The following is a 57,671-nucleotide window of genomic DNA, read 5'->3' as shown; positions in this document are numbered from 1 at the left end:
CCTATGCCGAGCAGATCCGCCCGCACGTCCCGCGCGCCTATGTCACCCTCGGCACCGACGGCTTCGGGCGCAGCGATACCCGCAGCCAGCTGCGCCGCTTCTTCGAGGTCAATCGCCACTATGTCGTGCTGGCCGCGCTCAAGGCCCTCGCCGACGCCGGCACCCTCCCGGCGGCGCGGGTCAGCGAGGCGATCGAGCGCTATCGCATCGACCCGGAGAAGCCCAACCCGACGACGGTCTGAGACCGCCCGTACAGCATTGGAGGACATCGAGTGGCCACCGTCGAAGACATCCTGCTACCCGACATCGGGGACTTCACCGACGTCGAGATCATCGAGATCCTGGTCGCCCCCGGCGACCGCATCGAGGCGGAGCAATCCATCCTCACCCTGGAGAGCGACAAGGCGACGATCGAGATCCCGGCGCCACGCGCCGGGGTGGTCGAGCGCGTCGAGGTCGCCGTCGGCGATCGGGTGAGCATGGGCGCCCCGTTGCTCAGCATCCGCCCGACCGACACCCCGGCGCAGACACCCAGTGCCGCGCCGCAGCCTGCGCGCGAGGCGGCACCACCGCCCGCGCCCGCGCCGGAAACTGTGCCAGCGACACGAGAGCCGACCACGAGCACGCCCCTCACCGCGACGGCGACCGAAGACACCGCGGTGCTGCTGCCCGACATCGGCGACTTCTCCGAGATCCCGGTGATCGAAGTGCTGGTCGCGCCCGGCGACCGCGTCGAGGCGGAGCAATCCATCCTCACCCTGGAGAGCGACAAGGCGACCATGGAGATCCCCGCCCCCGCCGCTGGGGTGGTCAGCGAGCTGGCGGTCGTCGTCGGCGATACCCTCAACACCGGCGACCTGATCCTGATGCTGCGCGCCGATGCCCCCGCCGAGACCGACGCGCCCGCGACGCCCGAGCCGACGCGGCCGAACACCGACAACACGCCACCAGCCGCGCCCACCACCGCGCCGCAGCCGGGCGAGACGGCGCCGCGCAAGGCCCCGGTGCTGCCACGCCCGGAGGACGTCGCCGCAATCGCCCGAGGGCGCAAGGCCCACGCCAGCCCGGCGGTACGGCGCTTTGCCCGCGAACTCGGCGTCGATCTCGACGTGGTCAAGGGCTCTGGCCCCAAGGGGCGTGTGCTCAAGGATGACGTACGCGCCTTCGTCAAGCGCAGCCTCACCACCGTCGAGCCGTCCAGTCACTCCGCCGCCTCGCCGGCGACGACCGCCACGACGCCAGCGCCGACGATCGACCACGGCCGATTCGGCCCCGTCGAGCGGGTCGAACTCGGACGCATCCGCAGGATCAGCGCGCGCCACCTGCACCAGAGCTGGACCGGCATCCCCCATGTCACCCAGTTCGACGAGGCCGACATCACCGAACTCGAGGCCTTCCGCGCCGCCCACAAGACCGACCCCGACGACGCCTCGGTCAGGCTCACCCTGATCCCCTTCCTGCTCAAGGCGGTGGCCACCGCGCTGACCCGGATGCCGCTGCTCAAGGCCTCGCTCGATGCCGACGGCGAGCATCTCATCCACAAGCACTACACCCATATCGGCGTGGCTGTCGACACCCCCAACGGGCTGATGGTGCCGGTGGTGCGCGACGTCGATCGCAAGGGGCTGCGCACCCTCGCCGGCGAGCTGGCCGATCTCGGCGCACGCGCCCACACCCAACGCCTGCGCCCCGACGAGATGCAGGGCGGCTGCTTCACCATCTCCAGCCTCGGCGGCATCGGCGGCACCGCCTTCACCCCCATCGTCAACGCCCCGGAGGTGGCCATCCTCGGCGTCTCCCGCGCCGCCACCCGGCCGGTGTGGGACGGCGAGCGCTTCGTCCCCCGCCTGCTGCTGCCGCTCTCGCTCTCCTACGACCACCGGGTGGTCGACGGCGCCGATGCGGCCCGCTTCACCACCCTGCTCGGCGGGCTGCTCGGCGACATCCGCGAGTTGCTGCTGTGACCCCCTGATCCTCGGGGTCAGCCTTCGCCTGGCCCCCGGGATCGTATAGGATGAGGCGCCGAACCCGACCACCCATAGAGCGCCCATCGCGGCCCATCGAGAAGCAAGCACACTATGAGCGACACCATCAAGGTCACGGTCCCGGACATCGGGGATTTCAAGGACGTGGAGGTCATCGAGGTCCTGGTCGCCCCTGGCGACACGGTGCAGCAGGAGACCTCGCTGATCACCCTGGAGAGCGAGAAGGCCACCATGGAGATCCCCGCCCCCGCCGCCGGACGTGTCCAGGAGATCCATCTTGGCGTCGGTGACCGGGTCTCGCAGGGCGCCACCATCCTGACCCTGGCGCCGCTGGCGGCAGGCTCGGAGTCGGCTCCAGACACTACCACGGACCCCGCTGAACAGGTCACCGAGGTGGTGGTGCTGGGCGCCGGCCCCGGCGGCTACAGCGCCGCCTTCCGCGCCGCCGACCTGGGCAAGCGCGTCACCCTGATCGAGCGTCACGCAACCCTCGGCGGGGTCTGTCTCAACGTCGGCTGCATCCCCTCCAAGGCGCTGCTGCACACCGCCGCGATCATCGACGAGGCCAAGGAACTCGGCGCCATGGGCGTGACCTTCGCCGCCCCCGAGATCGATCTCGACAAGATGCGCGCCGGCAAGGACAAGGTGGTGGCCAAGCTCACCAGCGGACTGGCCGGCATGGCCAAGCAGCGCGGCGTCGAGGTCATCCAGGGCACGGGCCGGTTCAGCGGCCCCAACCGCATCGTCGTCGACACCGCCGAGGGCGAGCGGCGCGTGCGCTTCGATCACTGCATCATCGCCTGCGGCTCCTCGCCGATGACCATTCCCGGCTTCCCGCACGACGACCCGCGGGTGATGGACTCGACCGACGCGCTCGAGATCCGCGACATCCCCGAGCGCATGCTGATCGTCGGCGGCGGCATCATCGGGCTGGAGATGGCCACCGTCTACGCCGCGCTCGGCGCCGAGATCGACGTGGTCGAGCTGCAGTCGCAGCTGATGCCGGGGTGCGACGCCGATCTCGTGCGCAGCTTCGAGAAGGTCGCCAAGAAGCGCTATCGCAAGCTGATGCTCGAGACCAAGGTCGCGGCGATGACCGCCGCCGATGACGGCATCCAGGTCCGCTTCGAGGGCAAGCACGACGGCGAGGAGACCTACGACAAGGTGCTGGTCGCCGTCGGTCGCCGCCCCAATGGCGCGCTGATCGACGCCGAGACGGCGGGCGTCGAGGTCGACCGGCACGGCTTCATCAAGGTCGACCAGCACATGCGCACCAATGTGCCGCACATCCATGCCATCGGCGACGTGGTCGGCGGCCCGATGCTCGCCCACAAGGCCACCCACGAGGCCAAGGTCGCCGCCGAGGTGATCGCCGGCCAGCCGGCGCTGTTCGACCCGCTCACCATCCCTTCGGTGGCCTATACCGATCCCGAAGTCGCCTGGATGGGACTGACCGAGACCAAGGCCAAGGCCGAGGGTATCGCCTACGAGAAGGGCGTCTTCCCCTGGGCGGCGAGCGGCCGCGCGCTCGGCATCCATCGCACCGAGGGCATGACCAAGCTGCTGTTCGACCCCGAGACCAAGCGCATCCTCGGCGCCGGGATCGTCGGTCCCAACGCCGGTGAACTGATCGGCGAGGCGGTGCTCGCGCTCGAGATGGGCGCCGACATGGAGGACATCGCCCTCACCATCCACCCCCACCCGACGCTCAACGAAACCATCGGGCTGGCCGCCGAGATGGCGCACGGCTCGATCACCGATCTGCTGCCACCAAAGAAACGCTGAGCGAACATCGCCGACTCGTGGCGCACGCGCGTCACGAGTCATCGAGCCCGCGCGATAAGATCAGCGCGCGACTTTCGAGGGCCGAACGCGCGAACTGGGCAGCGATCCCGAAGACAAGGAACCAGAGTCGAGTCAAGAAGGGACGGCAGAAAGACACAGGGCCAAGGATCGAGGATCCTCGGCCCTGACAGGTCCGATGAGTCCGGAGCCCGAATCGCTCCAGACCCCACCAGACGATCAGTGCTGGTCGAAGTGGAGCCAGCTGGGCAGGATACCGAACGAGCGGCGAGCCGGTGCAGCAGGCGCAGCCTCTTCGGCAGCGGCCTCCTCGACCACGGCCTCTTCGGCAGCGGCCTCCTCGACCACGGCCTCTTCAGCAGCGACGTCCTCGGCCACGACCTCTTCGGCAGCGACTTCCTCAGTCACGGCCTCTTCGGCGACGGCCTCTTCGGCAGCGGCCTCTTCAGCGACGGCTTCCTCGGTCACGGCCTCTTCGGCAGCAGCCTCTTCAGCGACGGCTTCCTCGGTCACGGCCTCTTCGGCAGCAGCCTCTTCAGCGACGGCTTCCTCGGTCACGGCCTCTTCGGCAGCGGCCTCTTCAGCGACGGCTTCCTCGGCCACGACCTCTTCGGCAGCGACGTCCTCGGCCACGACCTCTTCGGCAGCGGCTTCCTCGGTCACGGCCTCTTCGGCGACGGCTTCCTCGGTCACGGCCTCTTCGGCGACGGCTTCCTGGGTCGCAGCCTGCGTCGGAGCGGCAGCACCGACACCATGCACCCAGGACGGGAAGATACCGGTCGATGCCGGCTCGACAGCCTCGGCCTCGGGCGCAACCTCTTCCACGACCTCCTCGACCACCACCTCAGGCTCAGCCTTGAAGAGCGGGGTCATGTGACGCATCCAGGGCGGGGTCGGCGCAGAGGTCAGGCGCGGTTTTGCAGGCGCTGCAGGAACAGCCTCCTCGGCGACGACGGCATCGGCCTCGGGTGCGGCCTCCTCGGCAACGGCTGCATCGGCCTCGGGTGCGGCCTCTTCGGCGACGGCTGCATCGGCCTCGGGCGCTGCCTCTTCGGCGACGGCTGCATCGGCCTCGGGTGCGGCCTCCTCGGCGACGGCTGCATCGGCCTCGGGTGCGGCCTCCTCGGCAACGGCTGCATCGGCCTCGGGCGCGGCCTCCTCGGCGACGGCTGCATCGGCCTCGGGCGCGGTCTCCTCGGCGACGGCTGCATCGGCCTCGGGCGCGGTCTCCTCGGCAACGGCTGCATCGGCCTCGGTGGCCTCGGCAACCGTGGTGTCGGTCTCACCCTCGGCGACAACGGTCTCGGCCTCGGGCGCGGCCTCTTCGGCGGCCACCGGCTCGGGCTCGGCGACCACGGCCGGTGCCGGCGGCGGGGTCAGCGAAACGGAACCGATCGGTGCGAGATTGTCGACGATCTGAGCCCGCGCGGGAGCGACCATCCGCGCGTCTTGGTTCTGCAGGACGGCAGCGTAGATACCACCACACACGATGGCGACGCCGACCCCCCAGACGAGCAACTTGCCGATATCAAACGACTCCACGGCTTCTGGCGTGTTCGCGCTCTCGTTCATCAAACTGATCCTCTAATCTAGCGTGCAGGATGTCATGGACGACAAAATGCGATGTCTACTTGCAACAGCTTGCCTAGGCTGCCTGAATAGACGCAATGGTTCAAGGGATAATGCCCTGCCCCACGGCCGGAGAAATCAGCGGGTACGCACCCCAAAGATTCAAAAAAACAATCCTTAATATTGCGCGAGCCGAAAGACGTTCGGCTCGACGATACGTTATATTCCTATGATTACCCATGGATGTCGTCCGACCCGGCCCGTAGCGCCTACGGACTGGCCCGGCGGGTCGAACGACGGCCCCGCGAACCAAGCCCCGGCCCCCGCTGCCGCAGGGCAACAGTCCCCAAGATCCGGAGAAAGAACACAATGACCGACTACGTCCGCTGGCTGAGCGACCTCGGGATGGCAGATGTGCCCATCGTCGGCGGCAAGAACGCGTCCCTGGGCGAGATGATCCAGAACCTGACCGATGTCGGTGTCCAGGTGCCGGGCGGATTCGCCACCACGGCAGATGCCTATCGCGAGTTCCTCGCCAAGGACGGGCTGGACGCACGCATCCGCGAGGCGCTCGACGCGCTCGACGTCGACGATGTCGCCGCCCTCGCCGAGGTCGGCCCGCGCATCCGCGGCTGGGTGATGGAGCAGCCCTTCCCAGAGGGGCTGGAGTCGGCCATCGACGCCGCCTACGCCAAACTGGTCGACGAAGCCGGCAGCGACGCGGTGTCCTGGGCGGTGCGTTCCTCGGCCACCGCCGAGGACCTGCCCGATGCCTCCTTTGCCGGACAGCAGGAGACCTTCCTCAACGTCCAGGGCCTCGACAGCATCAAGCACCGGATCAAGGAGGTGTTCGCCTCCCTGTTCAACGACCGCGCCATCTCCTACCGCGTCCACCAGGGCTTCGAGCACCACAACGTCGCGCTCTCGGCCGGCATCCAGCGTATGGTGCGCAGTGACCTCGCCGCCTCCGGCGTGATGTTCACCCTCGACACTGAGTCGGGCTTCCGCGACGCGGTCTTCGTCACCGCCAGCTATGGTCTCGGCGAGATGGTGGTGCAGGGCGCGGTCAACCCCGACGAGTTCTACGTCCACAAGCCGACGCTCGAGGCCGGTCGCCCGGCGATCCTGCGTCGCAGCGTCGGCGACAAGGCCGTGCGCATGGTCTACAGCGACGCCGGCAGCGACCAGCTGGTGCGCACCGAGCCGGTGCCCGAGGCCGACCAGCAGCGCTTCAGCATCAGCGATGCCGAGGTCGAGGCGCTGGCCAAGCAGGCGCTGCTGATCGAGCGCCACTACGGCCGCCCGATGGACATCGAGTGGGCGAAGGACGGCATCGACGGCCGTCTCTACGTCGTCCAGGCCCGTCCCGAGACGGTGCAGAGCCGCTCGGGCAACGTCATCGAGCGCTACACCCTGCAAGAGAAGGGCGAGGTGCTCACCACCGGACGCAGCATCGGCAACCGCATCGGCGCGGGTGCCGCCAAGATCGTCAACAGCATCGCCGACATGCACCGCGTCGAGCCCGGCGACGTGCTCATCACCGACATGACCGACCCCGACTGGGAGCCGGTGATGAAGCGTGCTGCGGCCATCGTCACCAACCGTGGCGGGCGCACCTGCCACGCCGCCATCATCGCCCGCGAGCTGGGCGTCCCGGCGGTAGTCGGCTGCAACAACGCCACCGAGGTGGTCAAGGACGGCCAGGCGGTGACCGTCAGCTGCGCCGAGGGCGACACCGGCTTCATCTACGACGGCAAGCTCGACTTCGAGCACAAGCGCATCGAACTCTCGGCGATGCCCGAAATCCCGGTCAAGATCATGATGAACGTCGGCAACCCCGACCGGGCCTTCGCCTTCTCCGCCACCCCCAACGCGGGTATCGGTCTGGCGCGGCTCGAGTTCATCATCAACAACATGATCGGCATCCACCCCAAGGCGCTGCTCGAGTACGACCAGCTGCCCGAGGAGCTGCGCGCCCAGATCGCCCCACGCATCGCCGCCTACGACAGCCCGCGTGAGTTCTACGTCGCCAAGCTCGCCGAGGGCATCTCCACCCTCGCCGCGGCCTTCGCCCCGCACTCGGTGATCGTGCGCATGTCGGACTTCAAGTCCAACGAATACGCCAACCTGATCGCCGGTCCGCGCTACGAGCCCGAGGAAGAGAACCCGATGATCGGTTTCCGTGGCGCCGGGCGCTACGTCGCCGATCACTTCCGCGAGTGCTTCGAGATGGAGTGCGAGGCGCTCAAGCGGGTGCGTGACGACATGGGTCTGACCAATGTCGAGATCATGATCCCGTTCGTGCGTACCCTCGGTCAGGCCAAGGCCGTCAGCGAAGCGCTCGCCGCCCAGGGCCTGGAGCGCGGCAAGAACGGGCTGCGTCTGATCATGATGTGCGAGCTGCCCTCCAACGCGGTGCTGGCCGACGAGTTCCTCGAGTACTTCGACGGCTTCTCGATCGGCTCCAACGACATGACTCAGCTCACCCTGGGACTCGATCGCGACTCCGGTCTGGTCGCCGACTACTTCGACGAGCGCGACCCGGCGGTGAAGAAGATGCTCGCCATGTCGATCGCCGCCTGCCGCGACAAGGGCAAGTACGTCGGCATCTGCGGCCAGGGCCCGTCGGACCACAAGGACTTCGCCGACTGGCTGCTCAAGCAGGGGATCAGCAGCATCTCGCTCAATCCCGACACCGTGATCGACACCTGGCTCTACCTGGCCGAGCAGGCCAAGACCCTCTGAGGTCGCCCCCGCACCGGCGCCGCGACGCCGGTCGCAACGAACCCCGGACCGCCACGGCGGCCGGGGTTTTTTCGTGCTCGCTCAGCGCCCTCCGGCGTCCTCCTGATCGCCACCCGCCGCATCCGGCACGCGCACGGGATCGGTCGACGGCTCCTCGATCAGGTCGATGCCCTCCAGCACCTCCTCGACATCGGGGAGCACCTCGGCGAACTCGACCCCGTACATCTCCCACACCGAGATGAACAGCGAGGCCACCACCGGGCCGATGAAGATCCCCGCCAGCCCGAACATGAAGATGCCGCCGAGGGTGCCGAAGAAGATCATCAGCTCGTGCATCTTGGTGTCCTTACCGACCAGCACCGGGCGCAGCAGGTTGTCGAGCGAGCCGACCACCAGGCCGCAGAACAGCCCCAGCGACACCCCGGTCACCACTTCGCCCTGCACCACCAGGATCGCCACCGCCGGCAACCACACCAGCGCCGCACCGACGTTGGGGATCACCGACAGCACCGCCATCACCGTGCCCCAGAACACCGCGTTGTCGATGCCGGCGACGGCAAAGGCGATGCCCGCGAGCGTCCCCTGCAACAAGCCGATCAGCAGCGAGCCCTTGAGCGTGGCGCGGGTCACCGAGGTGAACTTCTCCAGCATCAGGCGCTCATCGCTGGTCTTGAGCGGCAGATAGTAGAGGATGCGCTCGATCAGCTTGGGCCCGTCCATCTGCAGGAAGTACATGCTGTAGAGCAGCACGAAGGTCATGAAGACGAAGTTCGCCGTCCCCAGCGTCACCCCCGAGACCCACTCCACCAACAACTTGCTGAACGCCGTGGTCGCGGTGCCGAGCAGACCGAGAATCTGCTCCTCATAGACCATCAGTTGATCGTAGAAGGGCAGGCGATGCAGATGCGCGGTGAGCACGCCGGGGTCCTGCAGCGAGCCCTTGAACCACTCGCCGATGGCGTGGCTGACATCGAGCGCCTGCGCCAGCAGCACCCAGAACAGCACCCCGAGCGGGATCAGTACCACCACCGCCATGATCAACAGGGTCGTCATCGAGGCCAGATGACGCCGCCCGGAGAAGCGCGCCTGCAATCCCAGGAACAGCGGCCTGGCCAGCGCGCTGAACAGCCCGGCGAGGAACAGTGCCATCAGAAAGGGCTGGATCATCGTCAGGAACAGCGCCGAGATCCCCAGCACCAACAACAGCACCACGGTCTTGTTGACGTAATCTTGATTCATCTTCGCTCTCGTCTCGCAGTCGCCGCGCCAGGGCGTGCGACATCGAAGGGGGCGGGATCAACAGGATACGTGCCCTACCCGACCACGCACCCCGCCCCGTGAGCGCACAGCATAGCCGCTCGGAGTTAACGGATGCAGTCGAGGAGGTCCGCTCGGGGCGCCCGAGACGGACAAGACCGGAGCGGAGAGACACCAACACCTCGGTCGTCGAGCAGTGAGACGCGCCTGACGACAGGTCGATCCGAGCGTCCGAGCAGGGCACCCGACCCCGCACGGGATCCGGGCAGCCCTGCCGGGGGCTCAGTGCCCGCCGCCCTTGAGCGCGGCGTTGATCGCCTCGATGGTGTCCTTGGCGTCGCCGAAGATCAGCGAGGTGTTGTCCTGGTAGAAGAGCAGGTTGTCGACGCCGGAGTAGCCGGGGCGCATCGAGCGCTTGAGGAAGTAGACCTGGCGCGCGCGACCGGCCTCGAGGATCGGCATGCCGTAGATCGGGCTGGCGGCGTCCTCGCGCGCGGCGGGGTTGACCACGTCGTTGGCGCCGACCACCAGCACCACGTCGGTGCTGGGGAAGTCGGGGTTGATCTCGTCCATCTCCTGGACGTGGTCGTAGGGGATGTCCGCTTCGGCGAGCAGCACGTTCATGTGCCCCGGCATCCGCCCGGCGACCGGGTGGATGGCGAAGCGCACCTCCACCCCGCGCTCCTCGAGCTGCTGCATCAGCTCCTTGAGCGCGTGCTGGGCCTGGGCGACGGCCATGCCGTAGCCGGGCACCACGATCACCCGCGCGGCGTCCTCCATCCAGTAGACGGCGTCCTCGACCGCCGCCGACTTGACCCCGCGCTCGGCGGCCTGGGCGCCGGCGCTCTCGCCGCCGCCACTGCCGCTGCTGCCGAAACCGCCGAAGACGACGTTGAGGATCGAGCGGTTCATCGCCCGACACATGATGAAGGAGAGGATGGCGCCGGAGCAGCCGACCAGCGCGCCGACGATGATCAGCAGGTTGTTGTGCAGGGTGAAGCCGGTGGCCGCCGCCGCCCAGCCGGAGTAGCTGTTGAGCATCGAGATGATCACCGGCATGTCGGCGCCGCCGATGGGGATGATCAGGGTGAGACCGAGCAACAGCGCGAGCAGGGTCATCAGCACCAGCGAGAGCAGACTGCCGGTGAGCGCGAAGTGCACCGCCAGCGCCACCGTCGCCAGCGCGATCAGGGCGTTGAGCAGGTGCTGCCCGGCGAAGCGCACCGGGGCGCCGCCGATCAGCCCCTGAAGCTTGCCGAAGGCGATCACCGAGCCGGTGAAGGTGATCGCGCCGATCACCACCCCGGCCGAGATCTCGCTCATCAGCAGGGCGTCGAGCCCGCCGCTGGCGCGGCGCTCGAGGAAGGTGCCGATGCCGACCAGCACTGCGGCCATGCCGACGAAGCTGTGCAGCGCCGCGACCAACTGCGGCATCGCGGTCATCTGGATACGCACCGCGACCACCGCGCCGATCACCGCACCGATGGCGATACCGGCGATGATGAAGCCGTAGGACTGCACCTGAGCGCCGAGCAGGGTGGCGGCGATGGCGATCACCATGCCGAGCATGGCGTAGAGGTTGCCGCGTCGCGCGGTGGCCGGGTGGGTCAGCCCCTTGAGCCCGAGGATGAAGAGGACGGCCGCGGCGAGATAGGCCAGCGCCTGATGATTGACTGAAAGCTCCATCGAAATGCCGTCCCTATCGCTTCTTCTTGAACATGGAGAGCATGCGGTGCGTCACCAGGAAGCCGCCGAAGACGTTGATCGAGGCGAGCAGCACCGCAAGGAAACCGAGCAACTGGGTCAGCAGCCCGGCCTCGGGGTCACCGGCGACCAGCAGCGCGCCGATCAGCACGATGCCGGAGATGGCGTTGGTGAGCGCCACCAGCGGGGTGTGCAGCGAGGGGGTCACGCCCCACACCACCCAGTAGCCGATGAAGCAGGCGAGGATGAAGACATAGAGCGCGATGATGGTGGGATCGAGCAACTCGGGCATGAGTCTCTCCGTTGGCAATGGGTGGACGGATGGCGGGCGCGCGCTCAGTCGGCGCGCGCCACCATCGCGGCGGTGATCTCGTCGTCCGCCGGGGCCCTGAGCTGGGGTCCGGACGCCCCGGTCTCGATCATCAGCTCGAGCAGGTTGGCGAGGTTGCGCGCGTAGAAGGCGCTGGCGTCGGCGGCGAGCAGTGCCGGGTAGTTGGTCAGCCCGACCAGGGTGACGCCGTGACGCTCGACGACCTCGTCGGCGACGGTGAGCGGGCAGTTGCCGCCGCTGGCGGCGGCCAGGTCGACGATCACCGAACCGGGGCGCATGCGCTCGACCACCGCCTCCGGGATCAGCACCGGGGCCTGGCGGCAGGGGATCTGCGCGGTGGTGATGATCACCTGGGCGCGCGCCAGCTCGTCGGCGAGCGCGGCCTGCTGGCGGGCCTTGGCCTCGTCGGAGAGTTCGCGGGCATAGCCGCCCTCGCCGGCACCGCTCTCGCCGAGATCGAGTTCGATCGGGCGCGCACCGAGCGAGCGGATCTGTTCGTGGGTCTCGGGGCGCACGTCATAGGCGTGGACATCGGCGCCGAGCCGCCGTGCGGTGGCGATCGCCTGCAGCCCCGCGACCCCGGCACCGAGCACCACCACCCGCGCCGGCTTGGCCGAACCGGCCGAGGTCATCATCATCGGGAAGAAGCGCCCGTAGCGGCTCGCCGCCTCCAGGGTGGCGCGATAGCCGGCGATGCTGCTCTGCGAGGAGAGCGCGTCCATCGACTGCGCGCGCGAGGTGCGCGGCATCCGCTCCAGCGGGAAGAGCAGCAGCTCGCGCGCCTGCATCGCCGCCAGCAGCGCGTCCTCGCCGCAACTCTCCAGAAAACCGAGATAACGCGCGCCGCGGCGCATCAACTCGACCTCATCGGGCTCGGGGCGGCGCACCTTGAGTACCAGGTCGGCGTCGTAGACCGTCTCGCGCGCGCCCAGGCTCGCGCCGGCCTCGGCGTAGTCCGCATCGGGATAGCCGGCGCGCACACCGGCGCCCTCCTCAACCCAAACCTCCAGGCCCTTGGTCACCAGCTTGCGCACCACCTCCGGGGTCGAGGCCACACGGGCCTCGCCGGGACGGCGCTCCAGGGGAATGCCTATCTTCATTCGCGTCTGTCCCTTCTCGTCCTCGTCTCGACACTTGCATGGTCGTGCCTGCAAGTCATTATCAGGACCGCCCAACCAGGTCGCAACCGCACCGGGCAGCCGGCACGCGCGTCTCGACAAGGGCGGTCGAAACCCTGTTCGGGTCAGGGCTTAATCGGCAATTTAAAATATCTTTAAATGCTTATTCAATACCCGAACGGGATCGGGCGGGCGTGGCCCGCCCACGCGCTCAGCGTACCCGCAGCGCCAGCGGTCGCTCCTGGTTCTCCTTGAAGCTCTTGATGATCTGCGCCGAGACCTCTTCGATCGACTGGCTGGTGGTGTTGATCACCGGCACCTGGAGACGGCGGAAGATCTGCTGCGCCTGACGCAGGTCCTGCTGGCACTTCGACAGCGAGGCATAGGGGCTGCCGGGGCGACGCTCCTCGCGGATCAGCTGCAGGCGCTGGGGGTCGATGATCAGCGCGAACAGCTTGTCGCGACAGTCCCACACCTGCTTGGGCACGTCGCCGTGCTCGAAGTCCTCCTCGGTGATCGGGTAGTTGGCCGCGCGCAGTCCGTAGTGCATCGCTAGATAGAGACAGATCGGGGTCTTGCCCGAGCGCGAGACGCCGAGCAGCACCACGTCGGCGCGGCTCAGGTTGTCGGGACGCACGCCGTCGTCGTTGGCCATGGCGAAATTGATAGCCTCGATCCGCTTGGTGTAGAAGTTCGGCCGGGTGATGGCGTGACTGCGCCCGGACTCACGACTCGGCGAGACCCCGAGTTCGGCCGAGAGCGGCTCGACGAAGCCCTCGAACAGCTCCATGTAGAAGCAGTTGCCGGTCTTGAGGATGTCGCGGATCTCGTCGTTGAGCATGGTGGCGAAGACGATCGGTCGCACCCCGTCGCGCTCGGCCGCCTCCTGCATCCGCTGGGTGAGCGCCTTGGCGCGCATCTCGGTGTTGATGTAGGGCATGTAGACCTGCTCGAAGTCGACGGTGTCGAACTGCGACAGCAGGCTGTGACCAAGGGTCTCGGCGGTGATGCCGGTGCTCTCGGAGACGAAGAAAACGGTTCTGTTCATAGACTCGATTCCAGACGGGGAGGAAGACACCCGCGACCGGGGCACACCCGGTCACTGTCCCTATCCTCGCACGCCGTCCGCGAACCGCGAAGCGAGCGATGTCATGGGAATGATCGAACCGCAAAGACACGAAGGGCGCAAAGGGAATCAGTGCTTCCAGCGACCAAGCTCCAGTCGCCAGTGCTGGCTCACCTGCCATCGGTAGCGCCAAGAATACGTGCTCAGCGCCAGCTGGTCGTAAAGCACTGCAGCCATCGGCGCTGCCGTCGAGGACGCGCACCACAGGACGCTGACAGCTAGCCGCTCTCTCCCCCTTCGCGTCCTTTGTGTCTTTGCGGTTCACGCACTCTTGGCGGCTGGCAATATGATCATTTACTGATATTCTTGACGCGATCTCAGCCGGTCCTTCACCCGCCAACTCGAGGAGCCGATCATGGCCATCCGTATCGAGACCGACCAGGACCTTCGCGCCGCGCTCGACGCGCTCGCGCATCGCGAGCGACGCATCCTCGGCTGCCGCTTCGCCGAGCGCGTCGGTGCGCTGTGCAGCGATGCGCGCGTCCATCAGGCGATCGCCATCGGGGTCGATCCGGCGAGCCCCCCGGAGGCGCTCGCCGAGGCCTTCCGCATCGCCAAGGCGCACGCCACCCGCACCTATACCGACTGTGGCAAGGACACCGACTGGATGGCCCAGGCCGAGCACTTCGTCGCCGCCGCCGCCAGCGCCGCGCTCGCCCCCGAGGACGTACGTCGCGATGCCCGCAACCCCGCCTGGAAGGCGGCGGTGCAGGCACGCATGGCGATCAACTGCGCGATGATGGAGGACGATACGCAGTCGGAGTCCGCCGAGGTCGAGGCGCAATACGCGCTCGCCCGCGAGGCCCGCGGCTGAGCGTGCCGCTACCCCCGTCCCGCCGCCAGCATCTCGTCGTAGAGACGCCAGGCCTCGGCGGCGGTCTCGGGATCGACCCGCTCGATCGCGTGCCCCAGGTGAACCACCACGTAGTCACCGACGACGAGCGACTCGTGCGCCAGCATCAACAGGCTGGCCCGTCGCTCCACACCCTTGGCCTCGCAGTGCGCGACCAGGCCGTCGATCGCGTGGATTCGCATCGGTATCCCGAAACACATCTGCTCTCTCCCCAACGGCCCTGGGCCGCATCTGTCCAACCCGGCGCGCCCGCATCCAATCAGGATGGACCCAGACCATGCATCAGGCCCCATCACCGCCACCCCACGAACCCGACACCCTGATCCTCGGCATCGGCAATCTACTACTCAGCGACGAGGGCCTCGGCCCGCGCCTGGTCCGCCGACTCGAGATCGAGTCCGGCCCAGGCGCGCCCTTCCGCTGTCTCGACGGCGGCACCCTGGGCTTCACCCTGGCCACCGACATCGCCGGCTTCGCGCGGCTGATCGTGGTCGATGTCGCCGCCCTGGGCGCGCCGCCCGGCACCATCCGGGTGTTCGAGGACAGGGCGATGGACGCGCATCTGCGTGCCCACGCCAGCAGCGTGCACGAGGTCGGGCTGGCCGACCTGCTCGACATCACCCGGCTCACCGACAGCCTGCCGCAGCAGCGCGCGCTGGTGGCCGTCGAACCCGAACGGGTCGACTGGGGCGAACACCTGAGCCCCTCGGTCGAGGCCGCGCTGCCCGGCGCCATCGCCGCGGTTCATGCCCTGCTCAGACGTTGGCACGGGGAATAATCCTAGGCGACAACCTCTATATCGGAGCTTGCTAACCTTCTTAAATACCTGCGCCAAATCAACTCGAAACGCACACAAAGCGCCTAGAATCCCTCCCAAGGTCAGTCCGAGGTGAGCGACATGCCCACGCTGGAATCCATCGCCCCCGTCGGGGACACGGACACGGACGCGCGCTCCCCCCTACCCGGACCACTGGTCCCGCTGCTCCATGAGGTGCGCCACGCGCTCGCCCGGCTCATCGCCGAGGACTGCGAGCACCGCATCGACCTCCATGCCCTGCCGCTCGACACCACGCTGATCGACCAGCTGCTGACCTTTCTCGGTCGCGGCGAGGTCGAGGCACGGATCGATGCCATGGGACCGACCCGGATCCACGAGTCGGCCACCCCCGGGGTGTGGGTCGTCGACTACCGCGACGCCGACGACCAGCGGCTCGCGCTGCATCTCGAGATCGCCACCGTCCCGCAGATCCTGCGCACCGATCGGGCCACGCTCAGCGCCGGTCTGCAGCGCCTCGACGCCGGACTGGCCGGCGCGGGCGATCCGTCTCCACCGTCCTGACGCCACGAGGAGGGATCATGGCCGCCTCCCAGACACTCGCCGAGCAGCTGCGTGCCCAAGGGGTCTCGCGGCGTGGTTTTCTCAAGTTCTGCGCCGCCACCGCCTCGCTGATGGCGCTGCCGCCGAGCCTGATCCCGAGGATCGCCGAGGCGCTGGAGGCAGCGCGCCGTCCCTCGGTGATCTGGCTCTCGTTCCAGGAGTGCACCGGCTGCACCGAGTCGCTCACCCGCAGCCACGCCCCGACCCTCGAGGGGCTGATCTTCGAGGCGATCTCGCTCGATTACCACCACACCCTGCAGGCGGCCTCGGGCGAGGCGGCCGAGGCCGCGCGGCTGCAGGCGATGCGCGACAACGCCGGGGCCTATCTGGTGGTGGTCGACGGCTCGATCCCCGGCCCCGAGGCCAACCCCGGCTATTCCACCGTCGCCGGGCACAGCAATCACGCGATCCTGATGGAAACCGTGGAGCACGCCGCGGCGGTGATCGCCGTGGGCACCTGCGCGGCCTTCGGCGGACTGCCACGCGCCGCGCCCAACCCCACCGGTGCGCGCGCGGTGATGGAACTGGTCGACGACAAGCCGATCGTCAACATCTCCGGCTGTCCGCCGATCCCGATGGCGATCACCGGGGTGCTGGCGCATTACCTGACCTTCGGCCGGCTGCCCGAGCTCGACGCCTACCGGCGGCCGCTGGCCTTCTTCGGCGAGTCGATCCACGACCGCTGCTATCGTCGTCCCTTCTACGACCAGGGCCTGTTCGCCGAGTCCTTCGACGACGAGGGCGCGCGCCAGGGCTGGTGTCTCTACCGGCTCGGCTGCAAGGGTCCGACCACCTACAACGCCTGCGCCACCCAGCGCTGGAACGGCGCCACCAGCTGGCCGATCGAGGCCGGCCATCCCTGCCTGGGTTGCTCGGAGCCGGCCTTCTGGGACGCCGGCGGCTTCTACCAGGCCGTCTCGGTACCGCCACGGGTGAACGCCGAGGCGCTGCTCGGTGCCGGCGCCGCCGGGGCCGCGCTCGGCGCCGGCGCCGCGCTGGCCGCCAGGCGCCTCACCCGCGACGAGCAACAGCAGCGCGAACCGGTCACCGTCGAAGCGCTGGAGAAGAGGCTATGAACGGCGCGATGGAATTCCTGCTGTGGACCAAGGGGCCGATGTTCCAGATCGCACTCGGCATCTTCGCCGTGGGGATGCTGGCGCGGCTGTTCGAGATCCTGCTGCTCGGGCGCGCCACCAACCATGCCGAGGCGCGCGCCGGCGAGTGGCTGCCGGGGCTGCGCACCGTCTTCACCCGCACCATCCCCGACCCCGGCACCTTCAGGCGCGCACCCTTCGACGTGCTGGTCGGCTGGATCTGGCACCTCGGCTTCATCATCGTGCTGCTGCTGTTCGTGCCGCATGTGGAGCTGGTCGCCGGGGTCTTCGGTGTCTCCTGGCCGACCCTGCCCAACCCGGTGATCGACCTGCTCACCGGCATCACCCTGGCCGGGCTGGTCGCCGCACTGCTCCACCGCCTGCTGCACCCGGTCAAGCGCCGGATCAGCATCCCCCAGGACTATCTGGTGTGGGCACTGACCTTCGCCGTGGTGCTGACCGGCTATCTCGCCTATCACCGGCTGGTCGAGCCCTATCCGCTGGCGCTCGGCATGCACATCCTCAGCGCCGAGCTGCTGCTGATCTGTCTGCCCTTCACCAAGCTCACCCATATCTTCACCACCATCTTCGCGCGCTGGTACAACGGCGCGGCCTTCGGCCGCAAGGGGGTGCGGTCATGAGCGAACTCTCTCTCGAACGTGGACTGGCGGCGCTGCGCGCCGAGATCGACGCCCCGGTGGCGGCCTTCTTCTCGAGCTGCGTGCGCTGCGGGCTCTGCGCCCAGTCTTGCCCCTTCTATCTGGAGACCGGCGACCCGCGCTACACCCCGATCCTCAAGCTCGAACCACTGCGGCTGGTGTGGGAGGCGGAGTTCACCCTGTGGGGACGGATCAAGCGCTGGCTGGGACTGGGGCAAGAGGTCAGCGATGCCATGCTCGCCGAGTGGGAGCCGCTGGTCTACGACAGCTGCAGCCTGTGCGGGCGCTGTTCCATGGTCTGCCCGGTGGGCAACGATCTCGTCTACATGATCCGCAAGACCCGCGAGGGCATGGTGCAGTCCGGGCATGCCCCGGAGGGACTGGTTGCCGCCTCGGTGCGGGCGATCCGCACCGGCAGCCCGATGGGGCTGCAGTGGAAGACGCTGGCGGTGCAGATCAAGCACGTCGAGCGCAGCACCGGGCTGACGGTGCCGGTCGATCGCGCCGGGGCCGAATACCTGGTGATGCTCTCGTCGATGGAGATCATCAACTTTCCCGAGTACCTCGAGGCGATCACCCGTATCTTCGATCATGCCGGGGTGCGCTGGACGCTCTCCACCCAGTGTTTCGAGGCCACCAACGCCGGGATCCAGATCGGCAGCAAGGACATCGCCGCCGAGCTGGTCGAGCGCGTGGTGGCCGCAGCCTCGGCGCTCGGGGTGAGCCGGGTGATCAGCCCCGAGTGCGGCCACGCCTTCACCGCGATCCGCTGGGAAGGACCGAACCTGATCGGGCGCCCTTATCCCTTCCGCGTCTTCCACATCATCGAGGTGCTCGACGAGTTGCGCCGCGACGGACGGTTGCATACCGAGGGCAAGGAGGCAGACCGGCTGTCGATGCACGATCCCTGCAACCTCGCGCGCAAGAGCGGGGTGATCGGCGAGCAGCGCGCGCTGATGGACCTGGTGGCGGAGCACTTCGTCGACCTCGACGAGCACGGGCGCTTCCAATGGTGCTGCGGGGCCGGCGGCGGGGTCAGCTCCAACGAGCGCGCCGAGCCGCTGAAGCTCGCCGCCTTCAAGCGCAAGAAGGCGCAGATCGAGGCGGTCGAACCGGATCGCATGGTGACCATGTGCGCCACCTGCCGCACCCAGCTCGAAGAAGGGCTCGAGGAGTTCAACATGGATATCCCGGTGGTCGGGCTGACCGAGATGATCGCCGAGCACCTGGTCGAGCGACCGGCCGCCGAGCCCGAACCGGGCACCGAGTCCGGCCAGCCGGCCTGAGCCAACCCGCGCATGAGCCAGGCCGGGAGAGCCGGCCAGCAGCAGGAGAGCCAGTTCCATGAGTCAACGTGTCGTCGTCGACCCCATCACCCGCATCGAGGGGCATCTGCGCATCGAGGCCGAGCTGTCCGGTGACCGCATCGCCCGTGCCTACAGCTCGGGCACCTCGGTGCGCGGCATCGAGACCATCCTGCGCGGTCGCGACCCGCGCGAGGCCTGGGCCTTCGCCCAGCGCATCTGCGGCGTCTGCACCCTGGTCCACGGCATCGCCTCGGTGCGCGCGGTCGAGGACGCGCTCGGCATCACCCCACCGCTCAACGCCCAGCGCATCCGCAACCTGATGATCGGCGCGCAGTACATCCACGACCACGTGATGCACTTCTACCACCTCCACGCCCTCGACTGGGTGGACGTGGTCTCGGCGCTCGAGGCCGACCCGGCGGCGACCTCGACCCTGGCCCAGACGATCAGCCCCTGGCCGAAGTCCTCGCCGGGTTACTTCAGCGAGGTGCGCAAGCGGCTGCGCGGCTTCGTCGAATCCGGCCAGCTCGGCATCTTCGCCAACGGCTACTGGGGACACCCGGCCTACCGGCTGCCGCCGGAGGCCAACCTGATGGCGGTGGCGCACTATCTCGAGGCGCTCGCCTGGCAGCGCGACGCCTCACGGCTACACGCCATCTTCGGCGGCAAGAACCCGCATCCGAACTTCGTCGTCGGCGGCGTGCCCTGCCCCATCGACCTCGACTCCGACTCGGCGCTCGATGCCAGCCGCCTGGCCGAGGTGGCCGCGATCATCGCGCGCATGCGCTCCTTCGTCGAGCAGGTCTATCTCCCCGACACCTTGGCCATCGCCGGCTTCTACAAGGACTGGGCCGAGCGCGGCGAGGGGCTCGGCAACTTCCTCTGCTACGGCGACCTGCCCAGCGGCGAGACGCTGAGCCCAGAGGGCTTCCTGTTCCCGCGCGGGGTAATCCTCGGGCGTGACCTCGACACCGTCCACGAGATCGATCTCGACGATCCCGGGCAGATCCAGGAGTTCATTGCCCATTCTTGGTACGACTACCCCGAGGGCAAGGAGCGCGGCCTGCACCCCTATGCCGGCGAGACCCGGCTCGACTACGACGGGCGCGGCGGGGTGCGACCGCCCTACACCCAGCTCGACGTCGCCGACGGCTATTCGTGGATAAAATCGCCGCGCTGGAAGGGCCACGCGGTCGAGGTCGGCCCGCTGGCGCGGGTGCTGCTTCTCTACGCCCGTGGTCACGAACAGACCCGCGAACTCGTCGGTCAGGCGCTGCGCCAGCTCGAGCTGCCGATCACCGCGCTCTACTCGACGCTCGGGCGCACCGCCGCGCGCGCGCTCGAGACCCGCCTCCTGGTCGACGCCATGGACGACTGGTATCGCGGCCTGATCGACAACATCCGCGCCGGCGACACCCGTACCTTCGATGCCCGCACCTGGGACCCCGAGACCTGGCCGCGCGAGGCCCGCGGCGCCGGTTACATGGAGGCCCCACGCGGCGCGCTCGGCCACTGGATCGTGATCCGCGACGGCCGCATCGAGAACTATCAGGCGGTGGTGCCTTCGACCTGGAACGCCGGCCCCCGCGACGCCGAGGAGCAGCCCGGCGCCTACGAGGCGGCGCTAGAGCACAACCACCAGCTGGCCGACCCCAGGCAGCCAGTGGAGATCCTGCGCACCATCCACTCGTTCGATCCCTGCATCGCCTGTGCCGTGCACCTGGCCGACCCCGACTCCGGCGAGCAGCTGGAGATCAAGGTCTGCTGACCCCGGTGCACGGACGGCTCAGCGCCCGACCTTGACGGTCAGGCGCGCTCGGCATGGGAGATGCCCATCGGGCGGCCAGGTCGCGCTCAGCAGACCTCGGCCGGCGTCTCCTCGACCCGACTCGCCCGCCGCGGGCGACTCGGGCGCGAGACCGTGCGCGCGCTGACCGGATGGTGTGGCGCGATGGTCTCCGGGACCGGCGCTGCACTCACCCGCGCCGGCGCGACATGTCCCAGCCCCAGCGCGCTCGGCACCCAGCGATAGGCCGCCGGCGAGCACATGCCGAGCATCCACCCGGAGGCGAAGGCCCAGGCGGGGACCAGACCGAAGGATTGGTAGAAATAGGTCACGATCGGACTCCACTGCTTGATCGATGCGCGTACGAGGAGAGTCCGTCGCCTGTCGCATACACCGGATTGGGATGGTCTCGCGCCGACATCGCCACCGGCGACTCAGCGGAGCCAGACACCATCGCTTTCGTCCTGGGTTCAGGGTAACCCAGACGAGCGCCGGCCGACGCGATCCGGGTCGCGTTTCACTCGATCGATCGGCATCGGGCTGAGAGACCAGCCAGCACCACGGCCTGCGGCGACCAATCCCCGAGGACGTATACTGAAGCCTTGCAATCCAACCTCCAGCGCATCCTCGCATGCGCCATCGGCAAGACATGACAGCATCGACCGATCTCAGCTTCACCATCCTCGGCACCGGCGCCCTCGGCGGCTTCTACGGGGCGCGGCTACAGGCAGCCGGCGCCACCGTGCGCTTCATCGCACGCAGCGACGCCGCGACCATCGCCCGCGACGGGCTGCGCGTCGATTCCCCCCTCGGCGACCTCCATCTCGACCCGGTTGAGGTCTATCGCGACAGCGATCCCATCCCGCCGAGCGACGTGGTCTGCGTCGCCCTCAAGACCATCCAGAACCACCGTCTGCCGACGCTGCTGCGCCCCCTGGTCCGTCCCGGCACCATCATCCTCAATCTGCAGAACGGCCTGACCATGGAAGACGAGCTGGCCGCCGCCTTCCCCGAGGCGCGGGTGGTCGCCGGGATGTGCTATCTGTGTTCGAACAAGGTCGGCCCCGGACACATCGTCCACCTCGACTACGGCACCGTGAGCTTCGCCCCCTTCGACGAGGGCGATCGCGCCTGCATCGAGCCACTGATGCGGGCCTTCTCCGCCGCCGGCGTCGAGGTCGAGTCCCTGCCCGATCTGCACCAGGCACGTTGGCGCAAGCTCGCCTGGAACATCCCCTTCAACGGTCTCTCGGTGCTGCTCGACGCCGATACCGACCGCATCATCGCCGACCCCGACGCGCGCCGTCTCGCCGCGCGGCTGATGACCGAGGTCGCGCGCGGCGCCGAGGCCTGCGGCCACCCCTTCGCACCAGACTTCCCCGAGCGACTGATGCGCTTCACCGAGCGCATGCGACCCTATGCCCCGAGCATGCGGTTGGACTACCTCGACAAGCGTCCACTGGAACTCGAATACATGTATCGCCGCCCGCTGCGCGAGGCCGAACGCCACGGCGCACAGCTACCGGTGATCGCCGCCATCGCAGATGCCCTGGCCTTTCGCGATCGGCACAATCGTACCGTCGGCTGAGTTCCCCTCATCGGCCGCGATCGGCTCCAGCGGATGGAGCGCCATCCATCGGCTGCGTCTCACCAACCCTGGCGATCCGGCCGGCGGCGGTTGAACCCCCCCCAAGCGTCGCCACCATCCAACGGCGGTCCGGACGCACGATCGCCACCCCGGGCACGACCATCCCCCAACCGCGGGGGATACGCGCCCGGGTCCGCCCGTCAGCAACCGTCTACGCAGGTGACAGGCGCCGAGGCCGCACTCGATAACAGCAACGACAAGGACCTGGACGAATAGCCCAGGAGGCGCACTCGTGGAGGAACCGATGACGTCGACCCGAGCAGCCACGCCCCCCGACCACACCGCGCCCACGCCAAGGCTGGTACGCCTCGGACGGCCGGCGCGATCAGTTCTCTCCGAGCGAAATCCTGATCGCCACACCCTGTCCGCCTGACCGCGATGGTGACCTTCAGACTCCATCGGCTCGCCGCCACGATTCCCCTTTATCTTCCGCTGCTACTGCTCGCGGCGGGGTTGGCGCTCGCCGCCGTGGTCCATACCCAACTGGCCAACGAGAACGAGACCACCAAGGGCGAGCGCTTCGCCTTTCTGGTCGAGCGGGTCGTCGACCAGTTCAGGGATCGCATGCAGATCTACGAATACGGCCTGCGCGGCGCCCGCGGCGCGATCATCAGCGCCGGCGGTGATCGGGTCAGGCTCGCTGAATTCCGCCGCTACATGGCCTCACGCGAGCACCAACGCGAGTTCCCCGGCTCACGCGGCTATGGCTATATCAGCCGAGTGGCTCCCGAGCAGGTCGCGGCCTTCATCGCTCGCATCCGGCGCGACGCACGCCCCGAGTTCGATATCAGACAGTTCGATGCGCACGACGGCGAACGCTTCGTGATCCACATCATCGAGCCGCTCGAGCACAACCGCGAGGCCGTCGGACTCGACATCGCCTCGGAGTCCAACCGACGCCAGGCGGCCATCAACGCCATGCGCAGCGGTCAACCGACCCTCACCGCGCCAATCACCCTGGTGCAGGCCAGCGGCAAACATCTGCGCTCCTTCCTGCTGTTGCTGGCGATCTATCCACCACCCTCGGGCAACGGCAACCCGGCTGCAGCCGTCGGCTGGGCCTATACGCCTCTGGTGATCGATGAGGTGCTCGCGGACTTCGACTTTCGTGGCGGCGAATTCAGCCTCACCCTCTCGGACATCGACGACCCGCCCGAGCACTTCTACAGCTCGCCCGGCAGCGACACGCCGGTCATCGACGACCTCATCGCCCGTCACACCATTGCGGTCTATGCCCGGCGCTGGCAGATCGAGATCAAGGCGCTGCCGCCTTTCGTCAACAACCTCAACCTGCGCGACCCTCAGCATGTCGCCGGCCTGATCACGCTGTTCTCCGCGTTGATCTCGGGGTTGCTGTGGATCTATCTCGACAATACCCGCAAGCGGTTGCAGACGGCCGAGTCGCGCGGCCGACTCGCCGCGATCATCGAGTCGACCGACGATGCCATCATCGGCCAGGGGCTCGACGACCGGGTCGTCAGCTGGAATCCGGCAGCGGAGCGACTGTTCGGCTATCGCGCCGATGAGATGATCGGCCAGCCACTGCCGGTACTCGATACCAAGGGGAATGTCGAGGCATGGAAGGCGGGGCTTGCCCAGGTGCGTGGCGGCCAGACCCTGCGCCGATTCGGCATCCAGCATCGACATCGCGACGGTCGCCTCATCGAGCTGGCCGCGACCATTTCACCGGTCCGCAACGGTAACGACGGGATCATCGGGCTGTCCTATATCGTCCGCGACCTCAGCGACTACCACCGCCTGGAGACCCAGCTGCGTACCACCCTCTCGCGCATGCGCCTGGCGCTCGACGCCGCCGGCATCGGCATCTGGGAGTGGCAGCTCAACGACAACCGGCTGACCTGGGACCAGCGGATGTGTGCCATCTATGGACTCGAGCACGCTCATGACGCCGACCCGGCACTCGACTACACCGCCTGGCTGTCACGGATCCACCCACTCGACCGCAGCTATGTCGAGGAACGACTGCGACACCAGTTGCTCGGCGAGCAGGTCGGCGAACTCAGCTTCCGCATCCAGCACATCAGCGGCGAGATCCGTCACATTCATTCGGCGGCGTTGATCGAACGCGACCAGCAGGGGCATCCACTGCAGATGGTTGGCATCAATCGCGACGTGACCGACAAATACAAGGCCGAGCAGGCTCTGATCGACGCCAACCGCCAGCTCGAACTCAAAGTCGGCAAGCGCACCCACGAACTGCTCACCCTCAACGAACGGCTGCGCGAAGCGGTGCGCCAGGCCGAGGCGGCAACTGAGGCCAAGAGCGGATTTCTCGCCAACATGAGCCACGAGATCCGCACCCCGATCAACGCCGTGCTCGGCCTGACCTATCTGCTCGACCAGACCGCACTCGACGATGAGCAGCGGCGACTGGTGGTCAAGATCCACAGCGCCAGCCGCGCACTGCTCGCGCTGGTCAACGACATCCTCGACTTCTCCAAGATCGAGGCCGGACGGCTCGAGGTCGAACATGTCCCGTTCAGCCTCGGCGAGATCCTCGAGAACATCGCCACCATCATGGCACCGGAGAGCGGCAATCATCAGGTCGAGCTGATCGTCGGCGTCCCACCGAAAGGGGTCGATACCCTCTATGGCGACGCCTTGCGGCTGCAGCAGGTACTCACCAACCTGGTCTCCAACGCGCTCAAGTTCACCGAGCAGGGCCAGGTGGTGGTGCGAGTCGTTCGTGACAACTCCGAGTCCGATCACCCCAGACTGCATTTCAGCGTCAAGGACACCGGAATCGGCATCGCTCCGGACAAGCTACAGGCAATTTTCCAGGCCTTCACCCAAGCCGACACCTCGACCACCCGACGCTTCGGCGGCAGCGGCCTGGGACTGGCCATCTGCCGACGCCTGGTCGAGGCGATGGGCGGAACACTCGGCGCGACCAGTCAGGTCGGCCAAGGGAGCGAGTTCTGGTTCACCCTGCCCTACACCGCGGCACCGACCATGTCGCAACGCCCCCCGCTGCCACGCTGCAACGTGCTGGTCGTCGACGACAACGAGGCCGCGCGCGCCACCCTCAAGGCCTGCGCCAGAACCCTCGGCTGGGACTCGAAAACGGCCAGCTCGGGCGAGGAGGCACTGTCGCTCCTGCTCAAGCGCCAACCGGGATCCTCTCCCTTCGATGTGCTGTTGATCGACTGGCGGATGCCGGGAATGGATGGTATCGAGACGATCAGGATGGCGCGCGACAGACTCCCTCCCGAGCAGATGCCCCATGTGATCATGGCCACCGCCTATGGCCGCGACCACGAACTCTCGACAGAGATCGACGTGCTCATCCACAAGCCGGTCACCCCCTCGGCCCTCTACAATGCCATGCAGCAGATCGAGCAACCGACGAAGCGTCCGTCAGCCGGATCACCCGCCACGACCGCCCAACACCAGGGGCCTCGTCTTCAGGAGGTTCGACTGCTGGTGGTCGACGACAGCGAGATCAATCGCGAGGTCGCCCGTACCATCCTCGAGGGCGAGGGCGCCGAAGTCCGTGAGGCCGCCAACGGGCGCGAGGCGGTCGACTGGGTCGAGCAGCATCCGCAGGGCGTCGACCTGGTGCTGATGGACATCCAGATGCCGGTGATGGACGGCTACATGGCGACCCGCGAGATCCGCGAGCGGCTCGCTCTCCCGCAACTGCCGGTGATCGCCCTGACCGCTGGCGCCTTCCAGCCTCAGCGCGAGGCCGCACTCGCCGCCGGGATGGATGACTTCCTGCCCAAACCCTTCGATGTCGACCAGATGATCGCGACCATCCGCAGCCACCTCGGTCAAACGCCGACGAACGGCCAAGGAATCGCACCGCCGGCGCCCTCACACCATGACACAGAGAGCAGCCTTCCCGTGCTCGACAGCGCCGAGGCGATGACGCGCTGGCGCAACGCGACCGTCTACGCGACCAACCTGCGTCGTTTCGGCGACGAGTACGCCAATACCGGAAGCAAGCTCCACCGGCTCGACGCGTCGGGTCAGCGCGACACGATCGCAACGCTCACTCACAAGCTCAAGGGAGCGGCCGCCAACCTCGGGTTGAAGGCGTTGCAGCAAGCGGCCACGGCGCTGGAAGCGGCAGTGCAGTCGGGCACGGCCGAGCAGACGAGATCGGCGATCGATCAGCTGACACGCACCATGACGGCTAGCCTGCACGCGATCACCGAGCACGTCGAGCACCATCCACCCGCCTCGACGACGAGAGCACGAGCGGCACACTCGGAAGGCGAAACCGATAGCTTGGTACAGCAACTCCTTGAGGCACTCGATCGAGACGACCCGGCGATGGTTCGCCCACTGCTCGACAGCCTCGAGCCTTGCATCGACCCCAGCCTGCTCGCCCCGATTCGCGAACGACTCGAGGCCTTTGACTTCCGCGCCGCGGAGACGGCAACCCGGCGCCTGATCGAGACACTGAACACGACGCTAGATGGGTGATCTGCAATGCAACACGGCAAGCTTCTGGTGGTCGACGACGAGCCGAGCAACCTCGCGCTGATCGAACAGATCCTCGGTGAGGACTACAACCTGGTATTCGCTCGCAACGGCCAGGAGGCGCTGGCGGCGGTCGCCAAGCACACACCGGTGATGCTGTTGCTCGACGTGCAGATGCCGGACATGGACGGCTACGAGGTCTGTCGCCGACTCAAGGCCAGCGCGGGTGGCAGTCAGATCCCGGTGCTGTTCATCACCTCGCGCTCCGACGAGATCGACGAAAACGAGGCCTTCGAGGCCGGTGGGGTCGACTTCATCACCAAACCGATCTCACCGCTGGTGCTCAGGGCCCGGGTTCGCACCCATCTCTCATTGGTCCGTGCCACCGACCTCGAACGCAGTCAGCGCGACGCCATCGACATGCTGGCGCGCGCCGGGCACTTTCGCGACAACGATACCGGCGTCCATATCTGGCGCATGGCCGACTACTCGGCGCTGCTCGCCGAGGCCGTCGGCTGGTCGGAGGAGTCGGTGGCACTGATGAAGCTCGCCGCACCGATGCACGACACCGGTAAGATGGGCATCCCCGACGCCATCCTGCAGAAACCGGCCAAGCTCGACGCCGCCGAGTGGGCGATGATGAAGACCCATGCCCGGATCGGGCACGACATCCTCGCGCGCAGCGAGGCGCGGGTCTTCAAGCTCGCCGCCGAAATCGCGCTCTATCACCACGAGCGCTGGGACGGCAGCGGCTACCCCGAAGGACTCGCCGGCACCGAGATCCCCCAGTCGGCGCGCATCGTCGCCATCGCCGACGTCTTCGACGCCCTGAGCATGCGCCGCCCCTACAAGGAGCCCTGGCCGGTCGAGCGCGTGGTCGAGACCATCAACACCGAGGCGGGACACCACTTCGAGCCAGAGCTGATCACCTTGTTCAATGCATCGCTCGAACGCATCCTCGAGATCAAGGCGACCTGGGACGCCCGCGAACCCGACGAACTCAACTGATCTCGCCCGAGGCGCGAGACAGGAGTTCCGAGGTCCACAGCACCAGCGCCGCAAACTGTGTCTCGACCCCGGCGTCGAGATGACAGCAGACACTGCGTCGATCGGCGTAGACCAGACCGAGCACGGCACCGCCTCGCCACAGCGGCATCGCCAGGAAAGCATCGACGCCGAGTCGCTCGGCCAGCTCATCGGGTAGCGCGATCGTACCGCCGTCCCCGACCCGCACCACGCCAGGCGCCTCGAGCAATTCGTCGAGCAACGCCCGCGCCCGATGCCGCCAACCGCCCTGATTGAACCCGGGCTCGAACTCCGAACCGACGAACAGCTGCGGGCTCAGGGTGCGGTCACCGGGGGCGCAGGTGAAGAAGGCCACCCGATTGAGCCCGAGCCCGCGATGCAGTCCATACAGCAGGGTCGTCAGCAACCGTTCATCGCTCCCTCCCTGCTCACGCTCGAGCCGGCACCGGCAGCGCGCCAGCTCATCACCACGCGGAGCCAGACAGAAAGGGGCCTGATAAGGTACCCGCAGATCCCAGACCGAGGGGGCACGCGCCGGCGTCGGCAGCGGTGTCAGCGCCGTCTCGGCAAGTACGGGATGACGCTCGCGCATCAACGCCAGCACCCGATTGACCCTTAGGGTCAGGGCGTCGGGAGAGAGTTCGAGCAGCTCGCTCGCCAGCCACAGGTCTCGCCCGAGCAACGGATGGCGCCATCCCGAGCAGGCATCGCGCGCCATCTGGTTGGCGAGCATCGCTCCCAGCAGACGGCTGTGCGCGGCATTGTGCGGACGCATCGATTCGCGCACCATCTCGGGCAATGCCCAGCGACAGGCCAGCCGGTAACCCAGGGTTCCCAGACTGTCGCTGAGCGCGACATAATCGGCCTCATGCGGCAAAACATGATGGAGATAGACGAGCTGCAGATATCGCCTGATCCGCCGATCACCCACCGCGAGCAGGACGAACTCGCCAAGGGTATGCAAGAGCGCGGCCGCGGCCACCTCGGCCGGAAACATGTCACGCCCACAGCTCGCCCAGTCGGCAGCCAGCGCACCGGCCAGCACACCACGCGCCATGGCATGGCGATAGGCGCGCAGCCGATTCCCCTCGAGCTGGCGCTCGGCCTCGACGACCTCGTCGAGGAGACATGTCAGACCGCTCTCTCCGAGCATGTGCACCGCATCCTCGAGAGTGGCGACCTCGGCGCGGAAATGACGGTGCGGCACGGCGTTGGCCCGATACAGTGCCTGCAGCGCCAGCGCCGGATCATCGAGCAGCACCGCGGCCACGCGCTGTCGCGAAGTCTCTGGCCCCTCGAGCAACCTCCTGAGCCGTGCGCGGGAACGCGCCAGCACCGGCAGTCGCCCGGGCTCGGTCAGCGCGGTCAATTGGCCTATCCAGTCCTGCTCCATCGCGGCCTCTCCCCTCCATCGGATCGCTCGACGGCATTATTCGCAAAAGGCGCAGCCGGCGACAAGCGACGTACTGGACCGGCCCCCCTCGGCTTGCACATCAGCGGGTCCCCGGGCAACTCAGGGAGCATGCGATGAAACTACTGCTCGGCGCACTGATCACCTTCGGCGCCGTGCTCGGCGGTTTTGCCGCCCATGGCGGCAACCTGCTGGCAATCTGGCAACCCTACGAGATCGTCATCATCGGCGGCGCCGCACTCGGCGCCTTCGTCATCGCCAACCCCGGCACGATTATCCGCGAGACCCTGATCGCTCTGCCACAGCTCCTGCATGGACCGCGCTATACCCGCGCCGACTATCTCGATCTGCTGGCGCTGATGTTCAAGCTCTTCGTCAAGATCCGCAAGGATGGACTGATGGGGGTCGAGGCCGATATCGAAGAACCACGCAACAGCGCGCTGTTCCGCGCCCATCCCCGGCTGCTGCAGCACCCGCACGCGCTCGAGTTCATCTCCGACTACATGCGCCTGGTGGTCAGCGGCGGCATGAACCCCTTCGAGCTCGACGCGCTGATGGATGTCGAACTCAATGCCCATCACGAGTCGCGCACCGCCGCGGCGCACGCGGTGCAGCGCAGCGCCGATGCCCTGCCCGCCTTCGGCATCGTCGCCGCGGTGCTCGGCATCGTGAAGACCATGGGTGCGCTCGGCGGCGCGCTCGACGAGATCGGCGCCCTGGTCGCCGCAGCGCTGGTCGGGACCTTCCTCGGGGTGCTGATCGCCTACGGCCTCATCGGACCGATCGCCACCGCGATGGAGCATCGCGCCGAGGAGGAGCTGCAGTTTCTCACCTGCATCAAGGCCTGCATCCTCGCCAACGTCCAGGGTTACGGGCCACAGATCGCCGTCGAGTTCGGTCGCAAGACGATGCACATTCCTCTGCGCCCGAGCTTCGGCCAACTCGAGCGCCACCTGCACGGCGGACGGGCGAGGTAACCACGATGTCGCTCGAACCGAAGAAACAGCCAGTGATCGTCCGCAAGGTGATCCGCAAGAGCGCCCATCACGGCGGCGCCTGGAAGATCGCCTATGCCGACTTCGCCACCGCGATGATGGCCTTCTTCCTGCTCCTGTGGATTCTCAACGCCACCGATGATAAGCAACGCGCAGCGATCGCGGGCTATTTCCAGGAGCCGGCACTGTTCGAGGCCGGCAGCCCGGTGCTCACCGTCCCGACCGGTGAGGGCAGCGGCAACGCTCCCTCGACCATCGACTTCGAGGGTGGTTTTGCGCCCTCGCCCGAGGGGTTGAGTCCGTCCCAGCTCGCAGCACTGGCCCAACGCCTCGACAGCGCACGACTCGAAAGCCTGCGCCTCAGCCTGCAGGCGGCGCTCGACGACAGCGCCGCACTCGCCCCCTACAAGGAGCAACTGCTGATCGATGTCGTTCCCGAGGGGCTGCGCATTCAGATCATCGATCGCGAGCATCGACCGATGTTCGACCTCGGCAGTGCCCGACTGCTACCCCACGCCGCCGCCATTCTCGAAGAGATCGGCACCATGATCGAGACGGTCCCCAACCCCACCGCGATCTCCGGGCACACCGACGCGCACCCCTATACCAACCCGGATTACACCAACTGGGAGCTGTCGACCGATCGCGCCAACGCCGCCCGGCGCGCGCTGATCGCCGGCGGGATGGCCGAGGAGCAGGTCGGACGCATCGTTGGATTGGGTTCGAGCGCCCCGGCCGATCTCGAAGATCCGGGTGCGCCGATCAATCGCCGCATCAGCATCGTGGTGATGCGCCTGGAGACCGCCGAGGCGGTCTTCGAGCACGACAGCGCCACCCTCGAACTGCCCGGCGACTGAACTCGGGCGTCGTCATCGCGACGCCTTCTTTCCGAGCGTCGGCGGCGATCGTCATCTTATTGACGCACGCTGCCCTCACGCCATCCATCCACACGATAACAAGGAGGTGGCGCGTTTCCTGCTTATCAGGTTTCAGACCAGGGCCGAACGGCCCCGAACCCGATAACCGGCGGACGCTCAACCATGCTCGAATCAATCGCACTCGGCGTACTCTCGGCCCTTCACCAGCTCAACGCGATGGCGGTGATCGGCGCCTTCACCCTGCTGCTGCTCGCACTCTTCGGCGCGGCGCTGGCGGCGATCGGTCGTGGTCGCGGCGAGGAGTTCTATCGTGGTGCGCCCACCCTGCTGACCACGCTGGGAATCCTCGGCACCTTCCTCGGCATCGCCATCGGGCTGCTGGAATTCGACGTGCGCAACATCGAGTACAGCATCCCGGTGCTGCTCGACGGACTCAAGCTCGCTTTCGTCACCAGTATCATCGGCATCCTGCTCGGCGCCATCCTGCGCCTGGTGCTGCTGCTCGGCACCGAGACCGCGTCGGCGCAGATGCAGTCGGGCGCCGCGACCAAGGTCGAGCGTCCGGAACTCGACGCCCTCGAGCGATTGGTGGCGCTCGGCGAACACCAGGCCGAGACCGCCCGCGCCCAGCTCGCCGCCACCCAGGCGCTCGAACGGCGCCTGGAGCACTTCGATCACGATCTGTCCCAGACCCTGGAGGCACATCACGCGCGGCTGCTCGGCCAGCTCGACGACTTCGCCCGTCGGCTCGGCGAGATGGGCTCACGCCAGCTGATCGAGGCCCTCGAGGGCGCGATCCGCGACTTCAACGACAAGCTCGGGGTGCAGTTCGGCGAGAACTTCCGCCGGCTCGACGACTCGGTCGGCAAGCTGCTGCAGTGGCAGGAGCAGTATCGCCAGCACATGCAGGCGCTCGGCGATCAGCTCGACCACGCCGTCGGCGCCGTCGGTCAGTCACAGACCGCGATCGAGGCGCTCACCCGCCAGGCAATGCAGATCTCGCGTCATGTCGAGGACCAGGAGACGACCATGGCCGGACTGAGACGCGAGACCATGGAACTCGAATCCCTGCTGGGCGGCATCGCCGAGCTGCGTGACCGCGCCAAGGAGGCCTTCCCGGCGATGGACACCCGGCTCAAGGCGATGCTCGAGAACATCGAGAACGCGGTGCTCTCGGCGCTCGAGGCACAGCGACGCATCGCCCAGAGCACCCCCACGCGCGGCGCCGCGCTGACCGCGGGAGCCGGGGCATGAGCACACTCTCGCAACGCCGCCCCGGACACCACCCGCATCACGAGGGCGACAGCCACTGGCTGGTGGTCTCCGACCTGATGGCCTCGCTGATGATGATCTTCCTCTTCCTCGCCCTGCTCCACATGGTGCAGATCGAGCGCGCCCACGAGGTCGAGACCGAGGTGCGCACCTCCGCGGCCGAACTGCGCCAGGCGATCTATCACGCGCTGGAAGACGAGTTCGTCGATGATCTGCCACGGTGGAACGCCGAACTCGAGCGCGACACACTGACGCTGCGCTTTCGCGAGCCAGACGTGCTCTTCGATCGCAGCTCGTCGCGGATCAAGCCCGAGTTCGAGGCCATCCTCAGCGACTTCCTGCCACGCTATGTCGCGCGCCTGCGCCCGTTCAGCACGGTGATCCGCGAGATCCGCATCGAGGGCCACACCTCCAGCGAGTGGGCGCCGGGAAGCAGCCCGCTCGAGGCCTATTTCGCCAACATGGAACTCAGTCAGAAACGCACCCGCGCAGTGCTGCGCTTCGCCTATGGACTCGAAGCGTTGCGTTACGAGCAGTGGTTCAGGTACCGGGTGGCCGCGGTGGGGCTGTCCTCGTCACGACTGGTGCTCGACGCTACCGGACACGAGGACCCGATCGCCTCGCGCCGGGTGGAGTTCAGCGTGCTGACCAACTTCGAGGACCGGCTGCTGGCACCCACCGGACTCAATGTCGCCGCAACACCCTGAGGTCGACGCATGAGCAGCGCGAGGCTCAGCCGGGATCGCGCAATGCCTCGACTGCACAGACCTGGTACTGCGCGGCATCGAGGCTGGCAAGCAACTGCTCCGGGGTCACCCTCACACGTTCCCAGACTTCGGGAACGATCGGCGGCGCATCGTTCCAGTCACGCGAGTCGAGTTCGGCGAGATGGGCCCCGGTGTTGGCGAGATGGACGATGGCGACCGCCTCGAAGTGCTCGGCGGGCGCCTCCAGCGGGGCATGATGATAACGCAAACAGGCGCACAGCGACTCGGGCAACCCCCAGCGCTCGGCCAGGGCGCCACCGAGTTCGGCGTGATCAAAGCCGAGTTCGACCTGCTCGGCCGCCTGTGGCGAGATCTCGTTGGGGGCGTCGAGGCTGCTGAGAAAGGCGCGGTGCGCCTCCTCGGGCACCTCGGAGAACAGCACCAGCTGACCGAGATCATGCAGCAAGCCACCGAGGAATACGGTACCGGCCAGGGCCCGCGAGCGCTCCTCGGCAAGCAGGCGTGCGATCACCGCGCAATAGGCCGAGTGGTGCCAGAAGACCTCGAGCGGCAACAGGTTCTGGACCGGCAAGCGGTCGGATGCCTGGGTCACCGCCCCGGCGATCACCAGTCTGCGCACATGCTCACGTCCGAGCAGGGCCAGCGCGCGCTCGACCGAGTCGACGGTGCGTGCCGGCGCGAATGCCGGGCTGTTGGCCAATCGCAGCAGGATCGCCACCAGCGCAGGGTCCTGCTCCAGCCGCGAGGCGATCTCGCGCTGCGGGCTGTCGGGGTCGTCGAGCAGCTTCATCACCTCGCCAACCACGCGAGGGATGGCCAGCAGCCGCCCCGTGTTCTTTACCAGGCCTTCGATGGTCATCGCGGACACGCGCCAATCCTCCAGTATCGTCCCGAGCACCAGACAACCACCAAGCGCGGCTCGGGATCGCAAACACGGCCGGGGACGGCCCCGGGACGAACGCGTCTGCGGAGTGGATCAGACATCGAACATCATCTTCAGCGACTCCAGCGTTTCGGTGCTCGAGGCCAGCTCGCCGATTGGCTCACCGGGCGCGGGCAGGGTCAACCCCAGGGTGGCGAATGCCGGAACCTGGCTCGCCTCCGGATGATCCCTGCCCTCGCTCTGTAGTGCCGCCCAGCGGGCAACGATGGCGATGCTTGCATAATCGGGCTCGGGCGCGACATAGGACCAGTCGTACGAGTGCTCGGCCACCGCGACCAGGTCCTCGCCCAACCCCCAGTAGTTGATCACCAGGACGCCGGTGATACCACTGAGTTTGTCGACCAGAGAGGCGATGAGTTCAGGACTGGGGTCGGGGTCGCGCATCTCGATGAACTGGATGATGGGCACGGCGCCGATCCCGGCCACCAGACCGGCGAGCAGCGCTCGTTCGCGATGCAGCAACCCGAGCGTCTCGGCCAGCAGGTAGCTGTAGGCCGAGCACAGCACGCCATCGGCCCAGACCTGCTGCATCGCCTCGCGGGTGACCGCGTGACGCGCCTTGAAGGCCTGGCGCAATGCGAGGTTGGTGGTCAGCATCCGGGTGTTGCGAAATCCCAGCCGTAGCACCGCGTCTCGTACCGACTGGATCTGCTTGGTGGCGCGGAACAGCGGGCTGTTGGTGGCATGCAGCAGAGCGCCGGCGATGGTCCCGTCGCTCTGGATCACTTCGGTCAATTCGACGATCCCGGCGTCGGGGTCGTTGGTGAGTTCCTGGATCTTGAACGCCACCTCTGGCCGCGCCGGCAGCTCGAGTCGATTATCGGAGATCAAGCCGTAGAGTTCGGCGAGGAACTCGCCCTCGGTGGCATCGAGTTCGATATCGCTGACCTCCAGCCCCGATTGCTGCGCCGCCTCGAGCGCCGCCGAGGACACCTTGAGCAACAGACAGGGGCTCTCGGTGACGATCATCGACTCACCACGCGTCACGCCATCGAACACCTCGATCGGATCACTCAGGCCGCGAAAGCTCTGGAAGCGTTCGCCCGAACCGTCGGTCAGACGCACCAGGTGACCGTCGACCAGGAACAGCCGCTGCCCCCCTGATTCGGTCAGGCGGATGCGCTGCTTGGCCGGGACCTCTCCAAAACCACAGTGTGCGGCCAGCTCCTCGCGCGCGGTCTGGGGGAGATCCTTGGTGATGTCCATCTCGGCGAGCAGTGAGAGGACCTCGAGCGTCTGGGACATTGGGTGCTACCTGAACAGTCGACAAGGCGGTGATCGCACATAGTCTAGCAGTATCGCACCTGCGTCCAGCATCGCTACGCATCAGCGGTGTCATGTGTCTCATGACGGGAGCAGCACGGCGATCACGCCTCGGCCCGATAGCCCAGCAGCACATCAGCGAGTTCACCGCGCGAACCGTCTTCACGCACGAACTGGCCGGTCTGGGCGACGACATCATAGGCATTGAGCGCCTTGCGGGTATGCTGATAGCCGGTCTCCAGGGACTGGATCGATGCCTCGGCCAGGGTGCGCTGAACCTGAGTACCGTCGGGCCTGATCTGCAGCAGTCGCAAGGCACCGAACACCGGGTCATCGGCATTGATCTGCCCATCTCCGTTTGAATCATAACGCGCCAGCTCGCCGAAGCCGTGGGCAGCACCGTTCTGATCACCGAACAGCTCTCGACCGTCGTCGATCTGACCATTGCCGTTACGATCGAGCGCTAGCGCCCAGGTTCCACCGGTGACGAAACTGACCTGTTCGGCTTGACCGTCGGCATCGAGATCAAAGCTCACCCCGGCCTCGATCCCGGTGGTCTGGAGACCCTCACCGGAGAGGTCGAGCACCAGGGGATCACGTACGGCCACGCCGCCTGGACCGGTCTGTAGACTCAAGCTGAAACTCTGCATCTGGGCAAACTCGAGCGACTGCAGATCACTGCCACCGAATTCGAGCCGCAGACTGCTACTGCTCTGCCAGGAGAGTTCGAGTTCGGCCAGACGACGATGGATCTGCTCCTGGGCGAGCCGGACCTGGGCATTCATCACCCGCTCCTTGATCCGTGTCGCGCGGGTATCAAGCGTCCCGGACTGGCCGTCGGCCAGAGGAGTCGCGATCTTTTCGAGATCGAAGGACTTGCGCAGGATCTGATAGTCCTGATCGGTATTGATACGCGTGGCGACCTCGGCAACGATGTCCTCGGTCGGTGCCGAGGCGGTGGCGACTTGCGGGGTGGCCGGGGTGGTCGCGGTCGGCGCCAACGGATGCGCAGGCCGCATGGGGAAGGGCTCGGTAGCGAACAGGGTGGTAGTGCGGGCGGCAAGCATGACATCGACTCCCGATGCGCGCGCGAACGAGACGGCCTCAGGGGATCGCGCGCTTGATCGGCGTGTGGACTCCGTCCGGACACGCCCCTGTCGGCCTCATCCCGACACAGCGGGAGCAGGCTACAGATCGTCGTCCCAGCAACAACAACGGCAGCCTGCAAGAGATCTTGAGCGAGTGCCGGATCAGGCCATGGAGTCGTCGTCCTCATCGAACGAGAGCGCCAGACCATCAGGCAGGTGGCGTACCACCTGCGCCCTGACCAGGGGCGGCGTTTCACCTGCCCCCAGGGTTCCGGTCACCTGCAGCTCGACCCAGCTGCCAACTGCGGGGCGGTCGGTGTCATCCATCAAGATCATCACCCCGCCACCGCTGAGATCATTGGTCCAGACCCGCTGAGCCGGGCGGCCGGCCCGAAAGAGGTCGACCTCGACCTGCATCGGCAATCGTGGATGACGCCGCCTGTCTGAATCCATTATCACCACCCCCTTGGCCCCAGACGCATCACTGAATCGCAGCAGCCAAAGCCGCCGGGGCATATCGATCGATCAAGCATCCAGCGCGGGGCGCAACAGGTCCGACAAACGCCAGAAATCGATCCCGCGCAGGAATCCCGCGCGAATCTCGGGACGCAGCCGCACCGGCCGTCCGCCACCATCACACTCGGCGACCCATTCCTGCGGCAGATGCTCAAGCGTATGCGCCTCGGCCAGCTCGCCATCGACTGTACGACATAATCTGACCTCACCGCTGCGCGCGTCGCAGAAGGCGGGCCGAAAGCCGCTCAGCAAGGATTGTGGCAAAGACAGATTCGGCGCCGGCGGCGACGTTCCTGACCGGGGGCTGAGAGGACCTTGCTCGAGCATCGTTCGACTCCAGGATCATTGTCGCCGGGAGCCGAGGCTGGCATCCCGCACGGAGACGCCGACATCGCCTCCCCCCTCGATAACGACCCGAGCACCACGAACTTGAGTCTACACAGGCTCGCCCTCAAGCAATAGTCGACATGGCAAACACACCGTCTCCCCGGACTGTGCGCCATCCGACGCCAAGGATAGCTACCTTGGTCTACAGTTTAAGTAGACCGCAGTCATCGCAGATGAGGGATTTAACGTCCCGAGTTCGCGCAGGACGCCGCGATACCGCCCCCGAGAGGATTGGGAGTCGGCCGCGGTTTATCGCGATGCTGGACAGGTACAGACGCAGCAACAGACAACCGGCAAGCCCCTGGCATCGCCTATCGACACACAGAGAACACGGGATTCGATCATGGACATCTCATCGATGGCAGGCGTCGCCACCGTGACCAACACGATGGCCGGCAGCAAGACCTCGAACGACACGAGTGCGGCATCGCTCAACCAGGCACTCGATACTCAGGCACAACAGGCCTCAGAGCAGGTCGACCAATCGCTGACACCCCAGCAGGCCCCACAGGAACCCTCGAGCACACGAGGACTGCCGGAGAATGTCGGGCGCAACATCAACGTCACCGCCTGAATCGTGACGCTTCGCAGCACAGGGGCGCGTGTCCTGCCAGGGACTCCTGACGGGACACGTGCCCCCCTGCCGACACAGCCCCGCCAGGCGACAACACCAGATCGGCGCTCGGGGTGATGACCACCTCAGGACTCAGGCGAACTGGTTGATTTGCTCGGCTGAGCGCGCGGGCGCAAAGAATCCGGCAATCCTGCGCTCGAGTCGGTCGCGCTCGACCCCAGGCTCCAGCATGCCCGCGGAGTTCGCATCCTGCGCATTCGCATCGGCCCGTGCAGCCGACGCTTCCCCATCCATTCGACGCATTTCCTGATCCGCCTGCTCGAGAATACGCATCTCGCGCTGCGCCTCGATCTGCATCGCGCGCGCCTGGGCGGCAACCCGCTGATCCTGGCTGGAAGGCTCCGCGGGCGCCAAGGCAGCGCGCAACACGGTCTCGGCCTTCTCCAGCGTCGCCGCCGGATCGGCCTCCTCGGAGGTATCGATCTGCACCTCACCGCCGATCGCATACTGACGCCCGTCTGGGCCGGTTTGATAGGTATAGGTAGGACCGCCGGTGACATAACGCCCACCCGCGGCCACATGCGCCTGCTCGTGTGCGCGTACCTCACGGTCGCGCTGGCGCAACTGCTCGATCAGCCGCAGCTCTTCTGGCGTGGGCGTCTGTTCTGGCTGCTCTGCGGGGCGGGGCTGTGCGTCCTCGTTGGCTTCACGCCCAACGGTGGATGCCGTCTCTTGCTGGCGGGTGGCGCCACCGGAGGAGTCGGCAGCGGGCGCGGGAGAGGGCCGAAGCGACGCACCGACCCCGGTATGGATCTCCATCGGCGCTCACCGGGTATCGACTCTCTCTCAGTCTAGCCGTTGGCACATCAGGTTGCCGCGACATCCCCTCGACAATGCGATCCAGATCTCCACGAGGATACTGTGCGATTGCGTCATCGTCTCATCGCAGGAGAGCGACTCCGGCGACATCAGCGGTATAGCGCACGCAACACGATGGCTCCGGCAGCACGACATCGCGTGAGCCCACGCAGAAAGCTCTGCCCGAGCAAGACCTCGCCCGTCTCCTCTCCGATGACGACCACGGCAGCGACCCGCTCGCGTACGATGCCGCCGACCTGCACGCTATCGAGTTCCACGGCATACCCCAGACCGACTCCCGTCGTCCCCTGATGGCGCACGAGGCGACCGCGTGCATACACGAGCCCCAGCCGGGTCGCCTCACGCTCGCCGAGCACGACGGTATCGGCCTCGGGCGCCAACCGGAAGGTCACCGCCGAGCCACCGATCCGGCCACGCAACCGATATTCGCCTCGACTGTCGCGATAAAAGCGCGCCTCCGGTCCCGCTGCTTGCGTCTGTCCGCCGGGACAAGGATCGAGCGCCATCACCGGACAGGTCGCCACGGAGCAGAGCAGCACGAGAACCATTCCCCAGTGACGCCCCCTCACCGCAGCGACCCCTGTACCGAACCGATCGCACGAATCCACGGCCGGTCGGCGCGCACCGCTGCGGGCAAGGCCGCATAAACCCGCTCGGCCTCGCCGCGACTGGCAAAGGCACCGGCGAGCACGACCACGAAGTCGCGGTCGCGCGAGCGGATCGGCAGAAAACGCACGCCATCGAGACGGTGACGTATCACATAGTCTTGCGCTGCCTCGAGACTGCTGACAGCGATCAGCTGAATGGTGTAGCGATTGGGATTCTGCGCCACCAGCCAGTCCCGATCCACCGTCAGATCGAGACCTGAGTGCGGTTGTGATGGCGCGGGCTGTGGCGTGGACGCAACCGGCCGGGGACGCTCGACCGGCGGTGTAACCGGCGCAGGCGGCTGCTCCCGGGGTGGTTGCCGCACCAACGAGCCTGGTGGTGCGGGTTCGGGCGCTGGCGGCATCACCGCGCCGGGCGCGGGACGACTCAGCTCTCCCGGTGGCTGGGCCAGACGCGGACGCGGCGGTGGCGCGACCTCTGCCGACTCCAGCAGCAGACGGGCACGATCACGTGGTGCCGACGATGGGGCTGGACGCGGATCCTGCCCCTGGAGCTGGAAGACCACCGGCAACAGGATCGCCAGGGCCGCGCCACCGGCGATCGCTGGAACGAACCAACGCTGATTCCAGACCGGCATCGTCGGCGCTGCGGCCGCGGACCTCTTCGTCTTGATCACCTGCCGCGATGGCTTGTCGCCTTTGGTTCGTCTCAGCAGCGACACCAACCCCTTGATCGACTTTCTCGACGACGCTTCGGCAACGGCCGGCTCCGCTGCCGCGACGCGACGCGACATGGCCTTGGCCGGGGGGGCGTGCGGCTGTTCATCGATGCTCGCCGACAGTGCTCGGATGCGCTCGGCGATCAATTGCTCAGGGGTCTTCTCGTCGACCTCGGGCACGAGCTGACGGGGAGTCGGAGCGGGTTCGGGCTGGTGCGCCCCCGTCTCGACATCGTGACAGCGCGCCTCCAGCCACGCGCCGGCGAGTGTATTGAGTCCCTTCGGGCAGCCCTGGCTGCGGGCATGCAATGACTCGACATCGGCATCCGCGAGCAGGCCGAGCGGATTGTCCAGGCCGGCGGCCTCGAGCCGATGACAGAGATAGGCGCGGGCCTGCTCAAGGTTCAATGGACGCAGGCTGAGACGGCTGATCCGTCCCGGGTCGTCAGGCTCGAGTTGGAGCGGATAACGCGCCAGCGCCGGGTCGCCAGTCAGCACCAGACGCGGCGGCTCGCCGGTACGCTCGAGCAATCCATGACGTAGTCGCATCAGGGCGTGGACCAGATCGATACCGAGGTGATGCGCATCATCGATCGCGATGCAGAGTTCGGCTCCGGTGCTCAACAGCTGAGCCAACAGCTGCTCGAGCGAGCGCGTCACCCGAGCATCGGCACCGAGCTGAGCACGAAGGGTTGCCTCGAGCATCTCCACCGAGGTCCCGGGACGCGCGCGAAAGGCGATCAGCTCGAAACGATCCGGCAACAGACCGAGCAGACGCATCAGCTGCAGCGTTCGCCCACTGCCCGCCGGACCGGTCAACATCAGCACCGCGCCCGGCGCCTCCAGTACCTCGACGGCGGACTCGAGCAACTGATCGAGTAGCAGGTCGGTGTAGAGAAATGCCTCGCCGGCGCGCTCGTCAAAGGGGTCCTGGGTCAGCCGCAAGCGGCTCAAGCAATCGGGATCGAGCGCCATCAGAGAGTCGCCATCAAAACCAGCGCGGGCCCGTCACAACCGGACGGGCCCGCGCCTGAGAGGTGAAGTAAGGGGGTCAGCCAGCGTCGGAGACGAATTCGACCCCAATGACCTGGCGCTCACCATCGCGATCGACGCGCACCACATGACCGCTGCAGACCAACGGCGCGATGCGAGCACTCGGACTGCTGATACTGACCTCGAGCCGCTCGCCCGGGGAGAGCGGTGACTCACAGACCAGCGCACAGCCCGACGGGCTGAGATCGGTCAGACGGACAGAGAGCGTCTCATCGGTCTCCAAACGCTTGATGTTGGCCTCGGTATCGGCGTTCAGTCTCAGGAATTTACGACGTTCGTCATCGACCAGCATAGCGCCTCCTCAATGGATAAAAGGGATTCTCATGATGGATCGGGTATCCCTGTCTACCGCTCGGGGCGGCACATGAGCCGCTCCGAGCCTGACCACCCTATCCCCGAGATCCGCGCAACCATCAGGCACCGATCGCCGGTACCTCCTTCAACCGCTCCAACACAGCCTCGGCCAGATCGTCCGGGCTGTACTTCTGGATGAACTTGTTGGCTCCGGTCCGCTTCACCATATCGACGTTGAACTCGCCGCTGATCGAGGAGTGCAGCAGGATATACAACGCCTCGAGCCGAGGGTCCTTACGGATCTCGGTGGTGAGCTGATAGCCGTCCATCTCCGGCATCTCGATATCGGAGACGACCATACTGAAGTGCTCGGCAACGTCGACGCCCTCCTGTTGCATCTGATGGATCAGGTCGATCGCATGCTTGCCATCGGTGAGCAGCGTGCACTCGATCCCGAGCTGCTCGAGCGCGCGCTGGATCTGGTGGCGTGCCACCGCCGAGTCATCGACCACCAGCACGCGGTGGTTCTCGGCGTGAATGCGTTGGCTCAGATCCTGAGAGACATCGGTGCTCACATGCACCACTTGATCGAGCACCTTCTCGACATCGAGGATCTCGACCAGCTCGTTCTGGATCAAGGTCACCGCGGTCACATAGACGTTCTTGCCCAAACGCGGGGGCAGCTGCTGCACCTGATCCCACTGGGTATTGACGATGCGGTCGACCCGGCGGATCAGGAAGCCATGCACCGAACGGTTGTACTCGGTGATGATGATATAGCCCTTTTCCGGCTCGGCCATCTCCGGACCACCGACCGCCTGCGAGAGATCGATGATCGGCATGGTGATACCGCGCAGCGTCGCCATCCCCTTGACCAACGGATGGGCGCCGGCCGGGCGCGTCAACGGTTGATAGGGAATGACTTCCTTGACCTTGAAGACGTTGATTCCGAACAGCTGCTTGTGTTCGAGCTGGAACAACAGCAGCTCGAGCCGGGTGCCAGCGGCCTGGTTGGACTCGAGGGTCGACCCGGTATTGTTCTTCGACATGAGGAAATTCAATCGCTTCTGACGTCACAGGGTATCGCGCGATGCTACACGGCGCGCGCACACGCTTTCAAGGTTGCGCGGCCAGCGGCCAGCGGCCAGCGGCCAGCGGCCAGCGGCCAGCGGCCAGCGGCCAGCGGCCAGCGGCCAGCGGCCAGCGGCCAGAAGGATTGAACCGCAAAGGCGCGAAGGGCGCAAAGGGGACAGCGACCAGCGAGATTGGACGGCAAGGGGCTCCTGGCTGTCAGCCGCCGGTCATGAGCGCCGACCGCCTCCACTGGCGACTGGAAGCTGACCGCTGGAGGCTGATCCGCACCCAAGGCGGCCTCCAGCGACCAGTCGCCGGCTCATCAGCGCCCCGCCGCCGGCCGCACTACCCTAGCTGGCGGCTGGCGGCTGGCGGCTGGCGGCTGGCGGCTGGCGGCTGGCGGCTGGCGGCTGGCGGCTGGCGGCTGGCGGCTGAGTATGACCGCCGACTCAGAGCAACACGCGCTCGACGCCGCCGGCGCGGGCCTGCTCGATGAAGCGCTGCTGCCAGTCCTCGCCGATCAGACGACGCGCCATCTCGACGACGATGTAGTCGGTCTCCAGGCCGGTCTCGCCATGATACTTGGCCAAACCCTGCTGACAGGCCGGGCAAGCGGTGAGCAGCTTGGCCTCGCCGTGCTCGACCCGGGACGCGCCGGTGAGCGCGCGCAGCCCGGCCTCGAGTTCCTCGCGCTTGCGGAAGCGTACCTGGTTGGCGATGTCCGGGCGCTGCGCGCCCAGGGTACCCGCCTCGCCACAGCAGCGGTCCGAGAGCGTCACCGGATCACCGATCAGACTGGAGGCGACCTTGATCGGCGCATGGGTCTTCATCGGGGTGTGACAAGGATCGTGGTAGAGATACTTGACCCCATCGACACCCTGCAGGCTCATCCCCTTTTCCATCAGCCACTCGTGGATGTCGAGCAGTCGGCAGCCGGGGAAGATCCGCTCGAACTCGTACTTCAGCAGCTGATCCATGCAGGTTCCGCAGGAGACCACCACGGTACGGATATCCATGTAGTTGAGGGTGTTAGCCACGCGATGGAAGAGCACCCGGTTCTCCATGGTGATGCGCTGACCGCGCGCCTCCAGCCCGGCGGCGCGTTGCGGATAGCCACAGCACAGATAGCCCGGCGGCAGAATGGTCTGGGCACCACCGCGCCAGAGCATCGCCAGGGTCGCCAGACCGATGTCGGAGAACAGCCGCTCCGAGCCGCAGCCGGGGAAGTAGAACACCGCCTCGGCCTCCTCCTGCGCGACCCCGGGGTCACGCAGGATCGGGATCTGGGTCTTGTCCTCGAGCCCGAGTACTTGGCGGAAGGTCTGCTTGGGCAGTTCCACCCGGATCGGTCGCGCCACCAACTCGACCACCTGACCGACCGCCTTCGGCTTGCCGGTGGTGATCCCCGGGTGGCGCCTGGGCGCGCGTGTCAACCCCAGCAACCGCGCCACCCGGTGACCGAGATTGATCCCGGCAAAGCCCCAGCGTGCCAGCGCGGTGCGCAACAGCCGGATCGCCCGCGGATCGGTGACGTTGAGAAAGCGCATCGCCGCCCAGGCCCCAGGCGAGAAGCGGTTGCGCTTGCGCGCCACCAGGATGCGCCGCAGCCGCATGGTGACGTCGCCGAAGTCGATGTTCACCGGACAGGGAGCGAGACACTTGTGGCACACGGTGCAGTGGTCGGCGACATCGTTCATTGCGTCGAAGTGGCGCAACGACAACCCGCGCCGGGTCTGCTCCTCGTAGAGGAAGGCCTCGATGATCAACCCGGTGGCGAGGATCTTGTTGCGCGGCGAATAGAGCAGGTTGGCGCGCGGTACGTGAGTCATGCACTTGGGCTTGCACTTGCCGCAGCGCAGACAGTTCTTGACGTCGTCGTTGAGGGCGCCGAGTTCGGTCTCCTCGAGGATGATCGCCTCCTGCTGCACCAGCCGCAGCGAGGGCGTATAGGCACCCTCGAGCCCGGCGCCGGGCATCAGCTTGCCGCGGTTGAAGCGCTGCTGCGGGTCGACCCGTTCCTTGTAGGCGACGAAGGCCTCAAGCTTCTCCGGCTCCAGGTACTGCAGCTTGGTCAGACCGATGCCGTGCTCGCCCGAGATCACCCCGCCGAGCCCGGAGGCGAGCGCCATGATCCGCGCCACCACCTCGTCGGCCTCCTGGAGCATGGCGTAGTCCGAGGAGTGCACCGGGATGTTGGAGTGGACGTTGCCGTCACCGGCGTGCATGTGCAGCGCCACGAACAGCCGCGAGTCGCGCAGCCGACGATGGATCTCGACCAGACGCGTACGCACCCGCTCCAGGTCCTTGCCGGAGAAGATCTCGTTGAGCTGTGCGGCGACCTCGCGGACATAGGATTGGCGCAAGTCGCGACGCAGCATCATCGACAACAGGCTGTCGCCCTCGCGCGCTCGCGCGCGCTCTTTCTCGTGAAGCAGTTCGAGATGCTCGGCGGCCGGGGCCTCGAGGTGTTCGAGGATCGCGCGCCAGCGCGCCCGTGCCGTCTCCAGCACCTCACGTGCGGCATCGCGCTTGGCCGCGAGGATGGCGACATCCTCCTCCGAGACCTCGTAGTCACCGGCGCGGCGCGCCTCCTCCAGCCCGCTGCCGAGGTAGTCGAGCACCGCGGCCATGATCGCATCCTTGTTGCGGATCGACTGCTCGATGTTGATCCGCTCGATGCCCCGGCTGTAATCGGAGAGCCGGTCGAGCGGGATGACCACGTCCTCGTTGATCTTGAAGGCGTTGGTATGACGCGAGATCGCCGCGGTGCGCGCGCGATCGAGCCAGAAACGCTTGCGCGCCTCGGGGCTGACGGCGATGAAGCCCTCGCCGTCGCGCGCCCCCACCAGTTCCACCACCCGGGCTGCGGCGGCATCGAGCGCGGTCTCGTCATCGCTGACCAGATCAGCGATCAGCACCATCTTCGGCAGCTCGCGGCGCGAGGCCTTGGTGCTGTAGTCGACGGCGCGCACATAGCGCTCGTCGAGGTGCTCGAGCCCGGCGACCAGCACCTCGGGCAAGGACTCGATATAGTCCTTGATCTCGACGATCGCCGGCACCGCGAGATCGAGATCGGTGCCAAAGAACTCCATGCACACCGTGCGCACGTGATCGGGCATGCGATGGAGGATGAAACGCGCCGAGGTGATCAGCCCGTCACAGCCCTCCTTCTGCACCCCGGGGAGGCCGGAGAGGAACTTGTCGGTGACGTCCTTGCCGAGCCCGACCTTGCGGAACGAGGCACCGGGCATCTCCAGGATCTCGGGCTCACCGACCGGGGTGCGCCCGTCGGTGTCGTAGCGCGAGACACGGAAGCGCACCAGCGCCTGATCGTGGATGCGCCCGAGGTTGTGATCGAGCCGCTCGATCTCGAGCCACTGCGCATCCGGGGTGACCATCCGCCACGAGGCGAGGTTGTCGAGCGCGGTGCCCCACAGCACCGCTTTCTTGCCGCCGGCGTTCATCGCGATGTTGCCGCCGATGCAGGAGGCGTCCTGCGAGGTCGGGTCGACGGCAAAGGCCAGACCGTTGCTGTCGGCCAGGTCCGAGACCCGCCGGGTGACCACACCGGCGCCGCAGCGCACCGTCGGCACTTGGCCCTCGACCCCGGGCAGCTCGATCCGCTCGACACCCGAGAGCGATTCGAGCTTCTCGGTGTTGATCACCGCAGTGTGCTGATGCAGCGGCACCGCCGAGCCGGTATAGCCGGTGCCGCCACCGCGCGGGATCAGCGACAGCCCGCAGTCGATACAGGCGCGCACGATGGCGGCCACCTCGGACTCGCTGTCGGGGGAGATCACCACGAAGGGCAGCTCGACGCGCCAATCGGTGGCGTCGGTGGCATGCGAGACCCGTGCCAGACCGCCGAAGTCGAGATTGTCGGGATGGGTGATGCCGGCCAACGCCTTGCGCAGCCGCTCGCGATGGGCCTGCTCCTGAGCGAACCAGTCCTCGAGCCGGACAACCGCGCCACGCGCCGCCTCCAGCAGCTCGGCGGCGCGCTGGTTATCGTTGAGACGCTGCTCGAACTGATCGAGCCGGTGACGCATCGCCTGCAGCAGCAGCTGGCGACGATCGAGATTCTCGAGCAGATCCTCCTGTAGATAAGGATTGCGCGAGACCACCCACATGTCGCCCAACACCTCGAACAGCATCCGCGCCGACCGCCCGGTACGTCGACTCCCCCGCAGCGACTCGATCAGTCGCCACATGGGTTCGCCGAGAAACCGGATGACGATCTCGCGGTCGGAGTACGAAGTGTAGTTGTAGGGGATCTCGCGGATGCGGGGCTGGGATTCGGCTATCATGAAGTTCCAGTTCTTGAATTGGGTTTTTCTTGCATTACTACAAAATGGTACTGCAAAGCTGGCCCGAACATGCCCTCGAGTTGTCAGGGGTCAGTCTCCGCCCCAGATCCCGACCGCCACGGCGGCCTTCGCCCCGGTTCTCGGATTGCCCATTCGTTGATCTGGATCAAACGGTTATTCATCGAGCACGGTTAGCTTTAGTCGGATGCCCCCGCCCCAAGCCCAACAGCGCATCCTCAGCGATCGCGTCAATACCTTTGGACAGTATCTGCTGAACCGCTATGGTCAGCGGGTGCACAAACTCGCCCTCAACGCGGGGTTCACCTGCCCCAACCGCGACGGGACCAAGGGTCGCGGCGGCTGCACCTTCTGCAACAACGTCTCCTTCAGCCCCAACGCCAAGGAGCCGCCCTCGATCGCCGCGCAGATCGAGGCGGGCCGCGCCGTGCTCGCCAAGCGCACCGGGGCGCGCCGCTTCATGGCCTACTTCCAGGCCTACACCAACACCTACGACCCGATCGACGCGCTGCGCGAGCGCTACGACAGCGCGCTCGTCCACCCCGACGTCATTGGGCTGTCAATCGGCACCCGCCCCGATTGCGTGCCCGAGCCGGTGCTCGACCTGCTCGCGCGCTATCGCGCCCGCGGCAAGGAGATCTGGCTCGAACTCGGGCTGCAGTCGGCCGATGACAGCACGCTCGAGCGCGTCAATCGCGGCCACACCTTCGCCGACTACCAGCGTGCGGTGCAGGCGGCACACCGCCGCGGCATCCCGGTCTGCGCCCATCTCATCGTCGGCCTCCCCGGCGAGGGACGCGAGCATGCCATCGAGAGCCTCGAGCGCGTACTCGGGGTCGGTGTCGAGGGTCTCAAGCTGCACGCCCTGCACGTCGTGCGCCACACCCGTCTGGCGATCGACTGGCGGCGTGGTCACTACCAGCCACTCGCGCTGGAGGACTATGTCGCCACCTGCGCCGACATCATCGAGCGCACCCCGCCCGAGGTGACCTTCCACCGGGTCACCGGCACCGCCTCGCGCGACATCCTGCTCGCCCCCGACTGGTGCAGCCAGAAATGGGCCGTGCTCAACGGCATCGAAGCCGAACTGTATCGGCGCGGCACCCGACAGGGTGACCTGATCACGCCCTCGTCCTGCCGCAAACTTGCAAGTACCGCCTGACTCGCTGGAGACCATCCACCATGGAACTCGTCTGTCCCGCCGGCAACCTGCCGGCGCTGAAGGCCGCCGTCGACAACGGCGCCAATGCCGTCTACATCGGTTTTCGCGACGATACCAACGCCCGCCACTTCGCCGGTCTGAACTTCGGCGACAAGCAGATCCGTGAAGGTCTGCGCTATGCGCACGACCGTAACGTCAAGGTCTTCGTCGCGGTCAACACCTATGCCCAGCCCAACGGCTGGGAGCGCTGGAGCGCCGCGGTCGACCGCGCCGCCGACCTCGGCGTCGACGCCCTGATCCTTGCCGACATGGGCGTGCTCGACTATGCCGCCAACAAGCACCCGCAGCTCAACCTGCACCTCTCGGTGCAAGGTTCGGCAACCAACCCGGCGGCGATCAACTTCATGCACCGCCAGTTCGGCATCAAGCGCGTGGTGGTGCCGCGCGTGCTCTCGCTCGCTCAGGTCGCACACCTGATCGAACGCTGCGACGTGCCGGTCGAGATCTTCGGCTTCGGCAGCCTGTGCGTGATGGTCGAGGGGCGCTGCCTGCTCTCCTCCTATGCCACCGGCCAGTCGCCCAATACCTTCGGCGCCTGCTCGCCAGCCTCCCACGTCGAGTGGATCGACACCGCCGAGGGTCAGGAGACGCGCCTCGGCGGCGTGCTGCTCGAGCGTCGTGGTCACGGCGAGCCGGCCGGCTACCCGACCATCTGCAAGGGCCGCTTCCAGGTCGAGGGCAAGCTGCGCTATGCCATCGAGGAGCCGACCAGCCTCAACACCATGGAGATCCTCCCCGACATCATCGCCTCCGGGGTGAGCGCGATCAAGATCGAGGGACGCCAGCGCAGCACCCGCTACGTCACCCAGGTGACCCGGGTCTGGCGCGAGGCGATCGACGCCTGTCGTCGCGACCCCCAGAACTTCCGCCCGCGCGACGACTGGCGGGCAGCACTGGCCCAGGTCTCCGAGGGCACCCAGACCACGCTCGGCCCCTACCACCGCCAGTGGCACTAGCGATCACCGGGGATCAACGCCGCGTCGCCAACCGGCACTCGACGCGGCGCGCCCCGGCCGCCAGACCCGAACGGACACGGCCAGGGGCGTGACGACGATCGCCGCCCCAGTCAATCCACACCAACAGCCCCACTGACACCCGATAGCCATGCAACCCCAGCACACGCCAAACCAGCGCCCCCGTCTCTCGCTCGGTCCCCTGCTCTATCACTGGCCGCGCGAACAGGTGATGGATTTCTACGCCGAGATGCTCGAGACCCCGGTGGCGACCATCTATCTCGGTGAGACCATCTGCTCCAAGCGTCGCCTGCTGCGTCCCGAGGACTACTGGGAGCTGGCCGAGCGCGTCGCCGCCGCCGGCAAGGAGCCGGTGATCTCGACCCTGGCGCTGATCGAGTCCGACGGTGAACTCAAGACCCTGGAGCGACTCTGCTCCGATCGCCGCTTCAAGGTCGAGGCCAACGACCTCGGCGCGCTGGAATATCTCGACGGTCACCCCTTCGTCGCCGGTCACTCGATCAACCTCTACAACGACCGCACCCTCGCCTTCCTCGCCCGCCACGGACTCGAGCGCTGGGTGCTGCCGGTCGAACTCGGTCGCGACACCGCGCGCGCGCTGATCGCGACCCGCCCCGAGGGCGTCGAGTGCGAACTGTTCGCCTTCGGCCGCCTGCCGCTGGCCTACTCAGCGCGCTGCTTCACCGCCTACAACCGCGATCTCGCCAAGGACGACTGCCAGTTCTGCTGCATCGACTATCCCGACGGGCTGACCATCGACACCCAGGAAGGTGATACCTTCCTCACCCTCAACGGCATCCAGACCCAATCGGCGAGCACCCACACCCTGCTCGGCGCACTCGACGAGGTCACCGCGCTCGGCGTCGAGCTGCTGCGCATCAGCCCGCAGTCGCGTCACACCAGCGACATCATCGCCGTGTTCGATGCCTGTCTGCGCGGCGACATGAGCCGGACCGAAGGACTGGCCAAGCTGCGAGAATACGCCCCCTCGGGGCTGTGCGACGGCTACTGGACCGGCGCCGCCGGCTATGCCGGCAGCACCGGCGTCGCCGTCCCCGGACCGGCCTGATCCCGCCACCCCGGCGCCTCGGGGCCCGAGGCGCCGTCCGCACTGACGCGCGACGGCGCGTCCGGCACCGGGCCGGAAGACGCGCTTGATCGCCGACCAGACACCATCCTCCCGCCCGCATCCCGCTCGCCACCTACCCTGGCTGGCGCTGCTTGCGCTCGTCTGCGTCGGACTCTGGGGGCTGGCGCGCTGGGCCTATCACGACGGCGTCGAGCGCCTGGCTGAGCAGGCGCGCACCGATCTCGACCTCTATGTCGTCCACCTCCAGGGGCTGCTGGCCAAGTACGAACCGCTGCCCGAACTGCTCGCCACCAACCCGCGCCTGACCGAGTTCCTGCGCGCCCCGGGCGGACGCGAGAGCATCGTCGCGCTCAACCGCTACCTGGAGACGGTCAACCGCATCAGCGACGCCACCGACACTTATCTGATGGACGCCGAGGGGCTGACCATTGCCGCGAGCAACTGGAACGCCGAACGCCCCTTCGTCGGCCGCGACTTCAGCTTCCGCCCCTACTTCCACGACGCCATGGAGGGTGAGCTGGGCCGCTACTTCGCCCTCGGCACCACCTCCAAGCGACGCGGCTACTACTTCGCCTACCCGGTGCGTGAGGGGCGCGAGATCCTCGGCGCCGTGGTGGTCAAGATCGACGTCACCGAGGCCGAGCGACGTTGGGCCAAGTCGGGACACATCTTCCTGGTCACCGACCCCGATGGGGTGATCTTCATCTCCACCGAACCGGCACAGCGCTTTCGCACCCTGCACCCGCTCGCCCCCGAGGTCAGACGGCGCATCCGCGCCAGCAACCGCTATCTCGACGCCGCTCTCGAACCGCTCGAGCTGACGGTCCGCGACACCACCGCCGATGGCGCCCTGGTCCGGCTCGGTCCGCCCGCACCCTGGCCGGAACCCTCGCCCTACCTGCTCCAGTCGCGCGCGATGCAGAGCGCCGGTTGGCAGGTCCACGTACTCTCCAACACCGGTGCGGTGATGCGCGACAGCCTCAAGCTGACCGCGCTCGCCGCCGCGCTGCTCGCGGTCACCGCACTCGGCGTCGCGCTACTGCTGCAGCGCCAGCGCAGCCGTCGCGCCCATGCCGCACTCACCGAGCGCGCGCGCGCCACCCTCGAGCGCATCAACCTCGAACTCGAGGCCCGAGTCGCCAACCGCACCGAGGAACTCACCCGCACCAACCGCCGACTGCGCGCCGAGATCGACGAGCGACTGCGCGCCGAGCAGGCGCTGCGCGAAACCCAGCAGGCACTGATCCAGTCGGCCAAGCTCGCCACCCTCGGGCAGATGTCGGCGAGCATCAACCACGAACTCAACCAGCCACTGGCGGCGATCCGCACCTATGCCGATAATGGACGATTGCTGCTCGCCAAGGAGCGTCATCAGGAGGTCGCGGCCAACCTCGGCCAGATCCTCGCGCTCACCGAGCGCATGGCCAAGATCGGCTCCCAGTTCAAGCTGTTCGCGCGCAAGACCTCGGGCGAGCTGACCCGACTGCCACTGGCGGCGGTGATCGAAAGCGCGACCCGGATCATCGCGCCGATGCTCGCGCGCTGTCACGGCGAACTGATCGCGCGCGTCCCCGATCACCTGCAGGTCCGCGCCAACGACGTGCTGCTCCAACAGGTCATCGTCAATCTGCTCGGCAACGCCTGTCAGGCGATCGCTGAGGCCGAACAACGCCGCATCGAGATCGATGCCCGCCAGGAGGGCGATACCGTGGTGACTTGGGTGCGCGACACCGGCCCTGGCATCCCCGAGTCCGACCTGGCGGTGATCTTCGAGCCTTTTTTCACCACCAAGGCCGCGGGCGACGGGCTCGGGCTGGGGCTGGCCATTTCCTCGCGCATCACCACCGAGATGGGTGGCGCGCTGGTGGCCAAGCCCGCTCGCGCGGGCGCCTGCTTCGAACTGCGCCTGTCGGCTGCGGAGACCCCTGAATGAGTCAATCGCCACACGTCATCTTCGTCGACGACGAGCAACACATCCGCGCCGCCAACCGCCAGACCCTAGAGCTCGCCGGGCTCACCGCTCAGGTGTTCGACCGCGCCGAGCGCGCCCTGCCGCTGCTCAGTCGCGACTGGCCCGGGGTACTGATCACCGACATCCGCCTGCCCGGGATCGACGGGCTCGAACTGCTCGCCCAGGCCCAGGCCATCGACCCCGACCTGCCAGTGATCCTGATCACCGGTCACGGCGACATCAGCACTGCGGTCAACGCGATGCGCGCCGGGGCCTATGACTTCATCGAGAAGCCCTACCCCGCCGAGCGTCTGCTCGACACCGTGCAGCGCGCGCTCGACAAGCGCGCGCTGGTGATGGAGAACCGCAACCTGCGCGTCGAACTGATGGCCAACACCGCCCTCGGCCCGCGCATCATCGGTCACAGCCCGGCGATGCGCCGGCTGCGCGCGACCATCTCGCAGATCGCCGACACCGGCGCCGACGTGTTGATCCTCGGCGAGACCGGCACCGGCAAGGAGCTGGTGGCGCGCTCGCTGCACGAGCACAGCAACCGTCGTGACCGCAACTTCGTCCCGGTCAACTGCGGCGCAGTCCCCGAGAGCATGATCGAGAGCGAGCTGTTCGGTCACGAGGCCGGCGCCTTCACCGGCGCCAAGGCGCGGCGCATCGGCAAGTTCGAGCACGCCCACGAGGGCACCTTGTTCCTCGACGAGATCGAGAGCATGCCCGCACCGGCTCAAGTGCAGCTGCTGCGCGTGCTCCAGGAGCGCACCATCGAGCGGCTCGGCTCCAACCAGCTCATCCCGCTCGACTTCCGCGTGGTGGCGGCGACCAAGATCGACCTGCGCGAAGCGGCCACCGCCGGCGACTTCCGCGAGGATCTCTACTACCGACTCAACGTCCTCACCCTGCACATCCCGCCGCTGCGCGAACGACGCGAGGACATCCCGCTGCTGTTCCATCACTTCCTGCTCGTCGCCCAGGACCGCTTCCAGCGCGACGCACCCTTCCCCGAGCAGGACCAGATCAGCCGCCTGCTCGGGCACGACTGGCCGGGCAACGTGCGCGAGCTGCGCAACCTCACCGAGCGCTATGTGCTGATCGGCGAGCAGTACGACTGGTCGCTCGAGACGCTGTTCGCCGGCGATCCCGACAGCGGCCTGCCGCAGACCCTGCCGACCCAGGTCGAGTGCTTCGAGCGCAGCCTGATCGTGCAGGCGCTGGCGGCCAACAAGGGCAGCATCAAGGACACCATGACCACCCTCGGCATCCCCCGCAAGACGCTCTACGACAAGATGCAGAAACACGGACTCGACAAGGACGACTACAAGGACTGAGATCGGATCGGCGGATATCCGCCGCGCCGCCCGCCCCGCAATGGGTGGAATTCCACCCACCCCAGCCCGCCACCTCGCTCTCCGGTCCCGGAGTCATCAGCACCGCCCCGGCTTCTCATCTCGACACTCAGCGCACACGCAGCGCAACCTACTGAAAGAAAAAAGTAATATTCGAAAGTTCGGAGGGCGTCGAGATGGCGCCGATCACATCCAAAAAACTTGGCCTATAAATTGCTTTAATGTGGTGCTCGATCCAACTGGATCGGCGAGACATCACCCATTCTCGTGCGCAACGGCTGCATCTCCCCGGCGGAGACGGCCATAGCCCAGGGTTCGGAGTGAATCCGACAGGAAGGCGAGCGGGCCAACAGGCTTTCACAATCAAGGAGATGGGACACCATCGACCGCGCCGAGCGGGACGATACAAGGTGTCTGCGTCATGGACGGGGACGAAGAGCGCCGAGACCCACGCTACCCTTCTCGGGGGCGAGGCGTGCGGGGCGAACAGCTCCCGCGCGTTGCCCGCCCTGGAACAGACCGGCACTTGAGTGAAAAACCGCCGCCCACCGGGCGGCCCGCTAACCCACCCCGACCAGAAAGGCGGGGCCTCTTGCGGAGGAACTGATGAAACCGACCTTAGCCGCACTCTCCCTGGCTGCGATCACGGCCGCATCCACGCTCGTCACCGGCACCGCTAGCGCCGCCGATGATCCGATCGTGATCAAGTTCTCGCACGTCGTGGCCGAGAACACCCCCAAGGGCCAGATGGCGCTGAAGCTCCAGGAGCTGGTTGAAGAGCGCATGGGCGACCGCGTCGTTGTCGAGGTCTACCCCAACTCGCAGCTGTTCGGCGATGACAAGGTGCTCGAGGCCATGCAGCTCGGCGACGTACAGCTAGCCGCGCCCGCGCTCTCCAAGTTCGGTCGCTACACCAAGAAGCTCGCCCTCTTCGACCTGCCCTTCCTGTTCGAGGACCTCGACGCAGTCGATCGCTTCCAGCAGAGCGAAGCCGGTCAGGAGCTGCTCACTTCGATGGAGAAGAAGGGGCTGATCGGACTCGGCTATCTCCACAGCGGTCTCAAGCAGTTCAGCTCGAACGAGCCGCTGCGCGTGCCCGAGGACGCTGCCGGCATGAAGTTCCGCATCATGTCCTCCGAGGTGCTCGAGGCACAGTTCAAGGCGGTCGACGCCACCCCGCTGAAGAAGCCCTTCTCCGAGGTCTTCACTCTGCTCCAGACCAAGGCAATCGACGGTCAGGAGAGCCCCTGGTCGAACACCTACACCAAGAAGTTCTTCGAGGTGCAGCCTTACATCACCGAGTCCAACCACGGTCTGCTCGACTACATGGTGGTGACCTCGGCTGAGTTCTGGAACGGGCTGCCCGACGACCTCCGCGCCGAACTCAAGGCCGCGATCGACGAGGCGGTGACCTACGGCAACCAGGTCGCTCGCGACAAAGATCTCGACTATCGCCAAAAGATCGTCGACTCCGGTCGCACCGAGATCATCACCCTCACGCCTGAGGAGCGCGCCCAGTGGCTGCAGGCGATGAAGCCGGTGTGGGAGGAGTTCGAGGACGAGATCGGCGCCGAGCTGATCGACGCCGCCTACGCCTCGAACCGCGGCAACTGAGCCCCGCCGACCTGTCCTGACCTCCAGGACGGGTCGCCCGGTCACGCTCAGTCAGCGCGCCCCGCGGCCCCGTCCGCGGGGCGCGTTGCATCATCGACGGCCCGACCTCGCGCGCCAGGCGGCGCGCCAGTGTCTACCCTCAATCTGACCACCTTCACTCAACTCGAGCGTCATTGACCATGTTCTTGCGCTTCATCAACAAGACCGAGGAGGCCATCATCTCGCTGCTGCTGGTGGCGATGACCCTCCTGGTGTTCGCCGAGGTCATCATGCGCTTCGGCTTCAGCACCGGCGTCTCCTGGGGCCAGGAGGCCACCCTGCACCTGTCGGCCTGGTTCGTCCTGTTCGGCGTCTCCTACGGCCTCAAGGTCGGCGCCCACATCGGGGTCGACGCCTTCGTGCGACTGTTCTCGCCGCTCGTCCAGCGGCTGATCTCGGCGCTCGCCATCCTGCTCGCGCTGGCCTATTGCGGACTGTTCATCTACGGCGCCTGGATCTATCTGGGCAAGATGAAGATGATCGGCATCGAACTCGAGGACATCGCCGTCCAGACCTGGATCGCCGACAGCATCCTGCTGATCGGGCTGGCCATGCTCTCGATCCGCCTGCTCGAGCTGCTGTGGGCCGTGGCCACCGGTCGCGCCACCGGCTTCCACCAGACCAACGAGGCAGAGGAAAGCATGCACCTGGCCGAAGAACTCAAGCGTGAGGTGGCCGACCAATGACCACCGCAACCCTATTCCTGTTGCTGTTCGGTTGCATGCTGCTGGGCATGCCGATCGCCATCGCGCTCGGGCTCTCCAGCATCACCACCATCCTGCTGTTCTCCAACGATTCGCTCGCCTCGATCGCGCTCAAACTGTTCGAGGCGCTCTCCGGGCACTACACCCTGCTGGCGATTCCCTTCTTCATCCTCTCCTCGGCGTTCCTCTCGACCGGCGGCGTGGCCAAGCGCCTGATCCGCTTCGCCACCGACGTGGTCGGACACATCCGTGGCGGCCTGGCGATGGCCTCGGTGCTCGCCTGCATGCTGTTCGCCGCCGTCTCCGGCTCATCGCCGGCGACCGTCGCCGCCATCGGCACCATCGTCATCGCCGGCATGGTCAAGTCCGGCTATCCGAAGGAGTTCGCCGCGGGTGTCATCACCAATGCCGGCACCCTCGGTATCCTCATCCCGCCCTCGATCGTGATGCTGGTCTATGCCGCCGCCACCGAGGTCTCGGCCGCGCGCATGTTCATGGCCGGCTTCGTGCCCGGGCTGATGATGGGTCTGATCCTGATGATCGCCATCTATATCGTCGCTCGCATCAAGAAGCTGCCCTCGCAGCCCTGGCCGGGCTTCCGCGAGATCTTCCGCGCCGCCTTCAGCGCCTCCGGCGGCATCCTGCTGATCGTCATCGTGCTCGGCTCGATCTACGGCGGCGTGGCCAGCCCCACCGAGGCGGCAGCGGTCTCGGCAGTCTATGCCTTCCTGGTCGCAGTGATCGGCTACCGCGACATGGGCCCGCTCAAGACCGTGCCCTGGCGCTACCAGGGCGAGGGCTTCTTCCGCATGCTCGGGCGCAACACCTGGCAGGTACCCACGGCACTGGCCACCAGCTTCGCCCACCCCGAGGTACGCAAGGTGGTGCTGGATGCGGCCAAGGTCTCGATCATGCTGCTGTTCATCATCGCCAACGCGATGCTGTTCGCCCATGTGCTGACCACCGAGCGCATCCCGCACCAGATCGCCGAGTCGATCGTCGCCTGGGGCCTGGAGCCGTGGATGTTCCTCATCGTGGTCAACATCCTGCTGCTGATCGCCGGCAACTTCATGGAGCCCTCGGCGATCCTGCTGATCATGGCGCCGATCCTCTTCCCCATCGCCATGCAGCTCGGCATCGACCCGATCCACTTCGGCATCATCATGGTCGTCAACATGGAGATCGGCATGCTCACGCCGCCGGTCGGACTCAACCTGTTCGTCACCGCCGGCATCACCGGCGAGAGCATCGGCTGGGTCATCAAGGCGGTGCTGCCGTGGATGCTGCTGCTCCTTGGTTTCTTGATGTTGATCACCTATATCCCGCAGATCTCGCTGTTCCTGCCGGAATACATCGACCAATTGCAGGGTTATAAATGATGACGAACCAGATGCCGATCTATCAGCACATCCTCTACGCATCGGACTTCGGCACCCACACCCGTCCGGTGTTCCACAACGCCGTGGCACTGGCCAAGAGCACCGGCGCGCGGATCACCATGCTACACGTGGTCGAGCCGATGGGCAGCACCGGCCAGACGGTGGTCGGCGCCTATCTGCCGGACATGAACATGAAGCAGCACGAGCAGGAGGTGCTCAAGGAGGTGCTCGCCACCCTCCACAAGCGCCTGGCCAAGTACTGCGCCGAGGTTCCCGGTTCGTGCGACGCCGAATCGGAGATCGTCGAGGCGCTGGAAGTGGCCAGCGGCCTGCCCTCGGAGGAGATCCTCCGGGTGGCCCAGGCGCGCGAGGCCGATCTGATCGTGCTCGGCACCCGTACCCATGCACAGATGGGACTGGGTGCGATCGGCTCGACCGCTCGCAAGGTGTTGCACAACAGCCCGATCCCGGTGCTGATCGTGCCCAACCACTGAG

48 protein-coding genes (1 of these 48 cut by a window edge) are annotated in these 57,671 nt (G+C 66.9%); 28 read left to right on the top strand and 20 right to left on the bottom strand.

The features are described from left to right. The 3 genes from aceE to lpdA form a co-directional block, all read left to right on the top strand. Window positions 1–242, top strand: partial view of a pyruvate dehydrogenase (acetyl-transferring), homodimeric type gene (aceE, locus tag MARPU_RS06465; protein ID WP_005221009.1) — the end only. Its footprint begins 2,413 nt before the window's first position; the window shows 242 of its 2,655 coding nt (coding positions 2,414–2,655); the start codon falls outside the window, past its left edge; it ends in the stop codon at window positions 240–242. Window positions 243–272: 30 nt separating this feature from the next. Beyond that, a complete protein-coding gene (gene aceF / locus MARPU_RS06460; RefSeq protein ID WP_005221008.1) occupies window positions 273–1,964 on the top strand; it encodes a dihydrolipoyllysine-residue acetyltransferase in 1,692 nt (563 codons plus the stop codon). 114 nt (window positions 1,965–2,078) lie between these two features. Beyond that, the gene (gene lpdA, locus MARPU_RS06455) at window positions 2,079–3,770 is read left to right on the top strand and encodes a dihydrolipoyl dehydrogenase (RefSeq protein ID WP_005221007.1); all 1,692 of its coding nucleotides are present in this window, start codon (window positions 2,079–2,081) and stop codon (window positions 3,768–3,770) included. A 237-nt stretch (window positions 3,771–4,007) separates the two neighbouring features. On the opposite strand, the gene MARPU_RS16585 is transcribed toward lpdA, so the two are convergent. Further along, entirely contained in the window at window positions 4,008–5,360 is a 1,353-nt protein-coding gene (locus MARPU_RS16585; RefSeq protein WP_025275157.1) for a hypothetical protein, read from the bottom strand. A 366-nt stretch (window positions 5,361–5,726) separates the two neighbouring features. Here MARPU_RS16585 and ppsA point away from each other — a divergent pair, with 366 nt between their 5' ends. Then, window positions 5,727–8,102 (top strand): phosphoenolpyruvate synthase, encoded by a 2,376-nt coding sequence (gene ppsA, locus MARPU_RS06445; protein WP_005220995.1) that lies wholly within the window; start codon window positions 5,727–5,729, stop codon window positions 8,100–8,102. Window positions 8,103–8,183: 81 nt separating this feature from the next. Here ppsA and MARPU_RS06440 read toward each other — a convergent pair whose 3' ends face one another. The 5 genes from MARPU_RS06440 to ppsR form a co-directional block, all read right to left on the bottom strand. Then, entirely contained in the window at window positions 8,184–9,341 is a 1,158-nt protein-coding gene (locus MARPU_RS06440; RefSeq protein ID WP_005220993.1) for an AI-2E family transporter, read from the bottom strand. Between the two features lie 300 nt (window positions 9,342–9,641). Further along, window positions 9,642–11,045: an NAD(P)(+) transhydrogenase (Re/Si-specific) subunit beta gene (locus tag MARPU_RS06435; protein ID WP_005220992.1), complete on the bottom strand. Its 1,404-nt coding sequence runs from the start codon at window positions 11,043–11,045 to the stop codon at window positions 9,642–9,644. Between the two features lie 13 nt (window positions 11,046–11,058). Further along, window positions 11,059–11,355, bottom strand: a complete 297-nt coding sequence (locus MARPU_RS06430; RefSeq protein ID WP_005220991.1) for a proton-translocating transhydrogenase family protein — start codon at window positions 11,353–11,355, stop codon at window positions 11,059–11,061. Between the two features lie 44 nt (window positions 11,356–11,399). Next, a complete protein-coding gene (locus MARPU_RS06425) occupies window positions 11,400–12,494 on the bottom strand; it encodes a Re/Si-specific NAD(P)(+) transhydrogenase subunit alpha (RefSeq protein WP_005220990.1) in 1,095 nt (364 codons plus the stop codon). Between the two features lie 229 nt (window positions 12,495–12,723). Beyond that, window positions 12,724–13,560 (bottom strand): posphoenolpyruvate synthetase regulatory kinase/phosphorylase PpsR, encoded by an 837-nt coding sequence (ppsR, locus tag MARPU_RS06420; RefSeq protein WP_005220989.1) that lies wholly within the window; start codon window positions 13,558–13,560, stop codon window positions 12,724–12,726. Window positions 13,561–13,993: 433 nt separating this feature from the next. Here ppsR and MARPU_RS06415 point away from each other — a divergent pair, with 433 nt between their 5' ends. Next, the gene (locus MARPU_RS06415) at window positions 13,994–14,452 is read left to right on the top strand and encodes a hypothetical protein (RefSeq protein ID WP_005220988.1); all 459 of its coding nucleotides are present in this window, start codon (window positions 13,994–13,996) and stop codon (window positions 14,450–14,452) included. A gap of 8 nt (window positions 14,453–14,460) precedes the next feature. Here the strand turns inward: MARPU_RS06415 and MARPU_RS06410 are convergent, their stop codons facing one another. Next, window positions 14,461–14,691, bottom strand: coding sequence for a HypC/HybG/HupF family hydrogenase formation chaperone (locus tag MARPU_RS06410; protein WP_005220987.1), 231 nt, complete (start codon window positions 14,689–14,691; stop codon window positions 14,461–14,463). 77 nt (window positions 14,692–14,768) lie between these two features. Here MARPU_RS06410 and MARPU_RS06405 point away from each other — a divergent pair, with 77 nt between their 5' ends. The 6 genes from MARPU_RS06405 to MARPU_RS06380 all read left to right on the top strand — a co-directional run bounded on the left by MARPU_RS06405 (window position 14,769) and on the right by MARPU_RS06380 (window position 20,697). Beyond that, a complete protein-coding gene (locus MARPU_RS06405) occupies window positions 14,769–15,269 on the top strand; it encodes a hydrogenase maturation protease (RefSeq protein WP_005220986.1) in 501 nt (166 codons plus the stop codon). Between the two features lie 120 nt (window positions 15,270–15,389). Then, window positions 15,390–15,830 carry a hydrogenase expression/formation C-terminal domain-containing protein gene (locus MARPU_RS06400; RefSeq protein ID WP_005220985.1) on the top strand — a complete coding sequence of 147 codons (441 nt, stop codon included), beginning with the start codon at window positions 15,390–15,392 and terminating at the stop codon, window positions 15,828–15,830. A gap of 17 nt (window positions 15,831–15,847) precedes the next feature. Further along, a complete protein-coding gene (locus MARPU_RS06395) occupies window positions 15,848–16,945 on the top strand; it encodes a hydrogenase small subunit (protein WP_005220984.1) in 1,098 nt (365 codons plus the stop codon). Further along, entirely contained in the window at window positions 16,942–17,604 is a 663-nt protein-coding gene (locus MARPU_RS06390; protein ID WP_005220983.1) for a hypothetical protein, read from the top strand. Before MARPU_RS06395 ends, MARPU_RS06390 begins: the two co-directional genes overlap by 4 nt. Beyond that, the gene (locus MARPU_RS06385; protein WP_005220982.1) at window positions 17,601–18,908 is read left to right on the top strand and encodes a (Fe-S)-binding protein; all 1,308 of its coding nucleotides are present in this window, start codon (window positions 17,601–17,603) and stop codon (window positions 18,906–18,908) included. The genes MARPU_RS06390 and MARPU_RS06385 overlap by 4 nt, the downstream gene beginning before the upstream one ends. A 58-nt stretch (window positions 18,909–18,966) precedes the next feature. Then, complete coding sequence (locus MARPU_RS06380; RefSeq protein ID WP_005220981.1) at window positions 18,967–20,697, top strand: nickel-dependent hydrogenase large subunit; 1,731 nt, start codon at window positions 18,967–18,969, stop codon at window positions 20,695–20,697. An 86-nt stretch (window positions 20,698–20,783) separates the two neighbouring features. On the opposite strand, the gene MARPU_RS06375 is transcribed toward MARPU_RS06380, so the two are convergent. Then, window positions 20,784–21,047 carry a hypothetical protein gene (locus MARPU_RS06375; protein WP_005220978.1) on the bottom strand — a complete coding sequence of 88 codons (264 nt, stop codon included), beginning with the start codon at window positions 21,045–21,047 and terminating at the stop codon, window positions 20,784–20,786. Window positions 21,048–21,364: 317 nt separating this feature from the next. On the opposite strand from MARPU_RS06375, the gene MARPU_RS06370 reads away from it, so the two are divergent. The 3 genes from MARPU_RS06370 to MARPU_RS06360 all read left to right on the top strand — a co-directional run bounded on the left by MARPU_RS06370 (window position 21,365) and on the right by MARPU_RS06360 (window position 27,820). Beyond that, complete coding sequence (locus tag MARPU_RS06370; protein WP_005220976.1) at window positions 21,365–22,303, top strand: putative 2-dehydropantoate 2-reductase; 939 nt, start codon at window positions 21,365–21,367, stop codon at window positions 22,301–22,303. A 441-nt stretch (window positions 22,304–22,744) separates the two neighbouring features. Next, window positions 22,745–26,815, top strand: coding sequence for a response regulator (locus MARPU_RS16580; protein ID WP_198015499.1), 4,071 nt, complete (start codon window positions 22,745–22,747; stop codon window positions 26,813–26,815). A 6-nt stretch (window positions 26,816–26,821) separates the two neighbouring features. After that, on the top strand, window positions 26,822–27,820 hold the full coding sequence (locus MARPU_RS06360; RefSeq protein ID WP_005220973.1) for a response regulator: 999 nt from the start codon (window positions 26,822–26,824) through the stop codon (window positions 27,818–27,820). Here the strand turns inward: MARPU_RS06360 and MARPU_RS06355 are convergent. After that, complete coding sequence (locus MARPU_RS06355; RefSeq protein WP_025275156.1) at window positions 27,813–29,207, bottom strand: HDOD domain-containing protein; 1,395 nt, start codon at window positions 29,205–29,207, stop codon at window positions 27,813–27,815. The two genes, MARPU_RS06360 and MARPU_RS06355, sit on opposite strands and share 8 nt — an antisense overlap. Before the next feature lie 158 nt (window positions 29,208–29,365). Here MARPU_RS06355 and motA point away from each other — a divergent pair, with 158 nt between their 5' ends. The 4 genes from motA to MARPU_RS06335 all read left to right on the top strand — a co-directional run bounded on the left by motA (window position 29,366) and on the right by MARPU_RS06335 (window position 33,101). Next, entirely contained in the window at window positions 29,366–30,226 is an 861-nt protein-coding gene (motA, locus tag MARPU_RS06350; RefSeq protein WP_005220965.1) for a flagellar motor stator protein MotA, read from the top strand. 5 nt (window positions 30,227–30,231) lie between these two features. Next, window positions 30,232–31,101, top strand: coding sequence for a flagellar motor protein MotB (motB, locus tag MARPU_RS06345; protein ID WP_005220964.1), 870 nt, complete (start codon window positions 30,232–30,234; stop codon window positions 31,099–31,101). 183 nt (window positions 31,102–31,284) lie between these two features. After that, a complete protein-coding gene (locus tag MARPU_RS06340) occupies window positions 31,285–32,376 on the top strand; it encodes a hypothetical protein (protein WP_005220963.1) in 1,092 nt (363 codons plus the stop codon). Next, entirely contained in the window at window positions 32,373–33,101 is a 729-nt protein-coding gene (locus MARPU_RS06335; RefSeq protein ID WP_005220962.1) for an OmpA/MotB family protein, read from the top strand. The genes MARPU_RS06340 and MARPU_RS06335 overlap by 4 nt, the downstream gene beginning before the upstream one ends. Before the next feature lie 25 nt (window positions 33,102–33,126). Here the strand turns inward: MARPU_RS06335 and MARPU_RS06330 are convergent, their stop codons facing one another. The 5 genes from MARPU_RS06330 to MARPU_RS06310 form a co-directional block, all read right to left on the bottom strand. Beyond that, the gene (locus tag MARPU_RS06330) at window positions 33,127–33,981 is read right to left on the bottom strand and encodes an HDOD domain-containing protein (protein ID WP_043762498.1); all 855 of its coding nucleotides are present in this window, start codon (window positions 33,979–33,981) and stop codon (window positions 33,127–33,129) included. Window positions 33,982–34,098: 117 nt separating this feature from the next. Then, window positions 34,099–35,310 (bottom strand): HDOD domain-containing protein, encoded by a 1,212-nt coding sequence (locus MARPU_RS06325; protein WP_005220960.1) that lies wholly within the window; start codon window positions 35,308–35,310, stop codon window positions 34,099–34,101. A 122-nt stretch (window positions 35,311–35,432) separates the two neighbouring features. After that, entirely contained in the window at window positions 35,433–36,395 is a 963-nt protein-coding gene (locus MARPU_RS06320) for a transcription initiation factor TFIID subunit 7 family protein (protein WP_005220959.1), read from the bottom strand. A 183-nt stretch (window positions 36,396–36,578) separates the two neighbouring features. Further along, complete coding sequence (locus MARPU_RS06315) at window positions 36,579–36,869, bottom strand: PilZ domain-containing protein (RefSeq protein ID WP_025275154.1); 291 nt, start codon at window positions 36,867–36,869, stop codon at window positions 36,579–36,581. 72 nt (window positions 36,870–36,941) lie between these two features. Next, window positions 36,942–37,259, bottom strand: coding sequence for a hypothetical protein (locus tag MARPU_RS06310; protein WP_005220955.1), 318 nt, complete (start codon window positions 37,257–37,259; stop codon window positions 36,942–36,944). Window positions 37,260–37,662: 403 nt separating this feature from the next. Between MARPU_RS06310 and MARPU_RS06305 the strand changes: the two genes are divergently transcribed. Beyond that, window positions 37,663–37,893 (top strand): hypothetical protein, encoded by a 231-nt coding sequence (locus MARPU_RS06305; RefSeq protein WP_005220953.1) that lies wholly within the window; start codon window positions 37,663–37,665, stop codon window positions 37,891–37,893. 132 nt (window positions 37,894–38,025) lie between these two features. Here MARPU_RS06305 and MARPU_RS06300 read toward each other — a convergent pair whose 3' ends face one another. The 6 genes from MARPU_RS06300 to MARPU_RS06275 all read right to left on the bottom strand — a co-directional run bounded on the left by MARPU_RS06300 (window position 38,026) and on the right by MARPU_RS06275 (window position 46,827). Further along, the gene (locus MARPU_RS06300; protein WP_005220951.1) at window positions 38,026–38,712 is read right to left on the bottom strand and encodes a putative metalloprotease CJM1_0395 family protein; all 687 of its coding nucleotides are present in this window, start codon (window positions 38,710–38,712) and stop codon (window positions 38,026–38,028) included. A gap of 149 nt (window positions 38,713–38,861) precedes the next feature. Beyond that, window positions 38,862–39,320, bottom strand: a complete 459-nt coding sequence (locus MARPU_RS06295; protein ID WP_051415136.1) for a retropepsin-like aspartic protease family protein — start codon at window positions 39,318–39,320, stop codon at window positions 38,862–38,864. Between the two features lie 17 nt (window positions 39,321–39,337). Next, entirely contained in the window at window positions 39,338–41,074 is a 1,737-nt protein-coding gene (locus tag MARPU_RS06290; protein ID WP_005220949.1) for an AAA family ATPase, read from the bottom strand. 76 nt (window positions 41,075–41,150) lie between these two features. Then, window positions 41,151–41,444, bottom strand: coding sequence for a PilZ domain-containing protein (locus MARPU_RS06285; RefSeq protein ID WP_005220947.1), 294 nt, complete (start codon window positions 41,442–41,444; stop codon window positions 41,151–41,153). Between the two features lie 121 nt (window positions 41,445–41,565). Next, window positions 41,566–42,495, bottom strand: a complete 930-nt coding sequence (locus MARPU_RS06280) for a chemotaxis protein (RefSeq protein WP_005220944.1) — start codon at window positions 42,493–42,495, stop codon at window positions 41,566–41,568. Window positions 42,496–42,969: 474 nt separating this feature from the next. After that, window positions 42,970–46,827, bottom strand: coding sequence for an FAD/FMN-binding oxidoreductase (locus MARPU_RS06275; RefSeq protein WP_005220937.1), 3,858 nt, complete (start codon window positions 46,825–46,827; stop codon window positions 42,970–42,972). A gap of 205 nt (window positions 46,828–47,032) precedes the next feature. Between MARPU_RS06275 and MARPU_RS06270 the strand changes: the two genes are divergently transcribed. From MARPU_RS06270 to MARPU_RS06230, 9 genes are all read left to right on the top strand, one after another. Beyond that, window positions 47,033–48,007 carry a TIGR01212 family radical SAM protein gene (locus MARPU_RS06270; RefSeq protein WP_005220936.1) on the top strand — a complete coding sequence of 325 codons (975 nt, stop codon included), beginning with the start codon at window positions 47,033–47,035 and terminating at the stop codon, window positions 48,005–48,007. A 20-nt stretch (window positions 48,008–48,027) separates the two neighbouring features. After that, window positions 48,028–49,023, top strand: a complete 996-nt coding sequence (gene ubiU, locus MARPU_RS06265) for a ubiquinone anaerobic biosynthesis protein UbiU (RefSeq protein WP_005220928.1) — start codon at window positions 48,028–48,030, stop codon at window positions 49,021–49,023. 148 nt (window positions 49,024–49,171) lie between these two features. Then, a complete protein-coding gene (gene ubiV / locus MARPU_RS06260; protein ID WP_005220926.1) occupies window positions 49,172–50,110 on the top strand; it encodes a ubiquinone anaerobic biosynthesis protein UbiV in 939 nt (312 codons plus the stop codon). An 85-nt stretch (window positions 50,111–50,195) separates the two neighbouring features. Then, on the top strand, window positions 50,196–52,064 hold the full coding sequence (locus MARPU_RS06255) for a sensor histidine kinase (protein ID WP_005220924.1): 1,869 nt from the start codon (window positions 50,196–50,198) through the stop codon (window positions 52,062–52,064). Further along, a complete protein-coding gene (locus MARPU_RS06250; protein WP_005220922.1) occupies window positions 52,061–53,422 on the top strand; it encodes a sigma-54-dependent transcriptional regulator in 1,362 nt (453 codons plus the stop codon). The genes MARPU_RS06255 and MARPU_RS06250 overlap by 4 nt, the downstream gene beginning before the upstream one ends. Window positions 53,423–54,046: 624 nt before the next feature. Next, window positions 54,047–55,054 (top strand): TRAP transporter substrate-binding protein, encoded by a 1,008-nt coding sequence (locus MARPU_RS06245; RefSeq protein WP_005220920.1) that lies wholly within the window; start codon window positions 54,047–54,049, stop codon window positions 55,052–55,054. Between the two features lie 179 nt (window positions 55,055–55,233). Further along, entirely contained in the window at window positions 55,234–55,779 is a 546-nt protein-coding gene (locus MARPU_RS06240) for a TRAP transporter small permease (protein WP_005220919.1), read from the top strand. Next, window positions 55,776–57,176 carry a TRAP transporter large permease gene (locus MARPU_RS06235; RefSeq protein WP_005220917.1) on the top strand — a complete coding sequence of 467 codons (1,401 nt, stop codon included), beginning with the start codon at window positions 55,776–55,778 and terminating at the stop codon, window positions 57,174–57,176. Before MARPU_RS06240 ends, MARPU_RS06235 begins: the two co-directional genes overlap by 4 nt. Then, entirely contained in the window at window positions 57,173–57,670 is a 498-nt protein-coding gene (locus tag MARPU_RS06230) for a universal stress protein (RefSeq protein WP_005220915.1), read from the top strand. Before MARPU_RS06235 ends, MARPU_RS06230 begins: the two co-directional genes overlap by 4 nt. Window position 57,671 lies beyond the last annotated feature (1 nt).

The organism is Marichromatium purpuratum 984 (genome assembly GCF_000224005.2).
GTDB lineage: Bacteria > Pseudomonadota > Gammaproteobacteria > Chromatiales > Chromatiaceae > Marichromatium > Marichromatium purpuratum.
This window is presented reverse-complemented; position numbering and strand designations above follow the sequence as displayed.

Coding starts and splice junctions, on each gene's coding strand:
- lpdA (WP_005221007.1), top strand. CDS start 2,079: ATGAGCGACACCATCAAGGTCACGGTCCCGGACATCGGGGATTTCAAG.
- MARPU_RS16585 (WP_025275157.1), bottom strand. CDS start 5,360: ATGAACGAGAGCGCGAACACGCCAGAAGCCGTGGAGTCGTTTGATATC.
- ppsA (WP_005220995.1), top strand. CDS start 5,727: ATGACCGACTACGTCCGCTGGCTGAGCGACCTCGGGATGGCAGATGTG.
- MARPU_RS06440 (WP_005220993.1), bottom strand. CDS start 9,341: ATGAATCAAGATTACGTCAACAAGACCGTGGTGCTGTTGTTGGTGCTG.
- MARPU_RS06435 (WP_005220992.1), bottom strand. CDS start 11,045: ATGGAGCTTTCAGTCAATCATCAGGCGCTGGCCTATCTCGCCGCGGCC.
- MARPU_RS06430 (WP_005220991.1), bottom strand. CDS start 11,355: ATGCCCGAGTTGCTCGATCCCACCATCATCGCGCTCTATGTCTTCATC.
- MARPU_RS06425 (WP_005220990.1), bottom strand. CDS start 12,494: ATGAAGATAGGCATTCCCCTGGAGCGCCGTCCCGGCGAGGCCCGTGTG.
- ppsR (WP_005220989.1), bottom strand. CDS start 13,560: ATGAACAGAACCGTTTTCTTCGTCTCCGAGAGCACCGGCATCACCGCC.
- MARPU_RS06415 (WP_005220988.1), top strand. CDS start 13,994: ATGGCCATCCGTATCGAGACCGACCAGGACCTTCGCGCCGCGCTCGAC.
- MARPU_RS06410 (WP_005220987.1), bottom strand. CDS start 14,691: ATGTGTTTCGGGATACCGATGCGAATCCACGCGATCGACGGCCTGGTC.
- MARPU_RS06405 (WP_005220986.1), top strand. CDS start 14,769: ATGCATCAGGCCCCATCACCGCCACCCCACGAACCCGACACCCTGATC.
- MARPU_RS06400 (WP_005220985.1), top strand. CDS start 15,390: ATGCCCACGCTGGAATCCATCGCCCCCGTCGGGGACACGGACACGGAC.
- MARPU_RS06395 (WP_005220984.1), top strand. CDS start 15,848: ATGGCCGCCTCCCAGACACTCGCCGAGCAGCTGCGTGCCCAAGGGGTC.
- MARPU_RS06390 (WP_005220983.1), top strand. CDS start 16,942: ATGAACGGCGCGATGGAATTCCTGCTGTGGACCAAGGGGCCGATGTTC.
- MARPU_RS06385 (WP_005220982.1), top strand. CDS start 17,601: ATGAGCGAACTCTCTCTCGAACGTGGACTGGCGGCGCTGCGCGCCGAG.
- MARPU_RS06380 (WP_005220981.1), top strand. CDS start 18,967: ATGAGTCAACGTGTCGTCGTCGACCCCATCACCCGCATCGAGGGGCAT.
- MARPU_RS06370 (WP_005220976.1), top strand. CDS start 21,365: ATGACAGCATCGACCGATCTCAGCTTCACCATCCTCGGCACCGGCGCC.
- MARPU_RS06360 (WP_005220973.1), top strand. CDS start 26,822: ATGCAACACGGCAAGCTTCTGGTGGTCGACGACGAGCCGAGCAACCTC.
- motA (WP_005220965.1), top strand. CDS start 29,366: ATGAAACTACTGCTCGGCGCACTGATCACCTTCGGCGCCGTGCTCGGC.
- motB (WP_005220964.1), top strand. CDS start 30,232: ATGTCGCTCGAACCGAAGAAACAGCCAGTGATCGTCCGCAAGGTGATC.
- MARPU_RS06340 (WP_005220963.1), top strand. CDS start 31,285: ATGCTCGAATCAATCGCACTCGGCGTACTCTCGGCCCTTCACCAGCTC.
- MARPU_RS06335 (WP_005220962.1), top strand. CDS start 32,373: ATGAGCACACTCTCGCAACGCCGCCCCGGACACCACCCGCATCACGAG.
- MARPU_RS06330 (WP_043762498.1), bottom strand. CDS start 33,981: ATGACCATCGAAGGCCTGGTAAAGAACACGGGGCGGCTGCTGGCCATC.
- MARPU_RS06325 (WP_005220960.1), bottom strand. CDS start 35,310: ATGTCCCAGACGCTCGAGGTCCTCTCACTGCTCGCCGAGATGGACATC.
- MARPU_RS06320 (WP_005220959.1), bottom strand. CDS start 36,395: ATGCTTGCCGCCCGCACTACCACCCTGTTCGCTACCGAGCCCTTCCCC.
- MARPU_RS06315 (WP_025275154.1), bottom strand. CDS start 36,869: ATGGATTCAGACAGGCGGCGTCATCCACGATTGCCGATGCAGGTCGAG.
- MARPU_RS06310 (WP_005220955.1), bottom strand. CDS start 37,259: ATGCTCGAGCAAGGTCCTCTCAGCCCCCGGTCAGGAACGTCGCCGCCG.
- MARPU_RS06305 (WP_005220953.1), top strand. CDS start 37,663: ATGGACATCTCATCGATGGCAGGCGTCGCCACCGTGACCAACACGATG.
- MARPU_RS06300 (WP_005220951.1), bottom strand. CDS start 38,712: ATGGAGATCCATACCGGGGTCGGTGCGTCGCTTCGGCCCTCTCCCGCG.
- MARPU_RS06295 (WP_051415136.1), bottom strand. CDS start 39,320: ATGGTTCTCGTGCTGCTCTGCTCCGTGGCGACCTGTCCGGTGATGGCG.
- MARPU_RS06290 (WP_005220949.1), bottom strand. CDS start 41,074: ATGGCGCTCGATCCCGATTGCTTGAGCCGCTTGCGGCTGACCCAGGAC.
- MARPU_RS06285 (WP_005220947.1), bottom strand. CDS start 41,444: ATGCTGGTCGATGACGAACGTCGTAAATTCCTGAGACTGAACGCCGAT.
- MARPU_RS06280 (WP_005220944.1), bottom strand. CDS start 42,495: ATGTCGAAGAACAATACCGGGTCGACCCTCGAGTCCAACCAGGCCGCT.
- MARPU_RS06275 (WP_005220937.1), bottom strand. CDS start 46,827: ATGATAGCCGAATCCCAGCCCCGCATCCGCGAGATCCCCTACAACTAC.
- MARPU_RS06270 (WP_005220936.1), top strand. CDS start 47,033: ATGCCCCCGCCCCAAGCCCAACAGCGCATCCTCAGCGATCGCGTCAAT.
- ubiU (WP_005220928.1), top strand. CDS start 48,028: ATGGAACTCGTCTGTCCCGCCGGCAACCTGCCGGCGCTGAAGGCCGCC.
- ubiV (WP_005220926.1), top strand. CDS start 49,172: ATGCAACCCCAGCACACGCCAAACCAGCGCCCCCGTCTCTCGCTCGGT.
- MARPU_RS06250 (WP_005220922.1), top strand. CDS start 52,061: ATGAGTCAATCGCCACACGTCATCTTCGTCGACGACGAGCAACACATC.
- MARPU_RS06245 (WP_005220920.1), top strand. CDS start 54,047: ATGAAACCGACCTTAGCCGCACTCTCCCTGGCTGCGATCACGGCCGCA.
- MARPU_RS06240 (WP_005220919.1), top strand. CDS start 55,234: ATGTTCTTGCGCTTCATCAACAAGACCGAGGAGGCCATCATCTCGCTG.
- MARPU_RS06235 (WP_005220917.1), top strand. CDS start 55,776: ATGACCACCGCAACCCTATTCCTGTTGCTGTTCGGTTGCATGCTGCTG.
- MARPU_RS06230 (WP_005220915.1), top strand. CDS start 57,173: ATGATGACGAACCAGATGCCGATCTATCAGCACATCCTCTACGCATCG.